Genomic DNA, 45,649 nt, shown 5'->3' on the forward strand with positions numbered 1-45,649 from the left:
TCGGTACGCAGCGGGTTGATCTCCGAGACGGCGCCGACGAACGTGGTCTTGCCCACGCCGAATCCGCCCGCCACCACGATCTTCGCGCTGGTGGTCGAGCGGGGGGCCGGACCGGTGCTAGAGCTTGCGAAGTCCACTGAGCACCCTTTCCAGCAGTGTCACATCCGGCGTGCCGCCGGCGTCTCCGTTGCCCGGCTGGTGGATCGCCACCATGCCGGCCTCCGCCAGGTCGGCGACGAGGATCCGGGCGACGCCGAGGGGCATGGACAGCAGGGCCGACACCTCTGCCACCGACTTCACCTCACGGCACAGATGGCAGATCCGCTGGTGCTCGGGGAGCAGCCCGGCGAGAAGCGCGGGATCGGCCGTGGTGCTCACGAGCGCCTCGATCGCGAGCTGGTAGCGCGGCCGTGTCCGTCCGCCTGTCATGGCGTACGGACGTACCAGCGGCTGGTCGCCCTCGTCTCCGTAGGGGTCGGCGTGGGCACCGTACGGATCGTGAGAGGCGGTTGGCGGGGTCATGAGTCCTCCGGGCGGGACAGCAAGTAGTCGGCGTGCCGTCTGCGTGGGCCGGTGGGGGGCCTGTGGCGACCTGACGGGGACGGCGCGGTGAGCGCGTACCTTGGATGAGGGTGGGGGCCGGGTGGGTCAGTGCAAGAGGCTTCCCTGGAGTTCTGCGCGGAGGTCCGGGGTGAGGACACTGCCCGCGCGGTCGACCAGAAGCGCCATTTCGTAACCCACCAGGCCGATGTCGCACTCGGGGTGGGCGAGTACGGCCAGTGAGGAACCGTCGGAGACGGACATCAGGAAGAGGAACCCGCGCTCCATCTCCACCACCGTCTGACTGACGGCACCCCCTTCGAAGATCCGGGAGGCCCCCGCGGTCAGCGAGGTCAGCCCGGACGCGACCGCGGCGAGCTGATCCGCGCGGTCGCGGGGGAAGCCGTCGGACATGGCCAGCAGGAGTCCGTCGGCGGAGACCACCACCGTGTGGGACACCCCGGGGGTGTTGTCCACGAAGTTGGTGATCAACCAGTTCAGATTCTGCGCCGCCTGGCTCATCGGGCTCAACTAACGCTCCTGCTGGTGTGTGGGGCCGAGGTTGAAGCTGCCGGTCGTCGAGCTGTTCTGCTCACGTCCTTGCTGGATACCGCGACGGAGGTTGGTGAGCCTGCCGCGTACGTCGTCCGGCGCACGCGACACCTGGGGACCGGTCTGGGCGTTCTGCTCCTGAGCCGTACCCGCGACGAGGTTGGCGCGCGGGACGCGGCGGGGCAGACCCGAGGTGGTGACACCGCCCGCGGCGGGCTTCCTGACCCGCTCGGCCTGGCGTACCAGCTCGTCGTTGGGAGAGCTCCGCCAGCCGTTGCCGTTGGTGCCCTGGCCGGGTGAGCCATGGGTGCCGTGGGTGCCCTGGGGGCCGTGTGCGGCGGTCGGGGCGGTGGCGGGGGAGCGCCTCGGCATCGGTGGCAGCGGACGTTCCGCCGGCTGCTGCGGAACCTGCGGGATCTGCTGGGTGTGCTCCGGCGCGGCAGCGGGCCGCACCGGCTCCTGCCGGTCCCCGGCGCCCGGCTGGTCGACCCGGCCACCCCGGCCCTGGGTGTGGAACCAGTCCGTCTCCAGGGTGTCGTACAGCGGGGTACGGCCGTCACCGGGCCCGGCGGCCGGCGGCAGGGCCTCCGGCTGGGGCTGCGGCGGCAGCGCGTTGTGCGTTCCCGTGTCCGCGTCGCCCTGGTAGCCCTCGTAACCGCGCGGGGCGGGGGCCCGGCCCGGGGCCGGCGGGGCGGGAGCGACGAGATCGGGACGGGGGAACGGCTGGGTGGCGGCCGGGTCCTGGCCGACGTCCCGCCCCCGCTCCTCCTGCGCGCCGTCGCGCGGCGGGGCGAACTGCCCCGGTGCCCGGCCGGGCACGACGGGACGCTCCGGGGGACCGGCCCGGTCCGGCAGACCCGACTCGCCCGGCAGACCGGGCCCTTCCGAGGGACCGGACTGCCCGGAACGGTCCGACGGCGGGCCCGGAGGGCCGGGGTGGGCGGGGCTGTGTGCCGGGGCCGGGGGTCCGAAGACATCCGGCCGTACGTACTGGCCCGCCGGAATTCCGGTGGGCGCCGGACGCCTGGGCGGCGGCGGGGGCGCGTCGAAGTCCGGACGCGGGAACTCCTCCGTCGAACCGGGACCCCGGGTGGTGCCCCGGTCGTCCCGAGCGCGGTCGTCGCGTCCCCGCTCCCCGTAACCGAGTTCGTCACGGCCGCCCTCGACACGGCCGCGGTCGTCGTAGCCGCGGTCGTCGTGACCGCGTGCAGAGTCGGCGGGGCGGACGCCCGGCTGCTGCTCGCCGGTCCAGCCGGCAGGACCCGGAACCGGCGCGGCGGCGCCGGGCAGCTCCGCGAGGGGAGCCGGGGGCAGCTGACGGCCGCGGTCGGCGGGCTCCCGCGGCGGCAGTCCGCCGGCGGGAGCGCCGTCCCGGGCCGGGGCCTTGTTCGCGCCCCGGCCGCCGAAGGCGCCGGCGAGACCGCCGCCGTGGCGGCCCTGGCCCGGACCGCCGTCGCGGGTGGGAAGAGCGGCGCGCGGACCGGAGCCCGCGCCCGCGCCGACCTGGTCGCGCGGGGCCCCCGTACCGAGCAGCCCGCCCGAGGGAGCGCCGGGGCCGCCGGGCCGGCCGGAGCCGGGAGCGCCCGTACCGCCGGGGCGGTTGCCGCCGAGGCCCGCGGGACCACCGCCGGGCGGCGGCGGCACCGAGCCGGGGACGCCGGGCGCCCCGGGAGCCTTCTTGCCGCCGTGGGCGACATCCACCGGGAGCATGACCAGCGCGGTCGTGCCGCCGGAGTCGGAGGGGCGCAGCTGGATCCTGATGCCGTGCCGCAGGGAGAGCCGGCCGACCACGAACAGACCCATGCGGCGCGAGACCGAGACATCCACGGTGGGCGGCGACGCCAGCCGCTCGTTGATCGCGGCGAGGTCCTCCGGGGAGAGACCGATGCCGGTGTCGTGGATCTCGACGAGCACCCGGCCGTCGGGCAGAGCGTGACCGGTGACCCGGACCTTGGTCTGCGGCGAGGAGAACGAGGTCGCGTTCTCCAGCAGCTCGGCGAGCAGATGCACGAGGTCGTTGACGACGCGCCCGGCGACCTCGGTCGCGGGCACCGCCGCCAGTTCGATCCGCTCGTACTGCTCCACCTCGGAGGCGGCGGCCCGCAGGACGTCGACCAGCGGGACCGGCCGGGTCCAGCGGCGGCCGGGCTCCTCGCCCGCGAGGACGAGGAGGTTCTCGCCGTTGCGGCGCATACGGGTGGCGAGGTGGTCCAGCTTGAAGAGGGAGGACAGCTGGTCCGGGTCGGCCTCGCGGGACTCCAGCTCGGAGATCAGCGACAGCTGGCGCTGGATGAGTCCCTGGGACCGCCGGGAGAGGTTGGTGAACATCGCGTTGACGTTGCCCCGCAGCAGGGCCTGCTCGGCGGCGAGCCGGACCGCCTCGCGGTGGACGTCGTCGAAGGCCGTGGCGACCTTCCCGATCTCGTCCCGCGAGTGCACTCCGACGGACTCCACGGAGGTGTCCACGTCCTGGGGGTCGGACTCCGAGAGCTGTTTGACGAGCTCGGGCAGCCGGTCCTGGGCGACCCTGGTGGCCGTGTCCTGGAGCCGGCGCAGCGAGCGGATCATGGAGCGGGCGACGACGAAGGCGCCGATGAGCGAGACACCCAGCACGATGAGGATCAGCGCGAGGTTGATGATCGCTTCCTGCTGCGACTCCTCGCGCAGCTGACGGGCCCGGGTCTCCATCTCGTCCAGCAGCGTGGCCTCGATGGTCGCCATGGCGTCGATCCGGACGCCGTAGTCGTCGGTCCAGTCCAGATGGGTGCGCTTCTCCAGCTTTCCCAGGGTCCCCGGGGTGCCGAGGGCCCGCGTGGCGTACTGCGTGGCGGCCTCCATGGTGGAGTTGCCGTTCTCCAGCGGCTCCGTCAGCTCGGTCGCGTTGCCTCCGGCCGACTCGTACACGGCGTCGAAGGTTTCCATCTCATTGCCGTGCTTCTCCAGCGCGCTCGCGCCGTACAGCCGGTCGATCTCCTTCAGCCCGGGGCCTTTGCCGACGGGCTTGCCGTCGCCCTCGCCGCCGCCCGGCAGGGCCGCCGCGATGATCGCCTGCGACATGGACGAGTACTCCTTGGCGGAGGAGAAGGCCGCCAGCGCGCGCGTCCGCTTGATCATGTCGGGGTTGTTGGTCGCCTGCGCCATCTCCGAGGAGAGCTCGAGCAGGGCTTCGATCAGCCGGTGGTACTCCTCCACGGTCAGGGAGGAAGGCTCGTCCTTCTTGAAGGCCTTCTCCCGGATGTCCTTGAGCTTCTTGACCTGGCTGGCGATCTGGGAGGCGGTCGAGCGGATCGCCTCCATCGTGTCGTCGCCCTCGTTGGGGATCCGGTCCGTGATGGCGAAGAAGGACTCCTCCGCGCGGTCGGTCGCGAGCCGGGGCGCGGTCACCTTCGAGTCGCTGGCCGTGGGGTCGTTGGCCAGCGGTCCGGCCGTCAGGTCGCGCTCGGCCTGGAGGGCGGCCGCGAGCTTGGTCGCCTCCTGCGTCATGTCGGTGAGCAGCTGCATGTGCTCCAGCTGCTTCATCCGGTCCATGGACTCGTTGATACGGAGTCCGCCCAGGGTGGTCGCCGCGACGACGGGCAGCGTCAGCAGGGAGACGAGCCGGGTGCTGATGCGCCAGTTCCGCAGGGCTATTCGCGAGCCCGCGCCGGAGGGGCGCTTCGCCGGTTTCGACGGGGGAGCGCTCTCGCCTCCCGGGGGTGCCTCGCCGGGGGGCGCCCCGGCGGCCGCGCCGGGTCCCCCCTGGTTGATGTTGATGCCGGGTCCGCCGGGACCCGTCCCGGGCCGTGGGCCGGCGCGGTCGCCGCCGTCCCCCGGGATCACCGGACTCTGACCCTGGCCCTGGATGTGCTGGGGCGAGGATCCGCGGTCGGTCCCGCCGCGCGGCTCCTGTTCCGCCGCAGCGCTGCCATCCCTCTTGAAACGTCCCTGCACTAGCGTCGCAACCTCTGGACCAGGCGTCCCTCCGCAGAACGGCGGGACGGTGTCGGCGTCGGTGAGGCGCGGTCAAGCGCCTCTTTCGTGGTCGTGAGACCGGCGCTTGTCCCCCTTTCCCGCCGCCGCTCGGCGCTGCATTGCGCCCCTAGCGCGCCGGACTGAATCTGCGGCGGTGCGTGGAATTCCAGCACAGTGCAGGATCTCCAACAAGGGCCGCGTACCGTGCTGTGACCAGAGTGACGCCATGTGAGCGGTGCGTCACCAGACGTAGAAAGACGTAGAGGGGTGAATCGGACTAATCCGTACGGGTTGTCGAAGGGTGAACCCGGCCCCGACTCTTCTGATCAAGAGCGGAATGGTGGCTTCAGGTACGCAATGTCCGTTTCCCGGGCGCGGCTTGACGGTCCGTAATGACCGAATTGACCGTCAACTCGTGAGCAAACTCACATGGCACAGACGCCTGCCACATCACTTCCCCAGGAATTGAATGTTTAACCTGACGCGTTACAAAGCTGACTGCTTTGTAAACCGCCGCCGCCCGTCCGGGCGGCCGAATGCCGACAGGTCGGAAGAGACCCGATGAAGCCGATGAAGACGACCGTGCTCCGCAACATAGCCAACCCCCGGCGCACCACCCTGATCCACCTCGAGGACGCCGGTCCCCTGCCCGCCCCGGAGCAGCCGGAGCACACGCTCGACCTCCCCGCCCGGACGGCCAACCCGCGCCGCACGGTCCTGGTGGACGCCCCCGCGTCCTGACCCGCGGGAGGCGGTCCGCCGCCCCCGGCACGGTGATGCGCGCCGGGGGCGAAACCCGCGGGAAACCGGCCCCCCTGCCGCGTTAGCCTGGAGCGTCAGACTCCAGCAGGCGTCACCAGCAACAGAGGGGCAGCCGCATCCCGTGCGCATCGCCAGATTCTCCATCGACGGCAATGTCGCCTTCGGCGCGGTCGAGGACGCCGGTCCCGGCGGCCCCGGCGGCCTCGTTCTCGACATCATCAAGGGCATTCCGTTCGCGGACTTCGAGCTGTCGGGCACCAAGGTCCCGCTCGACAAGGTGCGGCTGCTGCCGCCCGTACTCCCCAACAAGGTCGTGGCCTTCGGCCGCAACTACGCGGAGCACGCGGCCGAACTGGGCCACGAGGTCCCCGACGAGCCGTTCGCCTTCTTCAAGCCCTCCACCTCGGTGATCGGCTCCGGCGACGCCATCGTGTACCCCTCCTTCTCCCGGGAACTGCACCACGAGGCCGAACTCGCCGTCGTCATCGGCCGTATGTGCCGCGAGGTCCCCCGCGAGCGCGTCAAGGACGTCATCCTCGGCTACACCTGCGCCAACGACATCACCGCCCGCGATGTGCAGCGGCGCGAGAAGCAGTGGGCCAGGGCCAAGGGCTTCGACACGGCCTGCCCCCTCGGCCCCTGGGTGGAGACGGACCTCGACCCGTCGGATCTCGCCATCCAGTGCACCGTCAACGGGGAACAGCGCCAGCTCGGCCGTACGAGCCAGATGGTCCACTCCATCGAGGAGCTGATCGTCAACATCTCCGAGGCCATGACCCTGCTCCCGGGCGATGTGATCCTCACCGGCACCCCGGCGGGAGTCGGCCCCCTCAACGTCGGCGACGAGGTCGCCGTCACCGTCCAAGGCATCGGCACTCTCACCAACAAGGTGATCAAGCGTGGCTAACGCGAATTCCCCCAAGCTCTCGGCACCGCGCGAGCAGGGGGCACCCCCGCGCGTACGTTTCTGTCCCTCCCCGACCGGCAACCCGCACGTGGGCCTGGTCCGCACGGCACTGTTCAACTGGGCCTTCGCCCGGCACACCGGCGGCACCATGGTCTTCCGTATCGAGGACACCGACGCGGCCCGCGACTCCGAGGAGTCGTACGAGCAGCTGCTCGACTCGATGCGCTGGCTGGGCCTGGACTGGGACGAGGGCCCCGAGACGGGCGGCCCCCACGCGCCGTACCGCCAGTCGCAGCGGATGGACCGCTACCGGGACGTCGCCGGCAGGCTGCTGGCCGGAGGGTACGCGTACCACTGCTACTGCTCCCCCGAGGAGCTGGAGGTCCGCCGTGCGGTGGCGCGCGCCGAGGGCAGGCCGTCGGGCTACGACGGCCACTGCCGTGAGCTGACCGCCGAGCAGGTGGCGGCCTACGAGGCGGAGGGCCGTTCGGCCATCGTCCGCTTCCGGGTGCCCGACGAGACGATCACCTTCACCGACCTGGTCCGCGGCGAGCTGACCTTCACCCCGGAGAACGTGCCGGACTACGGCATCGTCCGCGCCAACGGCGCGCCGCTGTACACGCTGGTCAACCCGGTGGACGACGCGCTGATGGAGATCACGCACGTACTGCGCGGCGAGGATCTGCTCTCCTCCACCCCCCGCCAGATCGCCCTGTACAAGGCGCTGATCGAGCTGGGGCTGGCCAAGGAGATCCCGGCGTTCGGCCACCTTCCGTATGTGATGGGCGAGGGCAACAAGAAGCTCTCCAAGCGCGACCCGCAGGCGTCGCTGAACCTCTACCGCGAGCGCGGCTTCCTCCCCGAGGGCCTGCTCAACTACCTCTCGCTGCTCGGCTGGTCCTTCTCGGCCGACCAGGACGTCTTCTCGGTCGCCGAGCTGGTGGCGGCGTTCGACATCGCGGACGTCAACGCCAATCCGGCCCGGTTCGACCTCAAGAAGGCCGAGGCGATCAACGCGGACCACATCCGCCGGCTGGATGTGAAGGCGTTCACCGAGGCGTGCGAGCCCTGGCTGCGCGCCCCCCACGCGAACTGGGAGCCGGAGCGCTTCGACCGGGCCGCGTGGGAGGCGATCGCGCCGTACGCACAGACCCGGCTGACCGTGCTGTCCGACATCACCGCCAATGTGGACTTCCTCTTCCTGGACGCCCCGGTCGAGGACGAGGCGTCCTGGGACAAGGCGATGAAGCCGGGTGCGGCCGAGCTGCTGGCCACCGCCCGCGAGAAGCTGGCCGCCGCCGACTGGTCGGGACCGGAGGCGCTGAAGGAGGCGGTCCTCGCCGCCGGTGAGGTCCACGGCCTCAAGCTCGGCAAGGCCCAGGCGCCGGTCCGTGTCGCCGTCACCGGCCGCACGGTGGGCCTGCCGCTCTTCGAGTCCCTGGAGATCCTGGGCAGGGAGAGGACGCTCGCGAGGATCGACGCGGCCCTGGCGAAGCTCGCGGCCTGAGGCCGCGGCCGCCGGTGGGACGGGCGGGGTCCCGCGGACCGGGACGCCCCGCCCGCCGTACCCCAAGGCGCTCCCGGCCGGCCGCGCGAGGTGCGCACCGGCGCAGGACTCCCGGATTCCCGGCAGGGGCGGCTACGGTTGGATCATGCCGATTCGCGCGGTCCTCTGGGACGTGGACGACACGATCTTCGACTACCACAGCTCCGACCGCCTGGGGATCCTCGGGCATCTGCGGGCCGAGGGCCTGGACGGCGGGTACGACTCCGCCGACCAGGCCCTCGCGCACTGGAAGGAGGTCACCGCGGTGCACTGGACGCGGTTCACCGCCGGAGAGGTCGACTGGCAGGGGCAGCGGCGCGACCGGGTACGGATGTTCACCGGGCAGACGCTGAGCGACGCCGAGGCCGACGCGTGGTTCGACCGGTACATCGTCCACTTCGAGGCCGCCTGGAGCCTCTTCCCGGACACCGTCCCCGCCCTGGACGTCCTCGCGGACGGGTACCGCCACGCCGTCCTGTCCAATTCCTCCCTCGTGGTCCAGGAGCGCAAGCTGACGGCCCTCGGCGTGCGCGACCGGTTCGAGGCCGTCGTGTGCGCGGCCGAGCTGGGCTTCTCCAAGCCCGACGCCCAGGCCTTCCACACCGCGTGCGAGGCCATCGGTCTGCCGCCCGGGGAGGTGGCGTACGTGGGTGACGAGCCCGACATCGACGCGCGCGGTGCGGTCGAGGCGGGACTGACCGGGATCTGGCTGGACCGCACCGGAATCGGCGGGCGTCCCGAGCTGATCCGGATCACCGGTCTCGACCAGCTCCCCGCCCTGTTGCAGGGCGATACCCGTTTTGGAGCGCCGTCCACCTTCGGGTAATGTTCTTCCTGCGCCACCCGAGCAGGACCGAGAGGCCAGGCCGGAAAGCGCAAGACCAAACAGAGCCCCCGCCCGGGGGTTGCGTTTTGGTGGCCTATGGTGTAATTGGCAGCACGACTGATTCTGGTTCAGTTAGTCTAGGTTCGAGTCCTGGTAGGCCAGCTCGCAGAGCTTATCTGCAAAGCCCCCGTTGTGTAGCGGCCTAGCACGCTGCCCTCTCAAGGCAGTAGCGCCGGTTCGAATCCGGTCGGGGGTACAGATCCATCCTGCTGATCACCTGGGTCGCTCCCGTTGATCGCGCAGTGACAGAGCCCGGCTCCGCCGGGCGGGATCGCTAGGGCCCCCGTTGTGTAGCGGCCTAGCACGCCGCCCTCTCAAGGCGGTAGCGCCGGTTCGAATCCGGTCGGGGGTACTGGTCTAAACCACCATGGGCTATGGTGTAATTGGCAGCACGAGTGATTCTGGTTCATTTAGTCTAGGTTCGAGTCCTGGTAGCCCAGCGGAACTCCGAGATTTACCCTTTGCCCCCGTTGTGTAGCGGCCTAGCACGCCGCCCTCTCAAGGCGGTAGCGCCGGTTCGAATCCGGTCGGGGGTACAGAGAGAGAAGCCCTTCGCGCAAGCGCGGAGGGCTTCTTCGTGTGCGCACCCGGGGCGGGGCCGGGGGTCCCATGGCGCGGTGGGGCGGGGGAACGTCCCGTGTCCGCCGCCGAGTTGGGACGGCCGCCAAACCGGGCGCGCGATGCGGGAGTTCCCCCTCCGGATGTGCTCGGTGTTCTCTGGCCCTTCCGGTTCTTCTGGTCCTGCCGGCCCAGCAGGTCCTGCTGGTTCCACTGGTTCTGCCGGCGCTGCTCGATGTCCCCGAGGCGGTCCCGGCGGTCCCCGGCGTGCTCCGCGTCAGCCGTTGCGGCGCAGTGCCTCGCTCAGCCGCACGGCCGCGTCGATGACCGCCTGGGCATGCATCCGGCCCGGGTGCCGGGTCAGGCGCTCGATCGGTCCGGAGACCGAGACGGCGGCGACCACCCGGTTCGACGGGCCCCGTACGGGCGCCGAGACCGAGGCCACGCCCGGCTCGCGCTCACCGATCGACTGGGCCCAGCCCCTGCGCCGTACGCCGGAGAGCGCCGTCGCCGTGAAGCGGGCGCCCTGGAGGCCGCGGTGCAGCCGCTCGGGCTCCTCCCACGCCATCAGGATCTGCGCCGACGAACCGGCCTTCATCGTCAGCGTCGAGCCGACCGGGACGGTGTCCCGCAGTCCGGACAGCCGCTCGGCCGCCGCCACACAGATCCGCATGTCCCCCTGGCGGCGGTAGAGCTGCGCGCTCTCGCCCGTCACATCGCGCAGATGCGTGAGCACCGGCCCCGCCGTGGCCAGCAGCCGGTCCTCGCCGGCAGCCGCGGCCAGCTCCGCCAGGCGCGGACCCAGGATGAACCGGCCCTGCATGTCCCTCGCCACCATCCGGTGGTGTTCGAGGGCCACGGCCAGCCGGTGGGCCGTGGGTCGTGCGAGCCCGGTCGCCGCGACCAGCCCGGCGAGGGTGGCCGGACCGGACTCCAGTGCGCTCAGAACCAGAGCCGCCTTGTCGAGAACGCCGACGCCGCTAGAGTTGTCCATGAAACGATACTCGCGTCTCACACTGTGAAACGCAAGTTCAATTTTCCGGAGAACCCGACAGTCTGTAGATGCGGCCCATGGACCATCGGGCCCGCACAAGATCTCTAGTGGTGCCGGCACCGTGGCCGGCCGGAGGGAAAGCGATGGGTAGGACACTCGCGGAGAAGGTCTGGGACGACCATGTCGTCCGGCGCGCCGAGGGCGAGCCCGACCTTCTCTTCATCGATCTGCACCTGCTGCACGAGGTGACCAGCCCCCAGGCGTTCGACGGCCTCCGGCTCGGCAACCGCCGGGTCCGGCGGCTCGACCTCACCATCGCCACCGAGGACCACAACACCCCGACCCTCGACATCGACAAGCCCATCGCCGACCCGGTCTCCCGCGTCCAGCTGGAGACCCTGCGCAAGAACTGCGCGGACTTCGGTGTACGGCTGCACCCGCTCGGCGACGTCGAGCAGGGTGTCGTCCATGTCGTGGGCCCCCAGCTGGGACTGACCCAGCCCGGCACCACCGTGGTCTGCGGCGACTCGCACACATCCACGCACGGCGCCTTCGGCGCGCTGGCCTTCGGCATCGGCACGTCCCAGGTCGAGCATGTGCTGGCGACCCAGACCCTGCCGATGGCCCGCCCCAAGACCATGGCGATCACCGTCGAGGGCGAGCTGCCCGACGGCGTCACCGCCAAGGACCTGATCCTCGCGATCATCGCCAGGATCGGCACCGGCGGCGGTCAGGGCTACGTCCTGGAGTACCGCGGTCCGGCCATCGAGAAGCTCTCGATGGAGGCCCGGATGACCATCTGCAACATGTCGATCGAGGCGGGCGCGCGGGCGGGCATGATCGCTCCCGACCAGACCACCTTCGACTATCTGCGCGGCCGTGACCACGCCCCCGAGGGGGCGGACTGGGACGCGGCGGTCGCGTACTGGAAGACCCTGCGCACCGACGACGACGCCGTCTTCGACGCCGAGGTCGTCATCGACGCCACCGCGCTCGCCCCGTTCGTCACCTGGGGCACCAACCCCGGCCAGGGCGCGCCCCTGTCGTCGAACGTCCCCGACCCGGCTTCGTACGAGGACGCTTCGGAGCGGCTCGCCGCCGAAAAGGCCCTGGAGTACATGGGGTTGACCGCGGGCCAGGCGCTGCGGGACATCAAGGTCGACACCGTCTTCGTAGGCTCCTGCACCAACGGCCGTATCGAGGACCTGCGCTCGGCCGCCTCCATCCTGGACGGCCGCAAAGTGGCCGACGGCGTACGGATGCTGGTCGTCCCCGGCTCGGTCAGGGTGGCCCTCCAGGCCGTCGAGGAGGGCCTGGACAAGGTCTTCACCGCCGCGGGCGCCGAGTGGCGGCACGCCGGCTGCTCGATGTGTCTGGGCATGAACCCCGACCAACTCGCGCCCGGCGAGCGCTCCGCGTCCACGTCCAACCGCAACTTCGAGGGCAGGCAGGGCAAGGGCGGCCGGACCCATCTGGTCTCCCCCCAGGTCGCCGCGGCCACCGCCGTACGGGGCCACCTGGCCTCCCCGGCCGACCTGTCCGACGACGCCGCCCGTACGCCCGCTGGAGTCTGATCAGCCATGGAAGCATTCACCGCACACACCGGCCGGGCCGTCCCGCTGCGCCGCAGCAATGTCGACACCGACCAGATCATCCCGGCCCACTGGCTGAAGAAGGTCACCCGCGACGGCTTCGAGGACGGGCTCTTCGAGGCCTGGCGCAAGGATCCCGCCTTCGTCCTCAACCAGCCCGAGCGGCAGGGAGCGACGGTCCTGGTCGCGGGCCCCGACTTCGGCACCGGCTCCTCCCGTGAGCACGCCGTCTGGGCGCTCCAGAACTACGGCTTCAAGACCGTCATCTCCTCCCGGTTCGCCGATATCTTCCGCGGGAACTCGCTCAAGAACGGCCTGCTGACCGTGGTTCTGCCGCAGGAGACCGTCGACGGGCTGTGGGAGCTGACGGAGGCCGACCCGGCGGTCGAGATCACCGTCGACCTCCAGGAGCGCGAGGTCCGCGCGCCCGGGTTCACCGCCGGTTTCGAGCTGGACGAGAACGCCCGCTGGCGGCTGCTGAACGGTCTCGACGACATCAGCCTCACCCTTCAGAACGAAGCGGACATCGCCGCTTACGAGGCGTCCCGGCCCTCCTTCAAACCGCGCACTATTCAGGTCTGATCAGCGCTTTTCCCCAACCGCGCCCCCCACCTTCCGGTGGGGGGCGCGGTCGTGCGTTGAGCCCCTCCCGGGCGACAACTCGCCCCAGATGGCACAATCGGTGCATGGAACGCGACAACCAACTCAAGCTCTACGAGGAGGTCGCGGCCCGATTGAAGGAAGCGCACACAGCCGTGCGTGAACTGCAAGTCCCGGAGGGCGTACGGATGGCGCTCTCCCGGAAGCTGCTGGTCATCACGGCCGCGGCGAAGCACGATCTCCCGGATGCGGCACGGCGTCTGGACCGCTTGATGCAGGACCTCGACGAGGGCCGATTCCCTGAAGGCGACTGACACCCGAACTCGCGAAGGGTCGACATCCACGGCCGACTTCGTTGCGGCACTAGGGTGATTAGCCCGTTTCGTGTTTGATTTGCGGTATATATCTGCCTAACGTGCGAAAAAGCCTGGACAGATTCGTTCCGGCAATGTCTCCGAAGGGGAAGACGTGAACAAGGCGCAGCTCGTAGAAGCGATTGCCGACAAGCTCGGCGGTCGTCAGCAGGCCGCCGACGCTGTCGACGCGGTGCTTGACGCGATCGTCCGCGCGGTTGTCGCCGGAGACCGGGTCTCGGTCACCGGCTTCGGCTCGTTCGAGAAGGTCGACCGACCCGCCCGCTACGCCCGCAACCCGCAGACGGGTGAGCGGGTGCGGGTCAAGAAGACCTCCGTACCGCGTTTCCGTGCGGGTCAGGGGTTCAAGGACCTGGTCAGCGGCTCGAAGAAGCTTCCGCGCGGTGGCGAGGTCGCGGTGAAGAAGGCGCCCAAGGGCAGCCTCTCGGGCGGCGCCACCCGTACGACCGCCAAGGCGGCGGCGAAGAAGGCCACCGCCAAGAAGGCGGCTGCCAAGAAGGCCACTCCGGCCAAGAAGGTCGCGGCCAAGAAGACCGCCGTGAAGAAGACCGCGGCCAAGAAGACCACGGCCACGAAGAAGACCGCCGCCAAGAAGACCACGGCGAAGAAGGCCACCACCAAGAAGGCGGCTGCCAAGAAGACCGCCCCGGCCAAGAAGGCCACCGCGAAGAAGGCGCCGGCCAAGAAGGCGACCGCGCGTACGACCGCCGCCAAGAAGACCGCTACCCGGAAGAGGTAGCGGAGGTAAGCGGTACCGGGCCTCAGGGCCACTCACGCGCCGGGCCGGGCTCCCCTGGGGGAGCCCGGCCCGCGGCGTGTCCGGGGGCCGGGCCCTTCGTCCCGTACGGAATCTCCCGCGCGGGCGGCCCCTCCGGCCGTGAGCCGCGGGCAGCCGGCCCCTTGCGGCACCCCGTCGGCCCCCTCCTCGGGGTCAGCGGCCGTCCCACGGCCGCCCGCGGCCCGGCCGGGCCCGGGGTAAGGCGGTCCAGCCCGGCCCGGCGGCGGTACGGGGTCGCCCGTCCGGCGGTCCGGTGTTCGAGAGAGGCGTTCCCCGGCCCGTCCGGGGCGTGAGCCCGGTGGCGGCCACGGAGGTCACGGCCCCGAGGCCGGTCGCGCGAATCCGGACGGCACCATCGCATCAGGACCGCCCGGCCCTCGGGCCTCCGGGGCGCAGGCGAGCTCGCCGCCCGCAGCGGTTCAGAGCGTCTGAAGCGTCACCAGCGTGATACGCAGCCCCGCGCCCTCACCCTCCGTCTCGATACGGACCCGCTGCCCCGGCCGCAGCAGCCGCAGCCCGCCCGCGTCGAACGCGGCGGCGTCGAAGTCCACGGGGGTACCGTCGTCGAGCAGCACACTGCCGCTGCGGGTCTCGGGGTCGTATGTGTATGAGGTCGCCTGCATGAGAGGTGAGCTTAAGGGCTGTCCCCGTGATCCCCCGGGCCGTGGGTGACGGAACGCGACGGGCCCGCCGCCTCCGTACCGCCCCGTCATCCGGACGGTCCGGGCCCGCTCCCCGCCGGTCCCCAGGGGCCGGTCCACGGTGTACGGCGCCGCGCCCGCCGGCCGGTCTCGTACGGGACGCGGACGTACCCGGGCGGTCCCGGCGGCTCGGCGCGTGCGCGGGCCGGGGTCCCGCGCCGGGGCCTCACGGGCCGGGCGGGAGGGTGACCACCGGTTCAGCCCCGCGCCGCCCGGGCGTCCGCCGCGAGAACGGCGGTGGTGCGGGAGCCCGCCCCCAGGGCGAGCGCGGCCGTCAGATCGTCCGGAGTGTCCACGTCCTGGCGTACCGAATCGACACCGTCGAGGGGGATTTCCACGGCCCCCGAAGCCGAATGCCGGCGCCGGGAGGGACCCCCGAAACCGGGGCGCAATTCGATGCCCGGGGCCGCCGTGAGCAATGTCGTCCCGATACCGGCGCGGTCCGCCAGAAACGCGCGCGGAAATCCCGTCGCGTACCCCAGCACCCGGGCCAATTCCAGCGGGCGCAGCGCGGGCAGATCCGCGTTCAGCGCGGCCACCGGGGCGTCGGGCCGCCGTTCCCGGACCGCCTCCGCGCCGTGTGCCAGCGCTGCGTTGAGCCCCGCGCCCGGCAGGTCCGGCACGATCCTGGCACCCTGCGCGGCGAGCTTCGCGGCGGCCACCGGGTCGTCCGTGACAACGGCCACATCCCGCACGGCCGGGCAGGCCAGCACCGCCGCCACGGTGTCCTGGGCGAACGCGAGCGCGAGCCGCGACCGGGGAACGCCGCCGACGGCCGGGGCCAGTCGGCTCTTGGCCAGTACAAGGGGTTTCAGCGGGACCACCAGGGACCAGTGGGCCGTCGTGTCGGTGTCCGTGGTCAGCTCTCCGTCCGTGCGCATCGGCCCCCATTGTGGCCCGGCCCTGTGACAAACCGGGGGGCCGGTCCGGTGACCGGGGCGTACGGTGTGCTCGACAGAGCAGGGGCGCGGGGCGACACTTGACCCCCGGCGGCCCGGCAAAGGCCAGGTCACAGAAGAAGGGTGTGCGCGTGTCCCGCCGTAGAATCGGCTTCTGGTACCGCCTGGCGGCGGTCATCGCAAAACCGCCGCTGTTGGTTCTGTTCAAGCGGGACTGGCGGGGAACGGAACACATTCCGGCCGACGGCGGATTCATCACCGCGGTCAATCACAACTCCTATCTCGACCCCCTTTCGTATGCGCACTTCCAGTACAACTCGGGACGGGTGCCGCGCTTTCTGGCGAAGGCCGCCCTGTTCAAGGGCTCGTTCGTCGGGATGATGCTCCGCGGGACCAGGCAGATCCCCGTCTACCGCGAGTCGACCAATGCGCTGGACGCGTACCGCGCCGCCGTCCTGGCCATTGAGCGGGGCGAATGCGTCGCCTTCTATCCCGAGGGCACCATCACCCGGGACCCCGAAATGTGGCCCATGGCGGGGAAGACCGGAGCCGCCCGTATCGCGCTCCAGACGAAGGTGCCCGTCATTCCGGTCGCCCAGTGGGGCGCCAATCTCGCGATGCCGCCGTACGCCCGGGAGAAGAAGCTGCGGCTGTTCCCCCGTAAAACCCTGATCGTGCAGGCGGGACCCCCGGTCGACCTCAGCGGGTTCTACGATCTGGAGCCCACGCCCGAGGTGCTGCGCGAGGCGACCGAGGCCATCATGGCCGCGATCACCTCGCTGCTCGAAGAGGTACGCGGCGAGAAGGCACCGGACGAGCCGTACGACAACCGCACGGCCCGGGCAGAACAGCGGCGCAAGGCCGCAGGGGAAGGAACACTGTGACACACCCCGCCAAGGCGGCCGTCTTCGGAACCGGCTCATGGGGCACGGCCTTCGGCATGGTCCTCGCGGACGCGGGCTGCGAGGTGACCCTCTGGGGCCGCCGCCCCGAACTCGCCGAGGCCGTCAACACCACCCGCACCAACCCCGACTATCTGCCGGGAATTGAGCTTCCGCCCCGGCTCCGGGCCACCACCGACCCCGCCGAGGCACTCGACGGCGCGGACCTCACCGTCCTCGCCGTCCCCTCCCAGACGCTCCGCGGAAACCTCGCCGCCTGGGCGCCGGAGCTGCCCGCGGGGACCGTTCTCGTCTCCCTGATGAAGGGCGTCGAACTCGGCACCGCCAAGCGGATGAGCGAGGTCATCGAGGAGGTCGCCCAGGTCCCCGGCGACCGGGTCGCCGTCGTCACCGGGCCCAACCTCGCCAAGGAGATCGCCCAGCGGCTGCCCGCCGCCGCGGTCGTCGCCTGCCGGGACGCGGCGGTCGCACGGCGGCTCCAGTCCGCGTGCCACACCCAGTACTTCCGCCCGTACACCAACACCGATGTGGTCGGCTGCGAACTCGGTGGCGCGGTGAAGAACGTCATCGGACTCGCCGTCGGCATCGCGGACGGCATGGGCCTCGGCGACAACGCCAAGGGCTCCCTGATCACCCGGGGGCTCGCAGAGACCACCCGGCTCGGCCTCGCGATGGGCGCGGACCCGCTGACGTTCTCCGGACTCGCCGGACTCGGCGACCTGGTGGCGACCTGCTCCTCCCCGCTGTCGCGCAACCACACCTTCGGACTGAACCTCGGCAAGGGCATGACCCTCCAGGAGACCATCGCGGTCACCCGGCAGACCGCCGAGGGCGTCAAGTCCTGTGAGTCGGTGCTCGATCTGGCCCGTCGGCACGGCGTCGACATGCCCATCACCGAGACGGTCGTCGGCATCGTCCACGAGGGCAAGCCGCCGGTGGTCGCGCTCAAGGAGCTGATGTCCCGCAGCGCGAAGCCGGAGCGCCGCTGACACACCCGATCCGCCCGGCGCGGGCCGGTGGCACACGGGGAGGCGCACGGTAGTCTCAGGACGTTATGAGCAGCGAGAACCTCCCCCAGAGCCCTGAGCAGCAGACCCGTGCCCCGCGGAGCGACGGGCAGCCGTCCCGTAAGCCGCGCGTCGCCGTCGTCTTCGGCGGCCGCAGCTCCGAACACGGGATCTCCGTCGTCACCGCCGGCGCCGTACTGCGGGCCATCGACCGTACGAAGTACGACGTCGTCCCCATCGGCATCACGACGCAGGGCCGCTGGGTGCTCACCGCCGACGAACCGGAGCGGATGGCGATCACCGAGCGCCGCACCCCGGACGTGGGGGAGCTGGCCGAGTCCACCGACGGCGGGGTCGTCCTCTCCGTGGAACCCGCCAACCGCGAACTCCTCTACAGCGAGCCCGGCGCCGTGCCCAAGGCGCTCGGCGAGGTCGACGTCGTCTTCCCCGTCCTGCACGGCCCGTACGGGGAGGACGGCACCCTCCAGGGGCTGCTGGAGCTGTCCGGGGTGCCCTATGTCGGATCCGGGGTGCTCGCCTCGGCCGTCGGCCAGGACAAGGAGTACATGAAGCGGGTGTTCCTCTCCTTCGGGCTGCCCGTCGGCCCGTACGAGGTGATCCGCCCGCGCGAGTGGGAGCTGGACCCCGCCGCCGCCCGCAAGAAGATCATCGGTTTCGCCGGTGAGCACGGCTGGCCGCTGTTCATCAAGCCCGCGAGGGCCGGCTCGTCCATCGGCATCACCAAGGTCGACTCCGCCGACGGCCTGGACGCGGCGGTCGAGGAGGCCCGGCGCCACGACCCCAAGATCCTCGTGGAGGCGCTGGTGCGCGGCCGGGAGATCGAGTGCGGTGTGCTGGAGTTCGAGGACGGCCCGCGCGCCAGCGTCCCGGCCGAGATCCCGTCCGTGCAGTCGCACGACTTCTACGACTTCGAGGCCAAGTACATCGACTCGGCGCCGGGGATCGTCCCCGCGCCGCTCACCGGGGAGCAGAGCGCCGAGGTGCGGCGGCTCGCGGTGGACGCCTTCGACGCCGCGTCCTGCGAGGGACTGGTCCGCGCGGACTTCTTCCTCACCGAGGACGGCCGGTTCGTCATCAACGAGATCAACACGATGCCCGGTTTCACTCCGATCTCCATGTACCCGCGCATGTGGCAGGAGACCGGCGTCACCTACCCCGAACTGGTGGATCTGCTGATCCGGGCGGCGCTGCGCCGCTCCACCGGGCTTCGCTAGTGCTGTGACCGGGCCGGGTGTCCCGTAGCCGCCGGTGGACCGGCGCGCTCACCGGAGGCTGTGGGCACCTCCCGGCCGCCGGGCCCAGGGAAGCCGGCCGGGAGACGGCCGTCGACCGCGCGCCCGGCGGAGACGGCGGGACGACCTCCGGGGTCCGGGGGCCGGTCCCGGGCGCGCGGTGGCGCCGGGTGTACCGCTCAGGGGATCTCCAGCGTGGCCGGCACGGTCCTGGCGACCGGTCCGGCCAGGTCGGCGAGCGGGGTGGAGTCGTGGGCGTACCGCTCGTCGAGGGTCACCTCGACATAGGTCTCGCGGTAGGTCGTGGTGAAGCGGGGGCCCTCGGTCCGCTGCTCCAGCATCCAGTTGACGCCGTTCGCCTCCATCCCGAGCGTCTGGGGGCTGCTCATCTTCGCGGGCCGGGGGACGCCGCAGCGCAGTACGATCGCGGCGTCGCCCCAGCCGGCGGTCAGCTCCGAGGCCGGATCCAGGTCGGTGCGGTCGTGCCCGGCGACCGTCTTCGGGAGTTCGTCGTGCAGGGCCGCGCACAGCGCGGCTTCCTCGGGCGGGGGACTGGGAACGGGGACCGGAAGGGCAGCGTCCGATGTGGAGCAGCCCGCGACGGCGAGCAGCACCACGGCGGAGGCGGGGAGCAGTGCGGACCGGGCGAAGTTCACCGGCCAAGCGTAGACGGGGGCTACAGGTGCACGACCGGGCAGGTCAGGGTTCGGGTGATGCCGTCCACTTGCTGGACCTTGGCGACCACCAGGCGCCCCAGGTCGTCGACGGTGTCGGCCTGCGCGCGCACGATCACGTCGTAGGGGCCGGTGACGTCCTCGGCCTGCATCACTCCCGGGATCTTCCCGATGGTCTCGGCGACGGTCGACGCCTTGCCCACCTCGGTCTGAATCAGGATGTACGCCTGTACCACGGAACCTCCAGGGCGGCCCTGGGATCGTTTCCCCTACCTTCGGCGGGGAGACCCCAGGGGGGAGAAAGGGACGCCACGGTATCGCGTCGTCACGGGCCGGGGGGAGACCCGCGCGCCGGGTGGCGTCCGTAGTGTGGCGTGCGGAAAGCAGAAGTTGACGTATCTCTTGACGGATCAGTGGATCTCTTACGTATCCCTTACGTGTCGGCTACATGTCGGGCCCGGGATTCCGTGTCCGGATCCGCGGTCCGCCGACGGGAACCCGGTACGGGTGCGTCGTACGGATGCCCCGCGCGCGTACGTGTGCGGGACATCGACGGTACCCACGGGCCCCGCGGTTCGCGACCGCGGGGAAACCGCAGCAGAACAGCTCAGCCGGGTGGTCCGGCGGGACGACGGAGAGGTGGGACTCGGTGAAGGGCACTGTGGGCGAGTTGGGGGAGTTCGGTCTCATCAGAGAACTCACCTCCCGGCTCACCTCCACCCCCGCGGTCCGGCTCGGACCCGGGGACGACGCGGCCGTCGTCGACGCCCCCGACAGCAGGGTCGTGGCGAGCACGGACGTCCTGCTGGAGGGACGGCACTTCCGCCGTGACTGGTCGACGGCGTACGACGTGGGCCGCAAGGCCGCCGCCCAGAATCTGGCCGATATCGCGGCCATGGGCGCGGTTCCCACCTCGCTCCTCCTCGGGCTCGTCGTCCCGGCCGAACTGCCGGTCACCTGGGCCACCGAGCTGATGGACGGCATCCGGGACGAGTGCCAGGTCGCGGGCGCGGCCGTGGTCGGCGGGGACGTCGTACGCGGCGATGTGATCACCCTCGCGGTCACCGCGCTCGGTGATCTGCGCGGTCTGGAACCCGTCACCCGGGCCGGGGCGCGCCCCGGTGACGTCGTCGCCTACACCGGCTGGCTGGGCTGGTCCGCGGCCGGGCACGCGGTCCTGTCCCGGGGATTCCGCTCGCCGCGCGCCTTCGTGGAGGCGCACCGGCGGCCCGAACCGCCGTACCACGCGGGGCCCGCCGCGGCCGGATTGGGCGCTACGGCGATGTGCGACATCAGCGACGGACTCATCGCCGACCTCGGGCACATCGCGGAGGCCAGCCGGGTCCGTATCGATCTGCGGTCGGGCGCCATCGACATCCCCGGCCAGATGAACGACATCGGCCAGGCCGTCGGTGTCGACCCCCTCCAGTGGGTGCTGACCGGGGGAGAGGACCACGCGATCGTGGCGGCCTTCCCGCCCGATGTGAAGCTGCCCGCCCGCTGGAAGGTCATCGGCGAGGTCCTCGGCCCGTCCGGGCCGCCCCAGGTGACCGTCGACGGTCTGCCCTGGCACAGCAAGGGCGGCTGGGACCACTTCGGCTCCCCGGAGGGATCGTGACGCCGCCGCTGGTCCTGACCGTCGCCGGCTCCGACTCCGGCGGCGGCGCGGGCATCCAGGCCGATCTGAAGACGATGCTCGCCCTCGGCACCCACGGCATGAGCGTCATAGCGGCCGTCACCGCGCAGAACTCACGGGGTGTCCAGGGGTACTGGGAACTTCCCGTGGAGGCGGTACGCGCCCAGTACCGCAGTGTCGTCGACGACATCGGCGTCCAGGCCGTGAAGACCGGGATGCTGGCGTCCGCGCAGCTCGTGGAGACGGTCGCGGGACTGCTGGCCGCCACGGACGCGCCCGTCGTCGTCGATCCGGTCGGGGTCTCCAAGCACGGGGACTCCCTGCTCGCGAGGTCCGCCCTCGACTCCGTACGCCACCGGCTGCTGCCCGTCGCGACCGTGGCCACCCCCAACCTGGACGAGGTGGCCCAGCTGACGGGGGTGGAGGTCTCCGGAGAGAGCGGGATGCGCCGGGCCGCGGACGCCGTCCTCGCCTTCGGGCCCCGCTGGGTGCTGATCAAGGGCGGCCATCTCACGGGCGACGCGGTGGATCTGCTCACCGACGGCACCGCGGAGCACTGGCTGCGCGCCCCCCGGCACGACAACCGGCACACCCACGGCACCGGGTGCACCCTCGCCTCGGCGATCGCGGCGGGCCTGGCGAAGGGGCTCGGCGTCCCGGAGGCCGTGAGTGAGGCCAAGGAGTATGTGACCGGGGCGATCGCCGCCGGGTTCGCTCTGGGGGAGGGGATCGGGCCGGTGGACCACGGGTGGCGCCGGCGGAGCTGAGACCGCGGGGTGGTGGTGAGCGGGGCCGGGCATCCACGGCCGGGGTACGGTCCGGGGCGCCCGGCGGCGAGGGCTCGACACCGGTGCAGGCCGGGCTCAGGGCGTCAGACGGTCGCTGCGGCTCCGGACGTCACGCCGTGGCTCCGGGCGCCCGGCGATGGTACGCGGACCGCAAAAAGCCGGCCCACCCGGAAGGTGGACCGGCTTTCAAGGCAACCGCAGAGGCTGCGCTACGACGTGGGTCGTGGATTAGCGCGAGACCTTGCCGGCCTTGATGCACGAGGTGCAGACGTTGAGCCGCTTCGGCGTCCGACCGACCACTGCACGCACACGCTGGATGTTCGGGTTCCAGCGACGGGACGTACGGCGGTGCGAGTGCGAAATGTTGTTGCCGAAGCCCGGCCCCTTGCCGCAGACGTCGCAGTTGGCAGCCACGGGTCACTCCAAAGACTTCAGATGCACTTACAGTGAATTCCGGCGTGCCGGAAATCAGTAACTGATCGGTGGCTTTGCCGGGGAATGGCCTGACTCTCATCAGGCAACCGGAGCAGCATACAACGACTGCGTCCGTACAACGAAACTACCATGGCCTCTCCCGCCCCCACTCCGCTCCGGGCCGCCGTGCGGGGTCTACCCTGCGGTGCGACCCCCCGCCCACGGCCGTCGACCACGGCCATGCCCGGCTGTCCGAGGAGGATCACCAGGTGCCGCAGAATCTCGACGCCGCAGCGGTACGCACCTGGTGCTCCCGGGCCCTGGAGGCACTCGGCCGGGAGCGCGAGGAGATCGACGCGATCAACGTCTATCCCGTGGCGGACGGGGACACCGGCACCAATCTGTATCTGACGGTCGAGTCCGCGGCCACGGCCGTGGAGGCCGTCTTCGCCGCACACGAGCCCGATATGGCAGACCGATCGGATCTTTCCGCCGGGGCCGGGGTGCCCGAGGTGTCCGTCGTGGTGCGGTCCATGGCCCACGGGGCCCTCCTCGGCGCGCGCGGGAACTCCGGCACGATCCTGGCGCAGCTTCTGCGGGGCATGGCCGAGCGCGTGGGGGACGGGGACCATCTCGCGGGCGCGCTGCGGCGGGCCGCCGAACTCGCCCGTGAGGCCGTCGCGCACCCCGTCGAGGGGACCATCCTCACCGTCGCCTCGGCGGCGGCGGACGCGGCCGGGCGCATGCCCGACGATGCCGCGAGGGCCGCGTACGAGGGTGCCAGGACCGCCCTCGACGCGACTCCCGGGCAGCTCGACGTCCTCGGCCGCGCGGGTGTGGTGGACGCGGGCGGGCGGGGGCTGCTCGCGGTACTGGGGGCGCTGGTCGAGGCCGTTACGGGCGAGGCGCCGCCTGCACCGCCCCCGGGCCGGGTCGCGGTCCCCGTCCCGAGCGCCGGTGAACCCTGCGCCGACGGCGGCCCGGCCTTCGAGGTGATCTACCTCCTGGAGGCGGAGGACACCGCCGTGGCCCGGCTGCGGACCCGGCTGGACGCCCTCGGCGACTCCCTCGTCGTCGTCGGGGGCGACGGCCTGTGGAACGTCCACGTCCATGTCGACGACGCGGGCGCCGCGGTGGAGGCGGGCGTCGAGGCGGGCCGCCCGCACCGGATCCGCATCACGCACTTCGGTGGCGCGGCCGTGCCCGTACGGGAGCAGGTGCAGCGCGCGGTCGTCGTGGTCGTCCCCGGCGAGGGCATCGCGGCCCTGTGCGCGGAGGCGGGCGCGACGACCGTGCTCGCCCGCCCCGGCGAACCGCCCGCCAGCGGCGAACTCGTCGACGCCATCCGCCGCGCCCACGCCCGCGAGGTCGTCCTCCTCCCCAACTCCGCCGAACTGCGCCACCCCGCTGCCGCCGCGGCCGAACAGGCCCGTACGGAGGGCGTCCGTGTCGCCCTCATCCCCACCAGGGCCACCGTCCAGGGCATTGCCGCCCTCGCCGTCCACGAGCCCGGCCGCCGCTTCGACGAGGACGTCGTCGCGATGACCGCCGCCGCGGGCGCGACCCGCTACGCCGAACTCGCCGTCGCCGAGCACCGGTCCTGGACCTCGGCGGGCGTCTGCCAGGCCGGGGACATCCTCGGACTGATCGACGGCGATGTCGCCGTCATCGGCACCGACCTCACGGCCACCGCCACCGCCGTCCTCGACCGTATGCTCGCCGCCGGCGGCGAACTCGTCACCCTGATCCTCTCCGCGGACACCCCCGACGGCCCCTCCGTCGCCACCCGCCTCGAACGCCATGTCCGCGACACCTATCTGGCCGTCGACACCACCCTCTACCACTCGGGCCACAGCGCCACCCCTCTCCTGATCGGCGTCGAATAGCCCCCTCTGCGCCATGGGCGCAACGATTCAGTGCCCCGTGCTTGAGGGGTGCACCAATCCGGCTCTTCCGGTGTTGGGAGCGTGGGTTCGCCTCTTCAGCCTTCTCCGGTGATTCAGGGGCGGGCGCACCAATCCAGCCCCTCCGGTTTCCAGCGGTGGGTGCGCCAATCCGGCTCTTCCGGTGTTGGGGGGGGGTCGTGTTTTGAGCCTCTCCGGCGTTTGAGGAGCGGGGTCCGGGGCGGAGCCCCGCGGGTGCCGGCGCTGTTTCGTGTGGGGTGGGCCTGTCCGTGCGGGGTCGGGTTCGCCGATTCGGTGCCGGGCCTGTGCCTGCGGGAGGGTCTTGCCCTCCCAGCCTTTCCGGTGTTGGGGGGGCGTGTTTTGAGCCTCTCCGGCGTTTGAGGAGCGGGGTCCGGGGCGGAGCCCCGCAGGTGCCCGCGCTGTTCGCGAGGGATGGGCCCGGTCCCCGCAGGGCAGGGTTCGCCGAACTCGGCGCGGACGAGTCCGGGGACCCGGATTCCGTGGGGGCGGGCCCACCACCTCAGCCCCTCCGGCGATTGAGGAGGCGGGACCCGGCGGCAGCCCAGGAAACCCGCACCGCGTCGGCGACACCCCCACCTGCCCCCGTATGTCACACCCGTGGTGTGCAATGGGACCGTGCCCCCGCTCGATGAACCGCTCAAGAAGACCCTCGGCCCCGCCACCGCCAAGGTGCTCGGCGAGCAGCTCGACCTGCACACCGTCGGAGACCTGCTCCACCACTACCCCCGCCGGTACGAGGAGCGTGGCCAGCTCACCCGGCTGTCCGAGCTGCCCCTCGACGAGGACGTGACCGTCGTCGCCCAGGTCGCCGACGCCCGTGTGCACACCTTCAACGGCGGTCGCGGCAAGCGCCTGGAGATCACGATCACGGACGGCAGCGGCCGTCTCCAGCTCGTGTTCTTCGGACGCGGGGTCCACAAGCCGCACAAAGAGCTGCTCCCCGGCAGCCGCGCGATGTTCGCCGGCAGGGTCTCGGTGTTCAACCGCCGTCTCCAGCTCGCCCACCCCACGTACGCCAAGCTGGGCGCGGACGAGTCCGGGGACCCGGATTCCGCGGGAAGTGCGGTGGAGTCCTGGGCGGGCGCCCTCATCCCGATCTACCCGGCGTGCAAGGGCATGGAGTCCTGGAAGATCGCCAAGGCGGTCGACGCGGTGCTGCCCCGCGCCCAGGACGCCCTCGACCCGCTGCCGCCGTCGCTGCGGGAGGGCAGGGGGTTCGTCCCGCTGCCCGAGGCGCTGCTCAAGGTCCACCGGCCCCACACCAAGGCGGACATCGAGGACGCCAGGCAGCGTCTCAAGTGGGACGAGGCGTTCGTCCTCCAGGTCGCCCTGGCCCGGCGCCGCTTCGCGGACACCCAGTTGCCCGCCGTCGCCCGGAGGCCGGTTCCCGGCGGGCTGCTGGACGCCTTCGACGCCAGGCTGCCGTTCACCCTCACCGAGGGCCAGGAGAAGGTCACACGGGAGATCTTCGGCGATCTGGCGACCGAGCATCCGATGCACCGGCTGCTCCAGGGCGAGGTCGGCTCCGGCAAGACGCTGGTCGCGCTGCGCGCGATGCTCACCGTCGTGGACGCGGGCGGCCAGGCGGCGATGCTCGCGCCCACCGAGGTCCTGGCCCAGCAGCACCACCGCTCCGTGGTGGAGATGATGGGCGAACTGGCCGAGGGAGGCATGCTCAGCGCGGCCGAGCGTGCCACGAAGGTGGTGCTGCTGACGGGCTCGATGGGCGCCGCAGCCCGCCGTGCGGCCCTGCTGGACCTGGTGACCGGCGAGGCCGGGATCGTCATCGGCACCCACGCGCTGATCGAGGACAAGGTCCAGTTCCACGATCTGGGCCTGGTCGTCGTCGACGAGCAGCACCGCTTCGGCGTCGAACAGCGCGACGCGCTGCGGGCCAAGGGGGAGTCCCGGGGCGAGCGCCGGACGCCCCACCTGCTGGTCATGACCGCCACCCCCATCCCGCGCACCGTCGCGATGACCGTCTTCGGCGATCTGGAGACCTCCGTCCTCGACCAGCTCCCCGCCGGTCGCTCCCCGATCGCCAGCCATGTCGTCCCAGCCCAGGACAAGCCGCACTTCCTGGCCCGCGCCTGGGAGCGGGTACGAGAGGAGGTCGGCAAGGGCCACCAGGCGTATGTGGTGTGCCCGCGCATCGGGGACGAGGAGGACCGGGCGAAGAAGAAGTCCGCCGAGGACGAGGCCGAGAAACGGCCCCCGCTCGCCGTGCTCGACATCGCGGAGGAGTTGGGGCGCGGGGCGCTCGCCGGTCTCCGTATCGCCGTGCTCCACGGCCGGATGCAGCCCGACGACAAGGACGACACCATGCGCCGCTTCGCCGCGGGCGAGGTGGACGTGCTGGTGGCCACGACCGTGATCGAGGTCGGGGTCAACGTCCCGAACGCCACCGTCATGGTGATCATGGACGCCGACCGCTTCGGCGTCTCCCAGCTGCACCAGCTGCGCGGCCGGGTCGGCCGTGGTTCCGCCCCCGGGCTGTGTCTGCTGGTCAGCGAGATGCCGGAGGCCACCCCCGCCCGAGCCCGGCTCGGCGCGGTCGCCGCCACGCTCGACGGCTTCGAGCTGTCCCGTATCGACCTCGAACAGCGCCGCGAGGGCGATGTGCTCGGCCAGGCGCAGTCGGGGGTCCGCTCGTCGCTGCGGATGCTCTCCGTCATCGACGACGAGGAGGTCATCGTGGCGGCCCGCGAGGAGGCGGCGGCCGTCGTCGGCGACGATCCCGGGCTGGAGCGGCTGCCCGGGCTCCGCACCGCGCTGGACGCCCTGCTGGACAAGGAGCGCGAGCGGTATCTCGACAAGGGCTGAGCGACGACCGGGCAAGGGCTGGGAGGCGGTATCCCGGCACGGGCTGAGAGACTGACCGCGAAGACCTGGTGAGCCCGGTGAGCCCGGTGAACCCGGGAACAGAGAACAGCGAACAGAGAACAGCGTCGTAAGGACTGAGATGACCCGCGTGATCGCCGGTACGGCCGGTGGCCGCCGTCTCGCCGTACCACCCGGCACCGGCACCCGCCCCACGTCCGACCGGGCGCGGGAGGGGCTCTTCTCCAGCTGGGAATCGCTGCTCGGCACCTTCGAGGGCACCCGGGTCGCCGATCTCTACGCGGGCTCCGGCGCGGTGGGCCTGGAGGCACTGTCCCGCGGGGCCGCCCATGCCCTGCTGGTCGAGTCCGACGCCCGCGCCGCCAGGATCGTCAAGGAGAACGTCCGGGCGCTCGGGCTGCCCGGCGCCGAGGTCCGTACCGGCAAGGCGGAGCAGATCGTCGCAGGTCCGCCACCTGCTGACCCATTTGATGTGATTTTTCTGGATCCGCCGTACTCTGTCACGGACATTGCTCTTCGGGAGATCCTACTCACACTCCGCACTCAGGGCTGGCTAGCGGCCGACGCGCTCGCCACCGTGGAGCGCAGCACCAGAGGCGGCACCTTCAACTGGCCACCGGGTTTCCAGCCACTGCGCTCCCGTCGTTACGGCGAGGGAACGCTGTGGCACGGCCGCACCGCCTCCGGCTGCGACCAGGCATCTCAGTGCGAAGACGCCCCATGACCGGGCCGGAGAGCGAGGGACTTCCAGTGCGCCGCGCAGTCTGTCCGGGGTCGTTCGACCCCATCACCAACGGACACCTCGACATCATCGCCCGCGCCTCCAGGCTGTACGACGTCGTACATGTCGCGGTGATGATCAACAAGTCCAAGAAGGGCCTGTTCACGGTGGAGGAGCGGATGGAGATGATCCGCGATGTCACCGGTGACTACGGAAACGTTTTGGTGGAGTCCCACCACGGTCTGCTCGTCGACTTCTGCAAGCAGCGGGACATCCCCGCCATCGTCAAGGGGCTGCGGGCCGTCAGCGACTTCGACTACGAGCTCCAGATGGCCCAGATGAACAACGGGCTCTCGGGCGTCGAGACCCTCTTCGTCCCGACGAACCCCACCTACAGCTTCCTCTCCTCCAGCCTGGTCAAGGAGGTCGCCGCCTGGGGCGGTGACGTCTCCCATCTGCTGCCCCCGGCCGTGCACGAGGCCCTGGTCCGCCGGCTCGCCGAGCAGTGACACCGAGGGCTCGCCGCCGACCGCGCTGACGGAACGTCAACCGGTGCCGGAAGGCGCTGACTGGCCGTACAGTCGTCCGGCACAGACCTTTCAGCGCAGAGAGTGGCGAACCACGGTGGACGTGCAGAAGAAGCTGGATGAGATCGTCGAGGCGATCGGCAGCGCCCGGTCCATGCCCATGTCGGCGTCCTGCGTGGTCAACCGCGCCGAACTGCTCGCGATGCTCCAAGAGGTACGCGAAGCACTGCCCGGCTCGCTGGCCCAGGCCCAGGAGCTGCTCGGCGGCCGGGAGCAGATGGTCGCCCAGGCCCGCCAGGAGGCCGAGCGGATCATCGAGAGCGCCCACGCCGAGCGCGGCTCCCTCGTCGCGGACACCCAGGTCGCCCGGCAGTCCCAGGACGAGGCCGACCGTATTCTCGCCGACGCCCGCCGGGAGGCCGAGGAGATCCGCGCCGAGGCCGACGACTACGTCGACTCCAAGCTCGCCAATTTCGAGGTCGTCCTCACCAAGACCATCGGCTCCGTCGACCGCGGCCGGGAGAAGCTCCTCGGCCGGGGCCCCGGCCTCGACGCCCAGGGGTACCCCGACCAGGACGCCCCCGAGCACAGCTCCGACCCGCGCACCCTCGTCGGCCGGGCCGACGAGTACGTGGACGCCAAGCTCGGCGCCTTCGAGGCCGTGCTGAGCAAGACCCTCGAAGCCGTCGGGCGCGGCCGGCAGAAGCTGCACGGCCGCACCGCCGGTGACGCGCTCGGCGAGCACATGGCCGCCCAGGACGCGGCGGCCCCCGGAGCGCACACCACCAGCGACGCGGACTATCTCGCCGGGCTGGCGGAGCTGGCCGACCCCGACCCCCGGGCCGCCCGGGAGCCCGCAAGCCGGCCCCCGGCGCCCCAGCAGCCGGCGTACGAGCCGCAGCCGGGGATCCCGGCGCAGCAGGACCCGTACGCCTATCAGCAGGCGTACGCCGGATACCAGCAGGATCCGTACGCGGGCTATCAGCAGCAGGGCTACGACCAACAGGGCCAGCCGGGACAGCTGGGTCAGCCAGGACCGGAGGGGCAGCCGGGAGAGCTGGGACAGCAGGGGTACGAGCAGCAGCAGTACGCCCCCCAGGACCCGTACGCCTACCAGCAGCTCCCCGAGCAGCAGCCCCATCAGCAGATGCACGAGCACCAGCAGCTCCAGCCCCGGCACCCGGGCGTCCCAGGACCCCAGCCGACGCCCGCCGCCCTCGACGAGACAAGCCTCTTCGACACCAGCATGATCGACATGGAGCAGCTGCGACGCTATGAGCAGGGGCACTGAGACGGCCCCGGCCCGGGCCGGATTGGGCCAATAGCGCCCGGTCCAGTACCCTGGTTCTTCGGTCGCGCACAGCTCCGCGATCCCGGCTGCGCGCTTCCCGTCGCAAGGGGTGGCAGTCCCCCCTGGCACGTCACCGCGACGCGTCGGCACGATCCGAAAGCAGGAACAGCCCTGAACGCCCGCCTCGACCACCGCAACCCCCTCGTGTTCGACACGCACGAGCTGGGCCGGCGTCCCGGTGCGCTCCAGCGGCTGTCCCGGTCGGTGCCCGCGCCGAAGGACCTCGGGGTGGACGGGGTCATCGGAGTGCCGGACGGCGCGACCGTGGAGCTGGACCTCCGCCTGGAGTCGGTCATGGAAGGGGTGCTTGTCACAGGCACCGCCCGTGCGTCGGCCGAGGGGGAGTGCGTAAGGTGTCTGGAGCCGCTGCGCCTTGATGTCGCCGCGGACTTCCAGGAGATGTTCACGTACCCCGACGCCGATGACCGGGGCCGCGGCTCAGCCGCGGAGCCCGGCGACGACGCCGGGGACGAGGACATCCTCAGTCTCGAGGACGGCCTGTTCGACCTCGAGCCCGTGCTGCGTGACGCGGTGGTGCTCGCACTGCCGATGCAGCCGGTGTGCCGGGAGGACTGTGCCGGTCTCTGCGCCCAGTGCGGAATCAGGCTCGACGACGACCCGGATCACCATCACGAAGCCGTCGACATCCGTTGGGCGGCACTGCAAGGACTCGCCGAAACCATCAAGGACGGCGAGAAGGACAACATGGGCGGCGCCGATGCGGGCGTCGACGAGAAGCAGGAGAAGTAGCCGTGGCTGTTCCGAAGCGGAAGATGTCGCGCAGCAACACGCGCCACCGCCGGTCGCAGTGGAAGGCTGCGGTCCCCACCCTGGTTTCGTGTGAGCGTTGCCAGGAGCCGAAGCTGCAGCACATCGCGTGCCCCAGCTGTGGCACCTACAACAAGCGCCAGGTCCTCGAGGTCTGAGCGGCTGGTGAGAGGCCCGATGTCTGAGCTGTCACATGCCAAGAAGCAGGCAGACACTAACAACGCAGCCTCGTCCCACACGCTTCTGGAAGGGCGGCTCGGCTACCACGTCGAGTCCGCCCTTCTGGTGCGTGCGCTGACCCACCGTTCGTACGCGTACGAGAACGGCGGTCTGCCCACCAACGAGCGGCTGGAGTTCCTCGGTGACTCGGTCCTCGGACTGGTGGTCACCGACACGCTCTATCGCACCCACCCCGACCTGCCGGAAGGCCAGCTGGCCAAACTGCGGGCCGCGGTGGTCAACTCGCGTGCGCTGGCGGAGGTCGGCCGGGGGCTGGAACTCGGCCTCTTCATCCGGCTCGGCCGGGGCGAAGAGGGCACGGGCGGCCGGGACAAGGCGTCCATCCTCGCAGACACCCTCGAAGCGGTGATCGGCGCGGTCTATCTCGACCAGGGTCTCGAAGCGGCGTCCGAGCTGGTCCACCGGCTCTTCGACCCGCTGATCGAGAAGTCGTCGAACCTCGGTGCGGGCCTGGACTGGAAGACCAGCCTCCAGGAGCTGACCGCGGCCGAGGGGCTCGGGGTGCCGGAGTACCTCGTCACCGAGACGGGGCCCGACCACGAGAAGACCTTCACTGCTGCCGCCCGCGTCGGTGGTGTCTCGTACGGCACCGGCACCGGCCGCAGCAAGAAGGAAGCGGAACAGCAGGCGGCGGAGACCGCGTGGCGGGAGATCCGTGCCGCCGCCGACGAGCGCGCCGCGGCGGCCAAGGCGATGGAGTCGCAGACGGCCGGTGCCACGGAGGAAGCGGGGCGGCCCGAAGGGGCCGGGACCGCGGGTGCCGGGGACACCTCCGGAGCGCCGGGGTCCGCCGAGCCCCCGGAGCAGCCCCGGGGGGACGGCCCCACGGCGCCGGCCGCCGGGAAGACGGTCCCCGAGAACGGGGTCCCGGCGGAGACCGCCTCCGCCCGGGCGGCTTCCCCGGCGGCGGGCACCGCGCAGGAACCTCCCGCCGGCGCGGGTGCTCCCGCGCGGGGAGAGTCCGGCGCGGATTCCCCCGTACCGGGCACCCCGGTACCGGATTCCCCCGGGGCCGGCTCGTCCGGGTCCGGCTCCTCCGGACGGGTGGACCGGGCCACGGCCTGAATCCGCTGTCCAGCCTCTCTGCGCACGAGGTCCCGTGCTTCCCCGGGAAGCACGGGACCTCGGCGTTCCGCCCGCCGGGGGAGAGGTACGCTGCCGACAGCACCGTGAGCGTCACCCGGAGGGAGCCCCGTGCCAGAGCTACCCGAGGTCGAGGTCGTACGCCGTGGACTCCAGCGCTGGGTCACCGGGCGCACGATCTCCGGGGTGGAGGTGCTGCACCCGCGAGCCGTCCGCCGCCATGTCGCCGGAGCGGAGGACTTCGCGGCCAGGCTCCTCGGGAACCGGATCGGGGACGCGTCCCGCCGCGGCAAGTATCTGTGGCTGCCGCTCGGCTCCACGGACACATCGGTTCTCGGCCATCTGGGCATGAGCGGTCAGCTGCTCGTACAGCCCGAGGACGCGGGGGACGAGAGGCATCTGCGTGTCCGGGTGCGCTTCGACGACACCCTCGGCACCGAGCTGCGCTTCGTCGACCAGCGCACCTTCGGGGGGCTGTCGCTGCACGACAACACCCCCGACGGGCTGCCCGACGTCATCGCCCATATCGCCCGTGATCCGCTCGACCCGGCCTTCGACGACGACGCCTTCCACACCGCGCTGCGGCTGCGGCGTACGACGGTCAAGCGGGCGCTGCTGGACCAGTCCCTGATCAGCGGGGTCGGCAATATCTACGCCGACGAGGCCCTCTGGCGTACGAAGCTCCACTACGAGCGCCCCACGGCGGGCCTCACCCGCCCCAGGGCGGCCGAGCTGCTCCGCCATATACGGGAAGTGATGAACGAGGCCCTCGCGGTCGGCGGCACCAGCTTCGACAGCCTGTATGTGAACGTCAACGGCGAATCGGGCTACTTCGACCGCTCGCTGGACGCCTACGGCCAGGAGGACCGGCCCTGCGCCCGGTGCGGCACGCTCATCCGCAGGCGCCCCTGGATGAACCGCTCCAGCTACTTCTGCCCGCGCTGCCAGCGCCCGCCGCGCCCCTGATTCCGCCGGGTCCCCGAGACTTCGTGCGCGCCCCGACTCTGTGCGCGCCCTGATGCCGTGGGCGGTCTGAGACCTGACCTCGCGTGGCCCGGCATCCTGCGTGCCCCGGGCCGCCCCGGCCCGGCCCCTGACTCAGATCAGGGCCCTGACCTGCGGGAATCTCAGAAGCCGAAGTTCTGGGTCCACCACGGGCCGCCGTCGCCCAGGTGGACGCCGACGCCCAGGGTCTTGTAGTCGCAGTTGAGGATGTTCGCGCGGTGGCCCTCGCTGTTCATCCAGGACTGCATGACCGTCGCCGCGTCCGCCTGGCCCCGGGCGATGTTCTCGCCGCCGAGGTTCTTCACACCCGCCCGCTCGGCGCGGTCCCAGGGGGTCCTTCCGTCGGGGTCGGTGTGGTCGAAGAAGCCCCGGTTGGCCATATCGGCGCTGAAGTCGCCCGCCAGCTTGGCCAGCGCGGCATCGTACTGGACCGGGCTGCACCCGGCCTTGGCGCGCTCCTCGTTCACCAGGGTCAGCACCTCGGCCTCCATCCGCTGTGCGGAGGAGAGGGAGGCGACGCTCCGCTGGGCGGGGGGCTTGGCGGCGGGTGGGGTGGAGCGCGGCGCGGTGGGCTGCTCCGCCGTCTTCTCCGGAGTCCCCGAGGCGGTCTTCTTCGGTGTCTCCGTCGCGGCCGGGGGCTTCGCCGACGGCTTGGGCGTCCTCACCGACGGGGATGTCGACGGCGCGTGCGGCGCGGTGGGCGTCGCGGCGGAGGCGCTGTCCGCCGGCTGCGCGCCCGCCTCCCCCTGGGTCTGGAGCTTCGCGGGGCCGTCCGTCCGCAGAGGGCTCGCGGGGGCCCTCTCACCGCCCACGGTGAAGGTGTCGCCGCCCGGCAGCAGGCCGGACACGACGGCGACGGCGCCCACCGCCATGGCCGTGGAGGCGCCGAGCAACCCAGTGCGTACGGGTCGGCCCGCACGTTTGGTGGTGCGTCGATGGCGTCCCATGTGCTGTGCCTTTCTCGTCCTCGACGGGCTGATCTTTTCCTGACCCGGCCGGTGGAAACCGGCCCATCACCATCCCGTTGCGCCGAACGGGTGACGGTCATTGCGTCCGGACTGTACGCCATGGCGTGTGCGGGGGAAGGGCTTCATGGGCAATCCGGCGGCTACCGTGCAGCCATGAACGATGCCGCACGTCTCACCGCCTGGGTAAGGGGCCGAGTACAGGGAGTGGGTTTCCGCTGGTTCACCAGGGCAAACGCATTGGAAATCGGAGAGCTCACGGGATTCGCCGGCAATCTCGACGACGGCAGAGTGCAGGTCGTCGCCGAGGGTCCGCGTGAGAATTGCCACCGTTTGCTGGAGTGGCTCCGCTCCGGCGACACACCCGGGCACGTGGACGGAGTGACTGAGATCTGGGACACCCCCCGAGGGGGGTACGACGGTTTCGCGATCCGTTGACGGCGACCCTCTCCCGGGGCCTCGCGGGCGTGTTCCGGGAAGCTCCGCCGGGAGCCTTCCCGAACGGAAACGACCTGGTGGTTGCCAAGAACGGCGGCGCGTGCGAGGCTGCGCGGACAAGGACGGACTCCATGCCCCACGGGCCCCGGAGCGTAGGCCCTGCCGCAGGGTTCGCGGCACTGTGCCCCCCGGTTCGCCCCCTTGCGCGGGCTGTGATCGTGTTGACCGTCAAACTTTTTGGTGAGACTCTGGAAGCCCCGCGCACCTTAGCTGTTTGGCAGTAAGAACCGCAGAAACATCAGCAGTATCAGGCACTGTCGAGCACCGCGGGTGCGAATCCCTCACGACCCACACCGCATCGGTCGGTCACTCAGTGTGGAGGACCATCCATCATGGCAAAGGCGCTTCTCGGTTACGTCGGCGGTTCCGACCCGCGACTCCTCGCCGAGATGCGACGGCTTCAGCAGCGCGTCCAGGATCTCGAATCCGAGCTTGTACGGATTCAGTCCGAGAATGACGCGCTGAACGCTGCCGTCGCTCAGCACCCTGGAGAGTCGCTGCTTGACGGCATCGACATCGACGTACCCCAGGCGGAGCCCGCGCTCACCTGAGCCGGAGATCCGCTGGAGATCCATCGCGCAAAGATATGCAAGGGACGCCCTCGGCGTCCCTTCTTTCTTTCCCGGGCCGTCCCGGGTCCTTCTTCGCCGGGCGCTCCCGGGCCCGTACAGTCCTTTGCCTACCGTCTGTGTGCCCTGCACCATCATCGGTGAAACCGCAAGTGAACCACCGGTCTCCTCCGGGTGTTCCGGGCTGTCCGAGCGACGCGAAAGGTAGAGTCCGGCTGCGTGCACCTCAAGGCCATGACCCTGCGCGGGTTCAAATCCTTCGCCTCCGCGACGACCCTGCGGTTCGAGCCGGGCATCACCTGCGTCGTGGGCCCGAACGGCTCCGGCAAGTCCAATGTCGTGGACGCGCTCTCCTGGGTCATGGGCGAGCAGGGAGCCAAGTCGCTGCGCGGCGGCAAGATGGAGGACGTCATCTTTGCCGGGACGACCGGTCGGCCACCGCTCGGCCGCGCCGAGGTCTCCCTCACCATCGACAACTCCGACGGCGCCCTCCCCATCGACTACGCCGAGGTCACCATCACGCGGATCATGTTCCGCAACGGCGGCAGCGAGTACCAGATCAACGGAGACACCTGCCGGCTCCTCGACATCCAGGAACTGCTGTCCGACTCCGGCATCGGCCGGGAGATGCACGTCATCGTGGGACAGGGCCGGCTGGACTCCGTACTCCACGCCGACCCCCTCGGCCGGCGGGCCTTCATCGAGGAGGCGGCGGGCGTCCTCAAGCACCGTAAGCGCAAGGAGAAGGCGCTGCGGAAGCTGGACGCGATGCAGGCGAATCTGTCCCGGGTCCAGGATCTGACGGATGAGCTGCGTCGCCAGCTCAAACCACTCGGACGCCAGGCCGCCGTCGCGCGGCGGGCCGCGGTCATCCAGGCCGATCTGCGTGACTCCCGGCTGCGGCTGCTCGCCGATGATCTCGTACGCCTCCGGGAGGCACTGAACACCGAGATCGCCGACGAGGCCGCCCTGAAGGAGCGCAAGGAGGCCGCCGAAGCGGAGCTGAAGGCGGCGCTCAGCCGCGAGGCCGGGCTGGAGGAGGAAGTACGCCGGCTTGCGCCGAGGCTCCAGCGGGCACAGCAGAGCTGGCATGAACTCTCCCGGCTCGCCGAGCGGGTGCGCGGCACCGTCTCCCTCGCCGACGCCCGGGTGAAGAGTGCCACCGCGCAGCCCCCGGACGAGCGGCGGGGCCGTGACCCGGAGGAGATGGAGCGCGAGGCCGCGAGGATCCGTGAGCAGGAGGCGGAGCTGGAGGCCGCGCTGGAGGCCGCCGAGCGCGCCCTGGAGGATACCGTCGCCCACCGCGCCGATCTGGAGCGCGAACTGGCCGTCGAGGAACGCCGTCTCAAGGATGTCGCCCGCGCCATCGCCGACCGCCGTGAAGGGCTCGCCCGGCTCGGCGGCCAGGTCAACGCCGCCCGGGGCCGGGCGGCTTCGGCCCAGGCCGAGATCGACCGGCTGACCGCGGCACGTGACGAGGCCCGGGAGCGGGCGGTCGCCGCGCAGGAGGAGTACGAGCAGCTCCAGGCCGAGGTCGACGGCCTCGACGCCGGGGACACCGAGCTGGGCGGGCGGCACGAGGCCGCCAAGCGGGAGCTGGCCGAGGCGGAGACCGCACTCGGCGCGGCCCGGGAGGCCCTGACCGTCGCCGAGCGGGAGCGTGCCGCCGTCGCCGCACGCCGTGAGGCACTGGCCCTCGGGCTGCGCCGCAAGGACGGTACGGGTGCGCTGCTCGCCGCGAAGGAACAGCTCGGAGGGCTCCTCGGACCGGCGTCGGAACTGCTCACGGTGGCCCCCGGCCAGGAGATCCCGGTCGCCGCGGCTCTCGGCGCCGCCGCCGACGCGATCGCGGTGTCCGATCCCGGCACGGCCGCCGAGGCGCTCCGGCTGCTCCGCAAGTCCGACGCGGGTCGGGCGTCGATACTCCTGGCCAACACGCCCGAGGCGGCCGGCTCCCCGGAAGCGGCCGGCTCTTGTGATTCGGCCCGTATCCCCGGGGCTCCCCCCAGCCCCGGGGCGGTTCATGTCCCCGGGGCCGTACGTACAGCCGGGGCGGCTCATGTCCCCGGGCCGGCCGGTGCCCGGGAGCCCGGGGCGCAGGGGGCCGCAGGGGACGGGCGCCCGGCCACCGGGGCCGTATCGCAGGAGCACCACCCGGCCCCCGTGCTCGTGGCGGACGGGGCTCGCGGTGGGGTGCAGAACCGTTTCGAGCACGGGTGGGTCCATGCCTCCGGGCTGGTGCGCGGCCCCGGGGAACTGCTGCCCGCCGTACGGAGGCTGCTGCGGGACATGGTCGTCGTCGGGACGCTGGAGGACGCGGAGGAGCTGATCCGCGCCCGCCCGCACCTCACCGCCGTGACCGCGGAAGGGGATGTGCTCGGCGCCCACTTCGCCCAGGGCGGCTCCGCCGGGGCGCCGAGCCTGCTGGAAGTACAGGTGTCCGTCGACGAGGCCGCCGCCGAGCTGGAGGAGCTGGACGTCCGGTGCGGGGAACTGGCCGGGGAGCAGCGGCACGCAGCCGGGCGCCGCTCCGAGTGCGCCGCGCTCGTGGAGGAGCTGGGGGAGCGGCGGCGGGCCGCCGACCGGGAGAAGTCCGCCGTGTCCGGCAGGCTGGGGCGGCTCGCGGGACAGGCCCGTGCCGCCGCCGGTGAGGCCGAGCGGAGCGACGCGGCCGTCGCCCGGGCGCAGGAGGCACTGGAGCGGGCCCGCGAGGAGGCCGGGGAGCTCGCCGAGCGGCTGCTGGTGGCCGAGGAACAGGCCCAGGGGGAAGGGGAGGAGGGGTCGGAGGACCCCGACACCCATGTCCGGGACCGGCTCGCCGCCGACGGAGCCAACGCCCGCCAGACGGAGATGGAGGCCCGCCTCCAGGTCCGTACCCACGAGGAGCGGGTGAAGGGGCTCGCGGGACGGGCCGACGCGCTCGACCGGGGGGCGCGCGCCGAGCGCGAGGCACGGGCGCGCGCCGAACAGCGGCGCGCCCGGCTGCGCCACGAGGCCGAGGTCGCCACCGCCGTGGCCTCCGGCGGGCGGCAACTGCTGGCCCATGTCGAGGTCTCCCTGGTCCGGGCCGACGCCGAGCGCACCACGGCCGAGGCGGCGAAGGCCGACCGGGAGAGGGAACTGACGGCCGCCCGCCAGCGGGGCCGTGACCTCAAGGGCGAACTGGACAAGCTCACCGACTCCGTCCACCGGGGCGAGGTCCTCGGCGCCGAGAAGCGGCTCCGGATCGAGCAGCTGGAGTCCAAGGCACTGGAGGAGCTGGGCGTGGAGCCCGCCGGGCTGATCTCGGAGTACGGCCCCGACCAGCCCGTACCGCCGTCGCCGCCCGCCGAGGGCGAGGAGCTGCCGGACGATCCGGCGGACCCCCGCAACCAGCCGCGACGTTTTGTCCGCGTGGAACAGGAAAGACGCCTGAAGTCGGCCGAACGGGCGTACCAGCAGCTCGGAAAGGTGAACCCGCTGGCTCTGGAGGAGTTCGCGGCGCTGGAGGAGCGCCATCAGTTCCTCTCGGAGCAGCTGGAGGACCTGAAGAAGACACGGGCCGACCTGCTTCAGGTGGTGAAGGAGGTGGACGAGCGCGTCGAGCAAGTCTTCACCGACGCGTACCGCGATACGGCCCGCGAGTTCGAAGGCGTCTTCTCCCGGCTCTTCCCGGGCGGTGAGGGCAGACTGATCCTGACCGATCCGGACAATATGCTCACCACGGGCGTGGATGTGGAGGCCCGTCCTCCGGGCAAGAAGGTCAAGCGGCTCTCCCTGCTCTCGGGCGGTGAGCGCTCACTGACCGCGGTCGCGATGCTGGTGTCGATCTTCAAGGCCAGGCCGAGCCCGTTCTATGTCATGGACGAGGTCGAGGCGGCGCTCGACGACACCAACCTCCAGCGGCTGATCAGGATCATGCAGGAGCTCCAGGAGTCCTCGCAGCTGATCGTGATCACCCACCAGAAGCGGACGATGGAGGTCGCGGACGCCCTGTACGGAGTCTCCATGCAGGGGGACGGCGTCTCCAAGGTGATCAGCCAGCGTCTGCGCTGAGTCCGGGGACGGACGGCATCCCGGCGGCGGAGGGCCGGTTCCGGCGGTATGTAGTCGGCGGGTGGCATCGGCCGGTAACCGTCGGCAATCCCGGTACACACCATCCGCCATCCGCCATCCGCCGTCCACCACCCATGCAACCCGGCAGCACCGCGCGCGGGCATCGCGGGTGCGGCGGGGACACGGAGTACGCATGCCACACCACGGCCGCACCACGGACAGCGCGGGGGCGGGGCGACCGCGCCGCACGGCCCGCCGTCCGCGCCCCGAGCGCCGTCCGCGCCACTCAGGCGGGTCGGGCGCGCACGGGCCGGGCGGTCTCCCCAGCGGGCGCCGTGGCCGACGTAGTCAGGCAGCCGGGCGCGTACGGGCCGAGGCTCTCGCCCCTCCGGTGCCCGGGGCCCTCGCGGCCCCGCGTACACCCGCACGCGCCCGTTCATCCCCCGAAGCAGCAGCACAAGTGGTGACCCGGGGGAAGGTGTGCGGCACTTGAAGGGCTCACCCCTGCCCCCGGCGGTACGGGGTTCGCTCGCGCCTCGGCGGTACGAGGCCGCCCGTGTCCCCGCTGGTACGGGCAGGGCCCGTGCTCTCGCGGCGCTGCCGGACGGCCCCAGGAGTAGACGTGACCAGCACCGAGAAGCCACCACCCCCACCGGGGGGCCCTCCGGCCCATGCCGAACACCTCGGCCATGTCATCTTCATCACCGCGTCCGCGGCCATGGGCGGCTTTCTCTTCGGCTACGACAGCTCGGTCATCAACGGCGCCGTCGAGGCCATCCGCAGCCGTTACGGCATCGGATCCGGCGAACTCGCCCAGGTCATCGCCATCGCCCTGATCGGCTGTGCCGTCGGCGCCGCCACCGCGGGCCGGATCGCCGACCGCATCGGCCGTATCGCCTGTATGCGGATCGCGTCCGTCCTCTTCACCGCCAGCGCGATCGGTTCCGCCCTGCCGTTCGCCCTCTGGGATCTGGCGATGTGGCGCATCATCGGCGGCTTCGCCATTGGCATGGCGTCGGTGATCGGCCCGGCCTATATCGCCGAGGTCTCCCCGCCGGCCTACCGCGGCCGGCTCGCCTCCTTCCAGCAGGCGGCCATCGTCATCGGTATCGCCGTCTCCCAGCTGGTGAACTTCGGCATCCTCCAGATCGCGAACGGCGACCAGCGCGGGAAGATCGGCGGACTGGAGGCCTGGCAGTGGATGCTCGGCGTGATGGTCGTCCCGGCGCTGCTGTACGGGGTGCTGTCGTTCGCGATCCCCGAGTCCCCGCGCTTTCTGATCTCCGTGGGGAAGACCGCGCGCGCCAAGCAGGTGCTGGCCGAGGTCGAGGGCGAGCATGTGGACCTCGACGCGCGGGTCCAGGAGATCTACGAGGCGATGCACCGCGAGCACAAGTCGACGTTCAAGGACCTCCTCGGGAGCCGCTTCGGCTTCCTGCCCATCGTCTGGGTCGGCATCGGGCTCTCGATGTTCCAGCAACTCGTCGGCATCAACGTCGTCTTCTACTACTCGTCGACGCTCTGGCAGTCCGTCGGCATCGACCCGACCAGCTCCTTCTTCTACTCCTTCACCTCGTCGATCGTGAACATCATCGGCACCGTGATCGCGATGGTGTTCGTCGACCGGATCGGCCGCAGACCGCTTGCCCTGATCGGCTCGGTGGGGATGGCGATCGCGCTGGGCTTCGAGGCCTGGGCGTTCTCCGCGGGGCTGGTGGACGGCAAACTGCCCAGCACCCAGGGCACGGTGGCCCTGGTCGCCGCGCATGTCTTCGTCCTCTTCTTCGCGCTGTCCTGGGGCGTGGTGGTCTGGGTGCTGCTCGGCGAGATGTTCCCCAACAAGATCCGGGCCGCCGCGCTCGGAGTCGCCGCCTCCGCGCAGTGGATCGCCAACTGGGCCATCACCGCGAGCTTCCCGAGCCTGTCGGACTGGAATCTGTCGGGGACGTACATCATCTACACCTGCTTCGCGGTGCTCTCCATCCCTTTCGTGCTGCTGTTCGTCAAGGAGACCAAGGGCAAGAAGCTGGAGGAGATGGGGTGAGGGGCGGGGCGAGAGGCGGCGGCCCGATCACCCGGCCGTCCGGAGGGGGCCTTCGGCCTTCCTGCCGTCTCGTCCCTCTTCGGTCCCTGATCAGCGGGACGGGTCCCGGCGCAGCCGGGGCAGCACGCTCTCGCAGAACAGCCGGAGCGAACGCCGGCCCTCCTCGACCGGCATCCCGCCGCAGAGCGGATGCAGGACCAGGGAGTCCCCGTCGATCGCCGCGCACTCGTCCGGCGTCACGATCCGGTACACGCCCTCGGCGCGCAGTTCGCCGACCGTCGTGGCCCGGGAGCGCACCGCCGAGCGGATGTCCGCGGACTGCCAGGAGGCGTAGGTCCGCGCCTCGTGCAGGAAATGCTCGCCGTACGCGGCCCACGTGCGGTCCGGGTCCTCGGACACATGGAGCAGCGGGGTCTCGGCGGCGGGCATCATCGTCCAGCCGTCGGTGCCGTGGAGTGCGCGCTGCTCGTCGTAGTACGCCTCAAGCTCCGGTAGATGCGCGCTCGGGAAGAACGGCAGCCCGAGCCGGGCCGCCCGCCGCGCCGCCGCCTTCGAGGAGCCGCCCACCAGCAGCAGCGGGTGCGGCCGGGTGTACGGGCGCGGGGTCACCCGCACGGTCCTGCCCCGGTACGGGAACGGCTCCCCCGTCCACGCGGCGAGCAGCGTCTCCAGCAGCTCGTCCTGGAGCCTGCCGCGCCGGTGCCAGTCGACGCCGAACTGCTCGTACTCCTCCGGGCGGTAGCCGATGCCCGCGACGGTCACCAGACGTCCTTGGCCGATGAGATCGAGTACGGCGATGTCCTCGGCCAGCCGCAGCGGATCGTAGAGCGGCCCGATGATCGCGGACACGGTGACGGCGATACGGCTGGTGGCACCGAGGACCGCCCCGGCGAACACGAAGGGGGAGGGCAGCCAGTTGTTGCCGGCGCCGTGGTGCTCCTCGGTCTGTACGGTGTCGACTCCGTGCTGATCGGCGTAGGCGGCCATCTCCAGAGCGGCGCGGTAGCGGGCCGCGTGGGTCTGAGGCGTCGCGGCGGGATCGACGAGATTGAACCGGACCACGGTGAACACCATGGGAACGTCCCCCTTCGCAGGATGCGAACCTGGCGAGGGGTGACCGTATCTGACGTAGTGTCAGATTGATAGGGGTGTTCGCGGGGAACACCGCGTGCCCGTCTCCGGCGGGTGCCGGCCGGAACCTTGTCCGCGGTCTTGCGGTGTTTCGGGCGTGCTGCCCATGGTCCGCCCGGGGGTTCGGTCACGGACAGGCGCGGGTGGTGCGGGTGGTCGGCCGGTGGTGGCGAGGGCCGTGTCGCCGATGTCTCTGTGTGTGGCCCCGGTGGATGCCGGCGATTTCCCGGCCCGCTGTCGTACCCGCCGTGCGCGTGCGGGTCCCCGGGTCGCCCTGTGGTGTTTCCGGGCCCCGTCCCTGACCTCGCGGTGTTTCCGGACCGCTGTGAAACGCGGCACCCGGTGGCCTGGCCTTGTCCGTGATCTTGTCCCCGGGGGCCGCTTCTCGGGCGGCGGGCGGCGGGCTCGCGGCTCTCGCGGCGGCGACCGGCACGCCGCGACGGTGGGACGCGCCGGTCCGGCGGCCCCGCGCGCGGAAACCTTTCCGCGCGGGGGCCCCGGACCGGGACTTCCGTGCTCGCGGGCCCGGTCCCGGCTCGCGGGCCCGGTCCCGTGTGTCAGAACTCGTCGGTCGTGTGGGGCAGCAGCTCCGTACGGGAGGCCGCGCCCAGCCGGTCGGCCGCCCCCGGGGTGTGCTCCGTGATCAGACCCGCCCGGACCAGCTCGGCCGGATCGGTGCCGCCGAGATAGCACGCGGCCAGCTCCCGAACGTCCAGCGACAGATCGGGCGCGTCCTGCGTGCGCGTCACCCGGGCCGCGAGACCGTCCGCCCCGGGCCCGACGGTGAGACGGAAGCGGCCCGCGTTGGCCGGGACCCCCGCGTCGGTCAGCTCCAGAACCACATCGACCCGCGCCGCCCAGCCGCGCCTCTCCAGCGCCGCCGGTACATCCACCAGCCGCAGCCACAGCGCCGGGAACTCCTGTGTCACCCGCACCTGGTCCCGGTCGCCCGAGAACCGCAGCAGCGGGTCGTCCAGCGGCCGCCCCCAAGCCCGTACCTTGTCGGCCAGGTCGATCGAGGCCACATACCGCCACAGCGCCGCGGCGGCCTCGGGGGTGTCGGCCTCCAGCTCCCGGAGATGGACGGTGCCCCGCCCCTCGTCGTCGGTCAGGGTCCGGTAGAAGACATAGCCGACGGGCTCCTTACCCGGGTCGCCGATGGTCACGATCCGGGGTGCGCTGAGGTCGTCGTCCTCCTCGTCCTTCTCGGGCAGGACGTGCGTACGCCACCAGAAGTCGTCACGGGCCACCCGGCCCGCCCGCTTCTCGCGCGCCGCCGCGTGCAGAGGGCCGATCACCGCGGTGGCGTCCTCGGGCCGGACCAGCCGCAGTGGCCGCTCGTCCGGGGTGATCCGCAGATCCAGCGGGTGGTCCGCGTCGATCGCCACCGTGTACGACCGGGTCGCCGGGTCGAAGCCGAAACGGCCGTAGATCCCCGCCTCCGACACCCAGAGCGCGGCCAGCGGGTGTCCGGCCGCCGTGCACCGGCGCCACAGCTCGGCGATCATCCCGCTGAGGACCCCGCGCCTGCGGTGGGTCGGGGCCACGGACACAAAGGTCACACCGGCGCAGTCCAGCTCCCCGCCGGGAATCGACAGCTTCAGCCGGTGGGCGGCCAGCAGCCCGACGAGTTCGTCCCCCTCGTACGCGCCGATACGGTCGCAGTGCTCCAGGACCTCCCGGTGCAGCTTGCGCAGTTCGTCCTCGCTGTCCTTCTCCAGAAAGACGAGATAGTGCAGATCCAGGGCGCGATCGAGATGCGCCTCCGGGATGGTCCGGTACTCCAAGGCGGTCATGAACGGACGCTAACCCGTCGGTACGCCGGAGTCATCCGGGTTTTCCGCCCTCGTCCGGGCCCCTCGGGGCCCCCGAACCGAAGCCCGCCCCCTTGCCCGGCTTGCCCGGCACCTTCTGCCCGGCCTGACCCGACCTGCCCCGGCCCGGCCCCGGATCGCCGACCGCGGTCCGTCCCCAGCCGGCCGGCGTTCCGGGCCGAGGGGCCCGCGGGTGCCCGGGCACACCGTGGCCCGCCCTGCGTCCGCGTCCCTCGGGGGAGGGGCTTCACCGTCGGGCAGGGCGTGGCCGACGGGCTCGGAGGGGGCGTGACCGATACTGGGTGCGTTATGGAAATCGTCATCCTTGCTGTAGTCATCGCCCTGGTCGCGGTCGGCGCGATCAGCGGGCTCGTGATCAGCAGCCGCAAGAAGAAGCAGCTGCCGCCCTCGGCCCCGTCGAGCACCCCGACCATCACCGCTCCGCCCGCCGAGCCGCATGTCGGCGACGAGGCGGAGACCCCACGGGAAGAACCGCGCCGCACCATCGAGGAGGTCGACCTCCCACCGGGCGGAGAACCCGCCGGCACGGCGGTCGTCGCCGAGCCCGAGGCCCCCGGGATCGAGATCCCGGAGCCCACCGCGGGCCGGCTGATCCGGCTCCGCGCCCGTCTCGCCCGCTCCCAGAACTCCCTGGGCAAGGGACTCCTCACCCTGCTGTCCCGTGAGCACCTCGACGAGGACACCTGGGAGGAGATCGAGGAGACCCTTCTGACCGCCGACGTCGGTGTCGCGCCCACCCAGGAGCTGGTGGAGCGGCTGCGCGAGCGGGTACGGGTCCTCGGCACCCGTACCCCCGAGGAACTGCGCACCCTGCTGCGCGAGGAACTGCTCCAGCTCGTCGGCACCGACTTCGACCGTGAGGTCAAGACGGAGAGCGGCCTCGACACCCCGGGTGTGGTCCTCGTCGTCGGGGTCAACGGCACCGGCAAGACCACCACCACCGGCAAGCTCGCCCGTGTCCTGGTCGCGGACGGCCGCTCGGTCGTCCTCGGCGCGGCGGACACCTTCCGAGCCGCGGCGGCCGACCAGCTCCAGACCTGGGGCGAGCGGGTCGGAGCGCGCACGGTACGCGGCCCCGAGGGCGGTGACCCGGCCTCGATCGCCTTCGACGCGGTCAAGGAGGGCATCGCCGAGGGCGCCGATGTGGTCCTCATCGACACCGCCGGGCGGCTGCACACCAAGACCGGTCTGATGGACGAGCTGGGCAAGGTCAAGCGCGTCGTGGAGAAGCACGGCCCGCTGGACGAGATCCTGCTGGTCCTGGACGCCACCACCGGTCAGAACGGCCTGGTGCAGGCACGGGTCTTCGCGGAGGTCGTGGACATCACCGGCATCGTGCTGACCAAGCTGGACGGCACCGCCAAGGGCGGCATCGTCGTCGCGGTCCAGCGGGAGCTGGGCGTACCGGTCAAGCTCGTCGGGCTGGGCGAGGGGGCGGACGACCTCGCGCCCTTCGAGCCGGGGGCCTTCGTCGACGCCCTCATCGGGGACTGAGGCCGTCGGGACCGAGGCGGCGACCGGGCGGGGGCGCCCGGGAGCACGCGGGGGGCGAGGGATTCCGGTTCATCGGACACACCGTTTTATCGGACACACTGTGGAGTTGTGGAGAAGTGCCCGGCACGTGGGGGGTGACGCGCCGGGCACTTCCTTGTCCGCGGTCCCTGGTCCAGGTCCCGCGTCACGTTCCACGATGCACGACGGATGCCCTAAGGCTTGTCCCGTAAATGATCTCTGGTTGGGTGTGGACGTGGTCGGTGGCCCGTCCGGCTGTTCGTCTATCCGGCGAGATTGAGGTTG

38 protein-coding genes, 5 tRNA genes and 2 pseudogenes are annotated in these 45,649 nt (G+C 71.5%); 32 read left to right on the plus strand and 13 right to left on the minus strand.

All coding sequences use genetic code 11. The features are described from left to right. The 4 genes and pseudogenes from ACIBCM_RS34120 to ACIBCM_RS34135 form a co-directional block, all read right to left on the minus strand. Positions 1-137 (minus strand): annotated as a pseudogene (locus tag ACIBCM_RS34120) (ATP-binding protein); the annotation flags it as partial. Then, positions 118-522, minus strand: a complete 405-nt coding sequence (locus ACIBCM_RS34125; RefSeq protein WP_399250157.1) for a DUF742 domain-containing protein — start codon at positions 520-522, stop codon at positions 118-120. The gene ACIBCM_RS34125 and the pseudogene ACIBCM_RS34120, both read right to left, overlap by 20 nt. Before the next feature lie 126 nt (positions 523-648). Next, the gene (locus ACIBCM_RS34130) at positions 649-1,062 is read right to left on the minus strand and encodes a roadblock/LC7 domain-containing protein (RefSeq protein WP_389267536.1); all 414 of its coding nucleotides are present in this window, start codon (positions 1,060-1,062) and stop codon (positions 649-651) included. Between the two features lie 9 nt (positions 1,063-1,071). Beyond that, positions 1,072-5,022, minus strand: coding sequence for a nitrate- and nitrite sensing domain-containing protein (locus ACIBCM_RS34135; RefSeq protein WP_399250159.1), 3,951 nt, complete (start codon positions 5,020-5,022; stop codon positions 1,072-1,074). A 582-nt stretch (positions 5,023-5,604) separates the two neighbouring features. Here ACIBCM_RS34135 and ACIBCM_RS34140 point away from each other — a divergent pair. From ACIBCM_RS34140 to ACIBCM_RS34180, 9 genes are all read left to right on the plus strand, one after another. After that, a complete protein-coding gene (locus ACIBCM_RS34140; RefSeq protein ID WP_399250216.1) occupies positions 5,605-5,784 on the plus strand; it encodes a hypothetical protein in 180 nt (59 codons plus the stop codon). 142 nt (positions 5,785-5,926) lie between these two features. Next, complete coding sequence (locus tag ACIBCM_RS34145) at positions 5,927-6,712, plus strand: fumarylacetoacetate hydrolase family protein (RefSeq protein WP_399250161.1); 786 nt, start codon at positions 5,927-5,929, stop codon at positions 6,710-6,712. Beyond that, the gene (gene gltX / locus ACIBCM_RS34150) at positions 6,705-8,219 is read left to right on the plus strand and encodes a glutamate--tRNA ligase (RefSeq protein ID WP_399250163.1); all 1,515 of its coding nucleotides are present in this window, start codon (positions 6,705-6,707) and stop codon (positions 8,217-8,219) included. The genes ACIBCM_RS34145 and gltX overlap by 8 nt, the downstream gene beginning before the upstream one ends. Positions 8,220-8,364: 145 nt before the next feature. Then, positions 8,365-9,084: an HAD family hydrolase gene (locus tag ACIBCM_RS34155; RefSeq protein WP_399250164.1), complete on the plus strand. Its 720-nt coding sequence runs from the start codon at positions 8,365-8,367 to the stop codon at positions 9,082-9,084. A gap of 90 nt (positions 9,085-9,174) precedes the next feature. Continuing rightward, positions 9,175-9,246 (plus strand) — tRNA-Gln (locus ACIBCM_RS34160). A gap of 21 nt (positions 9,247-9,267) precedes the next feature. Next, positions 9,268-9,340: transfer RNA gene (locus ACIBCM_RS34165), tRNA-Glu, on the plus strand. A gap of 83 nt (positions 9,341-9,423) precedes the next feature. Further along, positions 9,424-9,496 (plus strand) — tRNA-Glu (locus ACIBCM_RS34170). Positions 9,497-9,512: 16 nt separating this feature from the next. Further along, a tRNA-Gln gene (locus ACIBCM_RS34175) sits at positions 9,513-9,584 on the plus strand. Between the two features lie 23 nt (positions 9,585-9,607). Further along, positions 9,608-9,680, plus strand: a tRNA-Glu gene (locus ACIBCM_RS34180). A 299-nt stretch (positions 9,681-9,979) separates the two neighbouring features. Here the strand turns inward: ACIBCM_RS34180 and ndgR are convergent. Beyond that, positions 9,980-10,696 carry an IclR family transcriptional regulator NdgR gene (gene ndgR / locus ACIBCM_RS34185; RefSeq protein WP_399250166.1) on the minus strand — a complete coding sequence of 239 codons (717 nt, stop codon included), beginning with the start codon at positions 10,694-10,696 and terminating at the stop codon, positions 9,980-9,982. Positions 10,697-10,839: 143 nt separating this feature from the next. Here ndgR and leuC point away from each other — a divergent pair, with 143 nt between their 5' ends. From leuC to ACIBCM_RS34205, 4 genes are all read left to right on the plus strand, one after another. Continuing rightward, positions 10,840-12,270 (plus strand): 3-isopropylmalate dehydratase large subunit, encoded by a 1,431-nt coding sequence (leuC, locus tag ACIBCM_RS34190; protein WP_399250167.1) that lies wholly within the window; start codon positions 10,840-10,842, stop codon positions 12,268-12,270. Positions 12,271-12,276: 6 nt separating this feature from the next. Then, the gene (gene leuD / locus ACIBCM_RS34195; RefSeq protein WP_399250169.1) at positions 12,277-12,870 is read left to right on the plus strand and encodes a 3-isopropylmalate dehydratase small subunit; all 594 of its coding nucleotides are present in this window, start codon (positions 12,277-12,279) and stop codon (positions 12,868-12,870) included. 104 nt (positions 12,871-12,974) lie between these two features. Next, positions 12,975-13,202: a hypothetical protein gene (locus tag ACIBCM_RS34200; RefSeq protein ID WP_389267449.1), complete on the plus strand. Its 228-nt coding sequence runs from the start codon at positions 12,975-12,977 to the stop codon at positions 13,200-13,202. 154 nt (positions 13,203-13,356) lie between these two features. Continuing rightward, positions 13,357-14,001, plus strand: coding sequence for an HU family DNA-binding protein (locus ACIBCM_RS34205; RefSeq protein ID WP_399250170.1), 645 nt, complete (start codon positions 13,357-13,359; stop codon positions 13,999-14,001). A gap of 458 nt (positions 14,002-14,459) precedes the next feature. Here ACIBCM_RS34205 and ACIBCM_RS34210 read toward each other — a convergent pair whose 3' ends face one another. Both ACIBCM_RS34210 and cofC read right to left on the minus strand, forming a co-directional pair. Further along, on the minus strand, positions 14,460-14,663 hold the full coding sequence (locus tag ACIBCM_RS34210; protein WP_399250172.1) for a hypothetical protein: 204 nt from the start codon (positions 14,661-14,663) through the stop codon (positions 14,460-14,462). A gap of 275 nt (positions 14,664-14,938) precedes the next feature. Then, the gene (gene cofC / locus ACIBCM_RS34215) at positions 14,939-15,622 is read right to left on the minus strand and encodes a 2-phospho-L-lactate guanylyltransferase (RefSeq protein ID WP_399250174.1); all 684 of its coding nucleotides are present in this window, start codon (positions 15,620-15,622) and stop codon (positions 14,939-14,941) included. Positions 15,623-15,771: 149 nt separating this feature from the next. Between cofC and ACIBCM_RS34220 the strand changes: the two genes are divergently transcribed. The 3 genes from ACIBCM_RS34220 to ACIBCM_RS34230 all read left to right on the plus strand — a co-directional run bounded on the left by ACIBCM_RS34220 (position 15,772) and on the right by ACIBCM_RS34230 (position 18,784). After that, positions 15,772-16,524, plus strand: coding sequence for a lysophospholipid acyltransferase family protein (locus ACIBCM_RS34220; RefSeq protein ID WP_399250176.1), 753 nt, complete (start codon positions 15,772-15,774; stop codon positions 16,522-16,524). After that, a complete protein-coding gene (locus tag ACIBCM_RS34225; RefSeq protein ID WP_399250178.1) occupies positions 16,521-17,531 on the plus strand; it encodes an NAD(P)H-dependent glycerol-3-phosphate dehydrogenase in 1,011 nt (336 codons plus the stop codon). The genes ACIBCM_RS34220 and ACIBCM_RS34225 overlap by 4 nt, the downstream gene beginning before the upstream one ends. A gap of 65 nt (positions 17,532-17,596) precedes the next feature. Continuing rightward, complete coding sequence (locus ACIBCM_RS34230) at positions 17,597-18,784, plus strand: D-alanine--D-alanine ligase family protein (protein ID WP_399250180.1); 1,188 nt, start codon at positions 17,597-17,599, stop codon at positions 18,782-18,784. A gap of 197 nt (positions 18,785-18,981) precedes the next feature. Here the strand turns inward: ACIBCM_RS34230 and ACIBCM_RS34235 are convergent, their stop codons facing one another. Then, positions 18,982-19,458 (minus strand): DUF3515 domain-containing protein, encoded by a 477-nt coding sequence (locus ACIBCM_RS34235; protein ID WP_399250181.1) that lies wholly within the window; start codon positions 19,456-19,458, stop codon positions 18,982-18,984. Between the two features lie 20 nt (positions 19,459-19,478). Next, complete coding sequence (locus ACIBCM_RS34240; protein ID WP_389267442.1) at positions 19,479-19,712, minus strand: Lrp/AsnC family transcriptional regulator; 234 nt, start codon at positions 19,710-19,712, stop codon at positions 19,479-19,481. A 413-nt stretch (positions 19,713-20,125) separates the two neighbouring features. Here ACIBCM_RS34240 and ACIBCM_RS34245 point away from each other — a divergent pair, with 413 nt between their 5' ends. Next, a complete protein-coding gene (locus ACIBCM_RS34245; RefSeq protein ID WP_399250183.1) occupies positions 20,126-21,094 on the plus strand; it encodes a thiamine-phosphate kinase in 969 nt (322 codons plus the stop codon). Next, a complete protein-coding gene (gene thiD / locus ACIBCM_RS34250; RefSeq protein ID WP_399250185.1) occupies positions 21,091-21,879 on the plus strand; it encodes a bifunctional hydroxymethylpyrimidine kinase/phosphomethylpyrimidine kinase in 789 nt (262 codons plus the stop codon). The genes ACIBCM_RS34245 and thiD overlap by 4 nt, the downstream gene beginning before the upstream one ends. A gap of 249 nt (positions 21,880-22,128) precedes the next feature. Here the strand turns inward: thiD and rpmB are convergent, their stop codons facing one another. After that, the gene (gene rpmB, locus ACIBCM_RS34255) at positions 22,129-22,314 is read right to left on the minus strand and encodes a 50S ribosomal protein L28 (RefSeq protein WP_003957616.1); all 186 of its coding nucleotides are present in this window, start codon (positions 22,312-22,314) and stop codon (positions 22,129-22,131) included. Positions 22,315-22,583: 269 nt separating this feature from the next. Here rpmB and ACIBCM_RS34260 point away from each other — a divergent pair, with 269 nt between their 5' ends. The 9 genes and pseudogenes from ACIBCM_RS34260 to mutM all read left to right on the plus strand — a co-directional run bounded on the left by ACIBCM_RS34260 (position 22,584) and on the right by mutM (position 32,736). Then, complete coding sequence (locus ACIBCM_RS34260; RefSeq protein WP_399250187.1) at positions 22,584-24,200, plus strand: DAK2 domain-containing protein; 1,617 nt, start codon at positions 22,584-22,586, stop codon at positions 24,198-24,200. A gap of 654 nt (positions 24,201-24,854) precedes the next feature. Further along, positions 24,855-27,062, plus strand: coding sequence for an ATP-dependent DNA helicase RecG (gene recG, locus ACIBCM_RS34265; protein WP_399250189.1), 2,208 nt, complete (start codon positions 24,855-24,857; stop codon positions 27,060-27,062). Between the two features lie 139 nt (positions 27,063-27,201). Further along, positions 27,202-27,804 carry a 16S rRNA (guanine(966)-N(2))-methyltransferase RsmD gene (gene rsmD / locus ACIBCM_RS34270; protein ID WP_399250191.1) on the plus strand — a complete coding sequence of 201 codons (603 nt, stop codon included), beginning with the start codon at positions 27,202-27,204 and terminating at the stop codon, positions 27,802-27,804. A 26-nt stretch (positions 27,805-27,830) separates the two neighbouring features. After that, positions 27,831-28,310, plus strand: a complete 480-nt coding sequence (gene coaD / locus ACIBCM_RS34275; protein ID WP_399250193.1) for a pantetheine-phosphate adenylyltransferase — start codon at positions 27,831-27,833, stop codon at positions 28,308-28,310. Between the two features lie 115 nt (positions 28,311-28,425). After that, complete coding sequence (locus ACIBCM_RS34280) at positions 28,426-29,619, plus strand: cell division initiation protein (protein WP_399250195.1); 1,194 nt, start codon at positions 28,426-28,428, stop codon at positions 29,617-29,619. A 204-nt stretch (positions 29,620-29,823) separates the two neighbouring features. Next, on the plus strand, positions 29,824-30,429 hold the full coding sequence (locus ACIBCM_RS34285) for a YceD family protein (protein WP_399250197.1): 606 nt from the start codon (positions 29,824-29,826) through the stop codon (positions 30,427-30,429). A gap of 2 nt (positions 30,430-30,431) precedes the next feature. After that, entirely contained in the window at positions 30,432-30,605 is a 174-nt protein-coding gene (gene rpmF / locus ACIBCM_RS34290; protein WP_003965982.1) for a 50S ribosomal protein L32, read from the plus strand. 19 nt (positions 30,606-30,624) lie between these two features. Then, positions 30,625-31,407, plus strand: a pseudogene (gene rnc / locus ACIBCM_RS34295) (ribonuclease III); the annotation flags it as partial. A 474-nt stretch (positions 31,408-31,881) separates the two neighbouring features. Continuing rightward, the gene (mutM, locus tag ACIBCM_RS34300; protein WP_399250199.1) at positions 31,882-32,736 is read left to right on the plus strand and encodes a bifunctional DNA-formamidopyrimidine glycosylase/DNA-(apurinic or apyrimidinic site) lyase; all 855 of its coding nucleotides are present in this window, start codon (positions 31,882-31,884) and stop codon (positions 32,734-32,736) included. A gap of 161 nt (positions 32,737-32,897) precedes the next feature. Here mutM and ACIBCM_RS34305 read toward each other — a convergent pair whose 3' ends face one another. Next, positions 32,898-33,722, minus strand: a complete 825-nt coding sequence (locus ACIBCM_RS34305; protein WP_399250201.1) for a CAP domain-containing protein — start codon at positions 33,720-33,722, stop codon at positions 32,898-32,900. A gap of 174 nt (positions 33,723-33,896) precedes the next feature. On the opposite strand from ACIBCM_RS34305, the gene ACIBCM_RS34310 reads away from it, so the two are divergent. The 4 genes from ACIBCM_RS34310 to ACIBCM_RS34325 all read left to right on the plus strand — a co-directional run bounded on the left by ACIBCM_RS34310 (position 33,897) and on the right by ACIBCM_RS34325 (position 40,886). Beyond that, positions 33,897-34,178 (plus strand): acylphosphatase, encoded by a 282-nt coding sequence (locus ACIBCM_RS34310; protein WP_399250203.1) that lies wholly within the window; start codon positions 33,897-33,899, stop codon positions 34,176-34,178. Positions 34,179-34,570: 392 nt separating this feature from the next. Further along, positions 34,571-34,789: a hypothetical protein gene (locus ACIBCM_RS34315; RefSeq protein WP_215097132.1), complete on the plus strand. Its 219-nt coding sequence runs from the start codon at positions 34,571-34,573 to the stop codon at positions 34,787-34,789. 237 nt (positions 34,790-35,026) lie between these two features. Next, on the plus strand, positions 35,027-38,842 hold the full coding sequence (locus ACIBCM_RS34320; RefSeq protein ID WP_399250206.1) for an AAA family ATPase: 3,816 nt from the start codon (positions 35,027-35,029) through the stop codon (positions 38,840-38,842). A 622-nt stretch (positions 38,843-39,464) separates the two neighbouring features. Further along, positions 39,465-40,886, plus strand: coding sequence for a sugar porter family MFS transporter (locus tag ACIBCM_RS34325; protein ID WP_399250208.1), 1,422 nt, complete (start codon positions 39,465-39,467; stop codon positions 40,884-40,886). 90 nt (positions 40,887-40,976) lie between these two features. Here ACIBCM_RS34325 and ACIBCM_RS34330 read toward each other — a convergent pair whose 3' ends face one another. Both ACIBCM_RS34330 and ACIBCM_RS34335 read right to left on the minus strand, forming a co-directional pair. Then, positions 40,977-41,960, minus strand: coding sequence for an LLM class flavin-dependent oxidoreductase (locus tag ACIBCM_RS34330; protein WP_399250210.1), 984 nt, complete (start codon positions 41,958-41,960; stop codon positions 40,977-40,979). Between the two features lie 614 nt (positions 41,961-42,574). Next, positions 42,575-43,813 carry a GNAT family N-acetyltransferase gene (locus tag ACIBCM_RS34335; RefSeq protein ID WP_399250212.1) on the minus strand — a complete coding sequence of 413 codons (1,239 nt, stop codon included), beginning with the start codon at positions 43,811-43,813 and terminating at the stop codon, positions 42,575-42,577. Positions 43,814-44,140: 327 nt separating this feature from the next. Here ACIBCM_RS34335 and ftsY point away from each other — a divergent pair, with 327 nt between their 5' ends. Continuing rightward, the gene (ftsY, locus tag ACIBCM_RS34340) at positions 44,141-45,346 is read left to right on the plus strand and encodes a signal recognition particle-docking protein FtsY (protein ID WP_399250214.1); all 1,206 of its coding nucleotides are present in this window, start codon (positions 44,141-44,143) and stop codon (positions 45,344-45,346) included. The last annotated feature ends 303 nt before the right edge of the window (positions 45,347-45,649 follow it).

This window comes from Streptomyces sp. NPDC051018, assembly GCF_044456085.1.
Taxonomy (GTDB): Bacteria; Actinomycetota; Actinomycetes; order Streptomycetales; family Streptomycetaceae; genus Streptomyces.

Coding starts and splice junctions, on each gene's coding strand:
- ACIBCM_RS34125 (WP_399250157.1), bottom strand. CDS start 522: ATGACCCCGCCAACCGCCTCTCACGATCCGTACGGTGCCCACGCCGAC.
- ACIBCM_RS34335 (WP_399250212.1), bottom strand. CDS start 43,813: ATGACCGCCTTGGAGTACCGGACCATCCCGGAGGCGCATCTCGATCGC.
- ACIBCM_RS34210 (WP_399250172.1), bottom strand. CDS start 14,663: ATGCAGGCGACCTCATACACATACGACCCCGAGACCCGCAGCGGCAGT.
- ACIBCM_RS34130 (WP_389267536.1), bottom strand. CDS start 1,062: ATGAGCCAGGCGGCGCAGAATCTGAACTGGTTGATCACCAACTTCGTG.
- ACIBCM_RS34200 (WP_389267449.1), top strand. CDS start 12,975: ATGGAACGCGACAACCAACTCAAGCTCTACGAGGAGGTCGCGGCCCGA.
- ACIBCM_RS34155 (WP_399250164.1), top strand. CDS start 8,365: ATGCCGATTCGCGCGGTCCTCTGGGACGTGGACGACACGATCTTCGAC.
- ftsY (WP_399250214.1), top strand. CDS start 44,141: ATGGAAATCGTCATCCTTGCTGTAGTCATCGCCCTGGTCGCGGTCGGC.
- ACIBCM_RS34305 (WP_399250201.1), bottom strand. CDS start 33,722: ATGGGACGCCATCGACGCACCACCAAACGTGCGGGCCGACCCGTACGC.
- leuC (WP_399250167.1), top strand. CDS start 10,840: ATGGGTAGGACACTCGCGGAGAAGGTCTGGGACGACCATGTCGTCCGG.
- cofC (WP_399250174.1), bottom strand. CDS start 15,622: ATGCGCACGGACGGAGAGCTGACCACGGACACCGACACGACGGCCCAC.
- rsmD (WP_399250191.1), top strand. CDS start 27,202: ATGACCCGCGTGATCGCCGGTACGGCCGGTGGCCGCCGTCTCGCCGTA.
- ACIBCM_RS34140 (WP_399250216.1), top strand. CDS start 5,605: ATGAAGCCGATGAAGACGACCGTGCTCCGCAACATAGCCAACCCCCGG.
- leuD (WP_399250169.1), top strand. CDS start 12,277: ATGGAAGCATTCACCGCACACACCGGCCGGGCCGTCCCGCTGCGCCGC.
- ACIBCM_RS34310 (WP_399250203.1), top strand. CDS start 33,897: ATGAACGATGCCGCACGTCTCACCGCCTGGGTAAGGGGCCGAGTACAG.
- ACIBCM_RS34230 (WP_399250180.1), top strand. CDS start 17,597: ATGAGCAGCGAGAACCTCCCCCAGAGCCCTGAGCAGCAGACCCGTGCC.
- ACIBCM_RS34330 (WP_399250210.1), bottom strand. CDS start 41,960: ATGGTGTTCACCGTGGTCCGGTTCAATCTCGTCGATCCCGCCGCGACG.
- ndgR (WP_399250166.1), bottom strand. CDS start 10,696: ATGGACAACTCTAGCGGCGTCGGCGTTCTCGACAAGGCGGCTCTGGTT.
- ACIBCM_RS34315 (WP_215097132.1), top strand. CDS start 34,571: ATGGCAAAGGCGCTTCTCGGTTACGTCGGCGGTTCCGACCCGCGACTC.